The organism is Mycobacterium sp. SP-6446 (assembly GCF_001954045.1).
In the GTDB taxonomy this organism is placed as follows: Bacteria; Actinomycetota; Actinomycetes; order Mycobacteriales; family Mycobacteriaceae; genus Mycobacterium.
The window spans coordinates 1-41366 of the sequence record NZ_MBEM01000166.1 but is presented as its reverse complement, the minus strand read 5'-3'; the positions used below and the strand labels follow the sequence as shown (position 1 = coordinate 41366).

Here is a 41366-nt window from a genome sequence, read left to right as displayed (position 1 = left end):
AAGGCGCCACCCCCGACGGGGTGCTCGACGGAATCCTGGCGTCGGTTCCGGTGCCCCGCTAGTGATCCTGACCGGGCGCACCGGCCTGGCGGCGCTGATCCTGGTTCTGCCGATCGCGCTGTCGCCGTGGCCGGCAAAGGCTTTCGTGGCGCTGCTGGTGGCGCTGGCGATAGTCGTCGTCGCCGATATCGCGCTGGCGGCCAGCCCCGGCGGATTGCGCTTCACCCGGTCCCCCGACAGTTCGGCGCGGCTCGGTCAGCAGGTCGACGCGAGCCTGGACATCTACAACGACGGCCGCCGGCGCTTCCGCGGCCAGCTCCGCGACGCCTGGCCGCCCAGCGCACGAGCCGAACCACGCATTCACGCCGTCGACATCGCCGCAGGGCAGCGCCAGCACGTCCTCAGCGTCCTGCGGCCGGTTCGCCGCGGCGATCAGCGCGCGGCTGTGGTCACGGCCCGTTCGATCGGGCCGCTCGGGTTCGCCGGACGCCAGCGCTCTCAGCCGGTGCCCGGTCAGGATCACTAGCGGGGCACCGGAACCGACGCCAGGATTCCGTCGAGCACCCCGTCGGGGGTGGCGCCTTCGAGCTCCGCCTCGGGGCGCAGCATCACCCGGTGCCGCAGCGTCGGGCGCGCCATGGCCTTCACGTCGTCGGGCGTGACGTAGTTGCGGCCGGACAGCCACGCCCAGGATCGGGCCGTGCCCAGCACCGCCGTCGCCCCGCGTGGTGACACGCCCAGCTGCAATGCGGGCGACGAGCGGGTGGCCCCGACGATGTCGACGATGTAGCCCAACACCTCGTCGGCGACCAGCACCTGCTGGACCGCTTCCCGGCCGGCCGCCAGTTCGGCGGCGCCGGCAACCGGCTTGATATCCGACAGATCGCGCGGATCGAAGCCGTGCGCGTGTCGGGCGAGGATGGCGATCTCGGAATCACGCTGCGGCAGCGTCACGTTCAGTTTGAGCAGGAAGCGGTCCAGTTGCGCTTCGGGCAGTTGGTAGGTGCCCTCGTATTCGATCGGGTTCTGTGTGGCGGCGACGATGAACGGGTCGGGCAGCGGCTTGGCTTCACCCTCCACGCTGACCTGCCGCTCTTCCATCGCCTCGAGCAGCGCGGCCTGGGTTTTCGGCGGGGTGCGGTTGATCTCGTCGGCCAGCAGCAGGTTGGTGAACACCGGGCCCGGCCGGAATTCGAACGCGGCGGTGCGCGCGTCGTACACCAGCGAACCGGTGACGTCGCCGGGCATCAGGTCCGGGGTGAACTGCACCCGCTTGAATTCCAGCTGCAGCGCCGCGGCCAACGACCGGACCAGTAGCGTCTTCGCCACTCCCGGAACGCCTTCCAGCAGCACGTGGCCGCGACACAGCAACGCGATCACGAGGCCGCTGACAACTCCTTCCTGCCCGACGACGGCCTTGGCCAGCTCGGTTCGTAACGCCAGCAACGCATTTCGCGCGGATTCGGCGACGGGGGTCTGCGGTGGGGACGATTGTGTCACGGGTGTGCGACCAGCCTTTCGATTTCGTCGAGCGCTCGGGCGAGTTGTAGCAGGTCATTGTCGGTGGCCGGCGGCGGGCCGAACAGGTGGTAGGCAACGAATCCCGCGTCGGCCCCGCTCCGCTCGGCCACGGTCGCCACCACCGCCGGCGGCGCCGCGCCCGCGCCCAGGCCGAGCCGCGGCACCAGCCGCTGCAGTGTGGCGGTGCGCAACGCCTCGGCGGCGCGGTCGCGCGCCCGCCGGGACCGGTACAGCCGGCCGCGACCCTCCACGGTCTCCGACGCCCGCACCACGACGGGCAACGCCTCGGCCACCAGCGGACCCGGCCGGCGGCCCTTCCACAGTGCGACCAGCAGCACGACCACGCACAGCTGCCAGACGATCCAGGTGACGTTTTCCGGGATCATGTCGTAAACCGATGCCGGGGACGATGTTTCGCCCTCGACACGATGGGGCGCGTACCAGATGACCCGGGGCCGGTCGCCGGCGAGGTTCATCGCCAGCGCGGCATTGCCCGCCTGCAACAGGCCGCCGTTGGTCATGAAATCGCCGCTGCCGACGGCCGTTACGGTCCGCCCGTGGTCCCGGAACCGGATCAGGACCCCGCCGTAACAGCGGGTCATCGTGCGGCCATCCTTGGCCTCGTAGGTGACGCTCGGCCCGAACCGCACCGCTCCGGCCCGGGTGGCCTCGCGCAGCGAGCAATCGGGGTTGCTGTCGAAGTTGCTAGTGGGCTTGATGCCCACGCCCGGCATCAGTGCCTCGCGGGTTCGCGCCGTGGGCTCCACCAACAGGAGATCGCCGGGGGCCTTCGCCAGGCGGTCCAGCAGGGCGTCGTCGGTCAGATACTGGCTCTGCGCGATCAGGATCAGCGTGTTGGGGCGCGCCGCCCGCTCGACGTCGGCGATGCTGTTGGCCGCGATGACCTCCACACCGCCGTCGCGCAGCAGCGTCACCAGCGCGTGCGCGCCGTCGGTCCCGGTCGAAGCGGGATCCATCGGGGTACCGGGCCGCGGTTCGGTCAGGTAGGCACCGATCCCGGCGATGACGGTGAGCACGACCAGCGTGAGCAGCACCCAGGTCCAGACGCGCCATCGGGCCGCCGGCCGTTTCTCGATGGTGGCCGTCATCGGACCTGCGCCCATGATTCGGCGGCGACGTGTTCCGCGGTCGCCGCGGCGGCGGCCGGTGCACGCGATCGCAGGTGGTCGTCGAGGTCCGCGATCATCTGGTAGGCGGCCTGGGTACCGGGACGCTCACCGTAGGTGACGTCATTGAATGCCGTTGCCGCCTCGGATAATTCACCCGCCAGATGAGGCAACGCCGCGCCGGCGTCCCGCGCCAGTTCGTTGGCGGTGCGGCCGGGAGCCGGGTTGAGGACGCCGGTCTCCTCGAGCTGGCGGGCGACGGCACGCAACCTGTGCCTAATCGCTGCGGCCCAATTTCCCTCCGCCGCATAGCTTTCCGCGGTCGCGCGATGCTGGGCGGCGGTCAGCTCAACGGTTTCGAAGAGCTGGTGGTCGCCGCCACGTCTGGTGCGCATGGTGCGCCGGGCGATGCGGACGCCGACCACCACCGCAATCCCCAGCAGGATGAGCAGCACCATGGTGGTGAACCACCCGCCCGGTATCGAGGCCGTCTTCTGCAACAGCCGGTAGATCTGTTCGTTGAGCCACTCGACGAATTGCTGTGTCGCGGAAGCCTTCGCATAGATCGGCTTGCCGAGTTCGGTCTGGGCCGCCAGGTGGGCGCCATCGCGGTCGATGTCGATGGAAGGCACTGTCAGCTCGTCCTCGCTCGGCCCCTACGCGGGCCGGGTCAGCCACAGGTTGTCGGTGGACGCGGTCGCGTAAGGGCCGCCAGCGGCGCCGCTCTGCAGCACCAGATCGAACGCCTCGGCGCGCATGCGGCGGTCGGTGTAGAGCAGCACGATGACTCCGGCGTTGAAGGGTGCGGTGACGATCTCACCGATCGCCGCCCCGACGGAGGCGATCGAGGTGCTGATGAGCAGCGCGGAAATGGACGTGTCCCCGGCAAACATGATCTGGCCCACGATGCTGAACGGCGTGGCCATCGCATTGGCGATGACGGATGCCACGATGAACGTCAGGGTCCGAATCCCCAGCACCCGCCAGAAACCATTGCGAACCAGCGCAAAGGAGCGGGTGATCGCGTTCATGACCGGCAGCCGCTCCAGCACGATGAGCACGGGCGCGAACAGCACCACCGTGTAGAGGTACACCAGCACCGCGATCATGCCGAGTAGCAACGGGAATCCCAGCAATACCGCCAGGGCACCGTTGCCGATCGCCGCGGCCACGGCGAGTATCACCGCGACCAACCCCGCCAGGGCCACCACCACGGCGGCTTCCAGCATCGCCAAGGCCAGCAGGGGCAGCAGCCGCCCGCGAATCTTGGCCCACGTTTCGCCGATGGTGATCGTCGAACCGAACACCGCCCGCCCGACGATGACGGTCAGCATTCCGGACAGCATCATGCTGCCGAGCCAGGTGACCAGCAGGCTGCCCGACATCGACGCGAGCCACGCGCCCACGACGCCCAAGGAAAGTTCGTCCGGCTTGTCGGTGTTGAGCCGGCCATAGGCGGCCAACGGTCCGAAGAAGGCGATCCGCGTGATGATCTGCATGACCACGACCACCAGTGCGGTCAATCCCAGCGTCGCCTTCGGATTGGTGCGGATGTAGCCGACGGCGCCGTTGAAGATGTCGCTCAGCGACAACGGGCGCAGCGGGATGATCCCGGGCTTGAGCGGCACCTGGCCCGGCGGGGACTGGCCATAGCCCGGCCAGGCACCGAACCCCGGTGGTGCGCCGTACCCGGGCGGCGGCCCGTACCCCGGCGGCGGCCCGTACCCCGGCGGCGCCCCATACCCAGGTGGCGGACCGTACCCGGGCGGGGGGCCGTACGCGGGTGGCGGGCCATAAGGCGGTGGCGCAGCATAGGGCGGCGGGGCGCCATAGCCGGCGGGCGCGCCGTCGTGGGTCATGGCCTCCATCCTGTCGGCGGTCGCGGCATTTCACAATCAGAAGCGGGGTCCCGGCGCGTAGCGTCTCACGCATGGCGGAACTGAAATCCCGGCTCCGGGCCGACCTGACCCAGGCGATGAAGGCGCAGGACAAGCTGCGGACCGCGACGCTGCGGATGGTGCTGGCGGCGATCCAGACCGAGGAAGTCTCCGGCAAGCAGGCCCGCGAACTGTCCGACGAGGAAATCATCAAGGTGCTGGCCAGGGAATCGCGGAAGCGTGGCGAGTCGGCCGAGATCTATACCCAGAATGGCCGGGGCGAGCTCGCCGCCAACGAGCACGCCGAAGCGCGGATCATCGACGAGTACCTGCCCACACCGCTCACCGAGGCCGAGCTGGCCGACGTCGCCGACACCGCGATCGCGCAGGTGGCCGAGGCCATCGGAGAGCGCCCCGGCATGAAGCAGATGGGCCAGGTGATGAAGGCCGCCACCGCCATCGCGGCCGGCAAGGCCGACGGCGCGCGACTGTCGGCCGCGGTCAGGGAGCGCCTCTAACCCCGTTTGACCTGTTTGCGCTAGTCGTCGCGGGGTACAGGTCGGTTATGACCAAGTTCGGCTATACCTTGATGACCGAGCAGAGCGGCCCCAAAGACCTTGTCCGCTATGCGATTTCAGCCGAAGACCGCGGATTCGACTTCGAAGTCTGCAGTGATCACTTCTCACCGTGGCTGACATCTCAGGGACATGCACCGAACGCCTGGGCGGTGCTGGGCGCGGTGGCCAACGCCACCGACCGGGTCGATCTGTACACCTACGTGACGTGCCCGACCATGCGGTATCACCCCGCCGTCGTCGCGCAGCAGGCTGCGACCGTGCAGATTCTCGCCGACGGGCGGTTCACACTCGGGTTGGGCAGCGGCGAGAACCTCAACGAACATGTCGTCGGCGCCGGCTGGCCGACCGTCGAGCGCCGGCAGGACATGCTGCGCGAGGCCATCAAGATCATTCGTGAGCTGTTCGGCGGCCGGCTGGTGAACTGGCGCGGCGACTACTTTCAAGTCGACTCGGCACGGCTGTGGGACGTGCCCGACGTGCCGGTCCCGATCGGCGTGGCGGCGAGCGGCCCGAACGGCGTCGAGAAATTCGCCAAGCTCGCCGATCACCTGATCGCCGTGCAACCCGACGCGGACCTGGTGGGCGCGTGGCATGCCGCGCGTCAGGCCGCCAACGGGACCGAAGGCGGCCGGGTGGTGGGGCAGATCCCGGTGAGCTGGGATCCCGACCGCGACACGGCGATCGAACGTGCCCACGACCAGTTCCGGTGGTTCGGCGGCGGCTGGGCGGTCAACGCCGACCTGCCAACGCCGGCCGGCTTCGCCGGTGCGACCCAATTCGTGCGCCCCGAAGACGTCGCCGAGAGCATTCCCTGCGGACCCGACCTCGATGCGATCGTCGACGCCGTCCGGCCGTACTGGGAGGCCGGGTTCACCGATGTGGCATTGCTTCAGATCGGCGGCGACACCCAGGAGCTTTTCCTGAAGGAAGCGGCCGAACCGTTGCTGCGGGCGCTGCGGGCCGCCGCGAACTGACCGCGAGTTTGGTGGGCTTTGGCAAGGGTATTCGAACTCCAACGTCAGAAGGAAAGGCACGATGTCAAACGAATTGCAAGGCAAGAGAATCGCCATTTTGGCGGCCGACGGTGTGGAGAAGGTCGAACTGGAACAGCCGCGTGAGGCGCTGGAGGACGCGGGGGCCGAAGTTCAACTGCTGTCGCTGAAATCCGGTGAGATTCAAGCGCGTAACCACGATCTGGAGCCCGCGGGCACCTTCGCGGTGGACAAGGCCGTGACGGACGCCTCGGTCGACCAGTTCGACGGCTTGGTGCTGCCCGGCGGCACGGTGAATCCGGACAAGTTGCGGCTGGACGGTTCGGCGGTCTCGTTCGTCCGAGACTTCGTCAACTCGGGAAAGCCGGTCGGCGCGATCTGCCACGGACCCTGGACGCTGGTCGAGGCCGGGGTGGCGTCCGGGCGAACGCTCACCTCGTATCCGAGCATTCGCACCGACCTCCGCAACGCGGGCGCGCGCGTCGTGGACGAAGAAGTCGTGGTCGACGGGAACTTGATATCAAGCCGATCGCCGTCCGACCTGCCCGCGTTCTGCTCGACGGTGGTCGAACAGCTCGCGAGAACCTCGGCATCCGCGTGAATCGGGCCCAGCGGTGACGGCCACCTGCCCGGATCTGCGGTCGGAGCTGCTTGTCGCCGAGGCGGCCCAGCTGGATGGCGGTGTGTATCCGCCGCAAGAAGACTCGCGATTGCTCGTCGACACGATGCACCTGAGCGGGCTGGTTCCGCGGCGGCGGGTGCTCGACCTGTGCACCGGCAGCGGCTTCGTCGCGATTGCCGCCGCCGAAATGGGTTGTGCCAGCATCACCGCCTTCGACATCTGTCCGCACGCCGTCCGCTGCTCCCGGGGCAACGCGGCAGTTGCGGGGGTCGAGGTCGACGTTCGCGAGGGCTCCTGGATCGGGGCGCTGAGCTGCGAACCGTTCGAGCTGGTCGTGTCCAATCCGCCCTACGTGCCGACACCGCCCGACGACGACACCGAGACGATCTCGCCGAGCGCCGGCCCGGCATGGGCGTGGAATGCGGGTCCCGACGGGCGGCTGGTGCTGGATCCGCTGTGCGCGTCGGCATCAAACCTGTTGTGCAGCGGCGGTTCTCTGTTACTCGTCCACTCGGCGCTGGCCGGTGTCGGCCAGTCGCTGGACTCGTTGCGGGCTTCCGGACTCGAGGCCGATGTTGTTGCGTCCCAGTGGATTCCGTTCGGCCCGGTGCTGTCCGCACGCGCGGACTGGCTGGAGGAAACCGGGCGGTTGCCACGCGGTCGCCGGGAAGAGGAACTGGTTGTGATCCGGGCGGACAAGCCATGACCGGCACCCGGGTGCAGGTGGTACCGAAGGGCCCGGTGCTGGTGTCCGGCCCGGTGCGCATCGAGATGCCCGACGGTCATGTCGTCGAATCAGACCGATTCATGGTCGCGATCTGCACCTGCGCGCGCAGCAAGGAGTACCCGCTGTGCGACACCAGCCACCGGCGGTGCCGCCGCACCCCGTCGTAGGGGCTAATTGAGGGGTCGCCGTAGCGACGTCTCGTCGCGCTTCCAGGCGGCGATGATGTTGTCCGCCAAGCGATTTTCGACCACCGCGTGCGCACGCATACCGAAGACCACGTCACGATCGAGCCTCGGTTCGCGAGCGACGAGATCACCGACCACGTCGAGGCGCACCACCTGTTCGTGCACCGCGTCGGCCTCGACGTGCTCGCGGTAGAAGGCGATGCACTCCGGCGGTGCGTCCATCCGCTCCAGCGCCTGGACCATCCGTCGCGAGCCCGGCGGTGAGGTGATCTCGGTGGACGCGAAGTGCCCGATCGCGGCGCCGCGCAACCGGCGATGCAAGCCGAAAAGCGACATCAGGTTCACCGCCGCAAGCGCTTCCGCGGGCACGGCGTCGAGGTAGCCCAGATACGTCGAATCCAGCCCGGCGGCCGCCAGCAGGTCCGCGAAGAGCTGCTGGTGCAGCCGCGGGCCCTGGCCGGCACCGTACTCGTCGTACTCGATCGCCACGAACGCCGCCTTCGCGCGGCCCGTCAGCCGTGGAATCGCCCACGCGTGGGGATCGCCCTCCTTGAGGTGATACAGCGATCGGTGCACGAAGTATTCGCGCATCTGCTGCCAGGTCGCGGTGTCGCGCAGGTAATACGACGGGCCGGTGCCGTCGACGGGCTCGAGGGAGATGGCGTCCATTTCCTCGGCCGAGGTGCGGTTGGGATCGACGGGTCCGACGTCGCGACGCACGCCCGCCAAGAAAGCCCGCTCGAGTTCGGCGCGCAGGTGCAGCAGCGCGGGATTCCACTCCCAGGCGGGATCCACGCCAGCGAAACCCCGGTAGTGCAGCTCGTAGCACATGCACAGGGCCAGCTGCAGGTCCAGGCCGTAGGGATCGGAATCCCGCACGGAGGTGCTGATGCGGACGAGGTGATCGCCCGACGGCGGCCCCGTCAAGGCACGACGGACCGCCATCGACAATGGCCCGTGCGCGGCCGGAAGGGCGGGTTCGACCGTGATCGATGCGCGGGTCACGCCTGTGGGTACCACCGTCGGGGAGCGCGCAAACGGTGCGCGACCATCAAACCTGATCGACCGAAGATCTGAAGCTGATGTCGACCGTCGTTCCCGTTGGGGAACTGTCGATTTCCATCGTGTCGCTGAGCGCCCTCATCAGCACCAGACCCCGCCCGCTGTTGCCCGGGTTGGCGGCCGGTGTCTTCCAGGAACCCGCATCGACGACCCGCACCCGGATCTCACCCTCCGTGGCGTTGGCCTCGACCAGCATGAACCCGACGGGGTGTCCGCGATACGCGTGCTCGACGCAGTTGGTGCAGGCTTCGTTGACGACCAGCACGATGTCGGCGGCCAACCCATTCGCCACCCCGACAGACTGCAGCCACACCGCCAGCCGGTGCCGGATGTTGACCAAATTGTCTGCGGCGGCATCACTTTCGGTCCGGAAGTGCTTCGGCTGGTGACGGTATATCACCATCGCGACGTCGTCGTCGTACCCCGACGCCGGAGCCAGCTCACGCAGCACCGCGTCGGCGACGCCGTCCAGCGGAAGCTGCAGCGCGTCCGTCAAAACGTCTGCGGCGCGCGCGATTCCAAGGTCGATCGACTCGTGCTTGCGTTCCACCAGGCCGTCGGTGAACAGCATCAGCGTCGAGCCCGGTGGGAGTACCAACGAGGTTTGCGGGCGCGGTTCGTCTCGGCGTACCGCGAGGGGTACCGACGAGGCGTCGGTCAGCACGCTCGTCGTCGCGGGCGCGGGGCCCGCGAGCAGTGCGGGCATGTGGCCCGCGTTGCTGTACTGCAGCACCCCGGATTCGGTGTCCAGGATCGCCAGGAACACGGTGGTGCAGTAGGCGTTCGGAATGAGGGATGCCGCCGAGTCGAGCTGCTCGAGCAGCAGCGCCGGTTCGGCGCCGTTGATCAACAGCGCGCGCGCCGAGCTGCGGAGCTGACCCATGATCGCGGCCGCTGGCAGACCCCGCCCCACGCAGTCGCCGACAACGATGCCGATGCGGTGGGCACCGATCGGCAACACGTCGTACCAGTCGCCTCCGATCTCCAGCGGCGGAACGGCCGGTTCGTAGCAGACGGCAAAGCCCGGCGGCGGTTCCAGCGGCGGCAGCATCGCGCGCTGCAGCGTCAGCGACGTCTCGCGGGCGCTCTCGAACTGCCGGACATGCTGCACGGCCAGGCTCAGATGCCCGATGAGCACCGTGACCAGGAGCCGATCCTCGGCACTGACCCAGCGGGGCGTGCGAAACTCCAGCCACAACGCGAGGTCTCCCGCACCGGAGAGCACCGCGACCAATCCCTGCGCCTTGCCGGGGCTTTCGGGCCGATCGACGGTCTTGGCCGTCAGCGGCAGCTGGTGGCGCGCGTCCTGAAATGTGTTGCGCAACCACGGATCAAGGTCGCGCCAGCTCAATTCGGCGGGCTCGCCGGCCACCTGGACGGTGGGTTCCGCGTCCCCGGCCGGCCAGGAGACGGCGACCACGCGTTGCACGTCGATCGACGTCCGGCACTCGTCGAGGGTGATCGACAGCAGCTCATCGACGCTTTTGGCCACGGCCACGGCGGTGGCCAAGCGCAGCACCGCGCTTTCGCGGGCCGCAAACGCCCGTTCGGCGGTGATGTCCCGAATCGTCCCGACGAAGGCTTCCCGGTGCGTGTCGGTCTCGCGGACCGCATTGATGCTCACCGTCACCCAGGCGAGGCGGCCGTCGCGGTGCCGAATCGGTGTGTCGTACTCGGCGCCGCCCTCGCTGGCGACTCGGGCGATCTGTTGCCGCGCCGTCTTCTTGTCCACCAGCCACGGATGGGGCCAGCGATACGGCAAACCCTCCGCGGGATAGCCGAGGATGTCGATGAGGGCGTTGTTCATCTCGATCACGGTGCCCTCGTGGTCGGCGACGAAGAAGCCCTCTTGCAACGAATTCACCAGGGCGGTACGGAATTTGTCGCGGTCGGCGAGATCCTCGGCGCGGGCGCGTTGTTCCGCATAGCGCCTTGTACCGTCGATGAATCCTCGCGTCGCGACATCCAGCGGCGCCAGCGTCTGCAGCAGGAATTCCAGCGCTACCGGCGCGTCCAGCCGGACGTCCTGGGAGAGTTCGAGAAGCAGCTTGACGTGGTGCTCGACGATGTCGAGCGTGCTGATCTGTTCCTGCAGCGCCCGCCGCCCGAGTTCATGGGCGACTGCCAGGCTGTCGTCGTCGCGGCTATCGAGATGGGCCCGCAGCGCGGCGACGTATTGCGCGTGGAAGTCCTTGCCGCCGGTCACGTCGACACCCCCCGGTGACGCGCGGCGAGCACCATCGCGTCGTCGGATTCCTTGGCGTACTTGGTCAGGATCTCCTCGGCTATGGCAACGGCCGGGGCTGCGAAGTCGAGGTGGTCCAGGTGCTCCTCGTTGATGCCGTCGGTGGCGAGGACGATGAGGTCGCCGGTGCGAATCGAAATGACCTGTGCCGGGCTGATTTCGGGAATGCGATAGCCGACGATGCCCGCGGCAAGGCGCGCGCTGGATCGAACGTGGATGCCGGCCGCGTCCTTGGCGAGCAGGTTGGCGCTGACGTTGCCGACCCCGGTCCACGTCAGTGTGCTGGCCGCGAAATCGACCCGCGCCAGGGTCATCGCGGCCCCTCTGGTGCCACCCAATACCCGGTGGCAGAGCTGGATCAAAACCTCGAGCCGCTCGCCACGGGCGTCTTCGAGCGCATCGATGGCGCGCAGGGCGGCGGCCGCGGCGGCAGGACCGTGGCCGAGGCCGTCCATCACACCGAACAGGGCGGCTTCGCCGTCGATGTCGACCGCGAGACCCCGGTCGCCGGAGGTGGACTCGCCGGGCAGTGGGCGACCCGCCCTCGCCCACTCGATCGGTCCCAGCCGGCCGTGTTTATGCATGGCCCGGAACCCATTTCCACATCTCGATGACCGTTCCGCGGCCGCGAGCGGATTCCACGACCAATCGGTCCATCAGGCGCCGCGCCCCAGGCAGGCCCATGCCCAGCCCGCGGCCGGTGGAGTATCCGTCTTCCAGCGCGCGCTCGATGTCGGCGATGCCGGGGCCGTCGTCCTCGGCGCGCACCACCAGGGCCTTGCGGCCCTCCCGGTCCTCCACCGCGACCCGGACCGCACCGCGACCCGCGTAGCTGGTGATGTTGCGGGCGATTTCGGAGATCGCGGTCGCGATCATGGTGACGTCGGTCAGCGTGAATCCGAGGTCGAGGGCTAGGTCATGGCCGGCTTTGCGTGCAGCGACGATGTCGTCGGGGTTGTGGATGTCGACGACGATGTCACCCTCCACCGTCGCGCCCGATCGTCGATTTTCGATTCAGCAGGGCAAGGCCCTCTTCGAGGTCCAGGGCGGTGTTCATGTCGTCGAACGCCAGCCCCAGTTGCACCATGGCGAAGGCCACTTCGGGCTGCAGGCCCACGATCACGGTGTCCGCGCCGCGCAGCCGGGTCATGTGCGCGATGGTGCGCAGCGACCGCGCGGCGAACGAATCCATCACGTCGATGGCGGTGACGTCGACGATGATGCCCTGCGCGCGGAACCGGCTCACCCGCTCCATGAGGTCGTAGCGCAGCCGTTCGGTCTCGGAGTCGGTGAGTGCGGACTGCACCGTTGCGATGAGAATCGCGCCCTGTTTCAGGATCGGGACTGGCATGGGGTGCTCGTGCTAACGGTGGTTACCCGGTGGTCTCGCCGGTGCGGGTGACTTCGTAACCGAGCAGGCGTTCGGCTTCTTCGATACCGCCCTGCAGGTCACCGACGGCGTTCATCTTCGACAGGTCCAGCCCGATGGTCACCAGCGTCAGGGCGATCTCGGAAGACAGGCCGGTGATGATCACGCTTGCGCCCATCAGACCCGACGCGTCGACCGTCTGCACCAGGTGGTTCGCCACCGTGGAGTCGATGGTGGGCACACCGGTGATGTCGATGACCACGACCTTCGCGCGGTTGGCGCGGATGGCCCGCAGTAGCTGTTCGGTGACCTGACGGGCGCGCTGCGAATCCAGCACACCGATGATCGGCAGAATCAGCAGCTGCTCGCGCACCTGCAGCACCGGCGTCGACAGCTCGCGGATCGCCTCCTGCTGCTGGCGAATGATGCGCTCGCGCTCCTGCACGAAGCTGACGCCCACGGTGTTGGCGATGCGGTTGGCCGCCGGCTCGTAGGCGTCCAGCACCCGGTTCAGCATCCCGAACTCGGTCTGGTACTTCTCGAACAGCGAGCGGGCCAGCACGTCGCGCAGCAGCAGCACGATGCCGAGCACCTCGTCGGTTTCCACGCCTCGCGGGATGATGCGTTCCGACAGGTCGCGCGCGTAGGCCTGCAGCGCCTCCACGCTACCGGTCTCGAGCACCTCGACGTAGTTGTCGTAGACGGCCGTGGCTTCGGAGAACAGCTCCTCGGGCGTCATCGCGGTCAGCAATTGCGCCTCGGTGATTCTGCGGGCCCACTCCTCGCGCAAAACGGTCCGGTTCTGCCGCAAATGCTGGACCAGCTGCGGCAACAGACCCTCGCTGGAGACGCTGCCCGGCTGCGCGGCGGTGGTGGTGGTGGCGAAATCCGACGGCGAATCTGACATCTGGCCTCCCAAGTGCCGCGTCGCAGTGCGCAGGTTCTATGGGGAGACTAGCCTGGACCGTCGCGGGGCAGGTGTTGAGGTCTTCTTGTTTCTCGCAGTTCGCAAAGCAGGCTAGGCTTGCACCACACTTAAGGCCCAGGACGAAGGATCGCCATTGTCAGCACCTGATTCGATTACCACGTTGGTTGCGGACCACGATGGCGTGTCCGTGGTCAGTGTGAGCGGCGAAATCGACTTGGTCACCGCTCCGGCCCTGGAACAAGCCATCACCGCGGTCGTCGCGGATGGTCCGTCGGCGCTGGTCATCGATCTTTCGGCGGTGGAGTTCCTCGGCTCGGTGGGGCTGAAGATCCTCGCGGCGACCTACGAGAAACTCGGCAAGTCCACCGAGTTCGGGGTGGTCGCGCGCGGTCCGGCGACCAGACGACCAATCCACCTGACCGGCCTGGACAAGACCTTCCCGCTGTATCCGACGCTGGACGACGCGTTGACCGCGGTACGGGACGGCAAGCTCAACCACTGACGTCACCCCGGGCGTGTCGGGCCCGCCGGCCTGGGCGCGGGCGTTGGAATGTCAGTTCTCCAATGGCGCAAGGCATTTCGGCCGTAGCTAACGGGCCGTCGGCGTCGGTGGCTGCGGTACGACGGGAGGTCGCTCCACAAATGCGCCGGCTGGTGCGATGATCACGGCCATGGATGTCGACCATCCGGAGGATGACCAGCGCTGGGATCGCGAGGAACGCGGCGAAACGGAAATCCAACGGCTCGACCGCAATTGGAACAGCCTGCTGCAGGAGCTGCGGGTGGTGCAGACCGGGGTGCAGCTGCTGACCGGCTTCCTGCTCACCCTGCCGTTCCAGCAGCGCTTCGACATCCTCGGCGGGGGGCTGCGGGTGGTCTATTTGGCGACGGTGGGTTTTTCGGTCGGCGCCACGGTGTTGCTCATTTCCCCGGTGGCCATGCATCGGATGTTGTTCCGGCGGCATCGATTGCAGGTGCTGGTGTCTGCGGCACACCGGTGCGCCTATGCCGGGCTGGTGTTGCTGGGTGCCGCGCTGACCGGGGTGACCATCATCATTTTCGCCGCGGTAGCCAATCGCAACGTGGGCTTCATCGCGGGAGCGTGCGCGCTTGTCATGTTCGCGTTTTTCTGGTGGGTGTTGCCGTTGGTCCTGCGCACCCGGGGGATGTAACCATCAGGGGCTAGGCGCCAGCGCCGCGATGCGGGTGGATTCCAGGTGATCGAGGAGATCCAGCGGGCCCGCGAAGATCGGTTCGGCCCCGGCGGCCTCGAGCTCGCCTCGGGCGATGCCGCCGCTCAGCATGCCGATGCACGGCAATCCCGCGCCCGCCGCGGCGTGGGCATCCCATACGGCATCCCCGACGAACACCGCCCGGTCGGGGTTTACGCCGGCCCGGTCCAGCGCGACCTTCACGATGCCCGGCTCGGGCTTGGCGGTGTCGACGTCGCGTGACGACGTCGTTTCGGCGATGATGTCGTCGCAGCCGAGCGCCTTGCGCAGCAATTCGAGCTCGTCCTCCGGTGCCGAGCTGGCCAGCACCACCTGCAGCCCCAGCCCGGCGACCCGGCGCAGCAACGCTTGCGCGCCCGGCAACGGCTGCAGTAGGGACGCCGTCTCGCGGTAGTAGCGGCTGTGTGCGTCGCTGAGCCGCTCTTGCACGTCGTCCGGGGCGTCGTCGGATAGCGTGCGCACCAACTTCGAGCCGTCCATGCCGATGCAGCGGTGAATGTGCCAGGCCGCGACCGTGATGCCTTCGGCGTCGAAGGCACGCTGCCAGGCGTAGACGTGCAGGTAGTTGGAGTCGACGAGGGTTCCGTCTATGTCGAACAGGACCGCGGGGGCGCGAGCGGGTGTCATCGCTGCGGCATACCCACCCTGGGCCCCACCGACACGGCCGGCGGGTCGTTTCGCCGCCGCGGACCGCGGGTAGACCTGCAAGGAATTCGAGGAAACGAGCTTGGTAGGCAACCCTTTTCACTAGGAGCAATGGTGGATGATTCCCGGCACGACCCGGTTGATCATGCCCGCACCACCCGCCAGCACGCCGGCGAATCCATGAAGAACGGCGCCAATGCGCCCGGCTTGGCCGGGGTGGCGATCGCGGTCGTCGCCCTGATCGTGGGCCTGTTCGCGCTGGCTACCGGTCATGCGGTCGCCGGGTGTGTGGCGGTGATCCTGGCCGCCGTGTGCGCCGCGGCCGGCGCCGGCTGGCTGGCATACGCCCACCGCCGGGTTCGCCGGTCCGAATTGCGGCAATGGGAAGCCTCCGACGCCGACGCGCCCCCGCCCAGCAGCTGACAGGTGTGAACTGCCCCCTAACGGGGTATCGCCTGAGCCACGGGTGAGTACAGACAAGTGCGCCAACCCGGTCCTCCTCCGAAAGGAGCACCCATGGCGACAGCAAGCGATTACGACGCTCGTCGCGTGTCCGATGTCGAGGCCCCGGATCGTTCGGGCCTGCGCGAACTGACAACCACGCTCGCCCCCTCGTCCACGGCCATCGTGGACGACGACCCCAACGACATGCCTTTCTTCGAGCTGCCCGGCGCGGATCTCTCCGGTGAAGAACTCTCGGTGACGGTAATTCCCCAGCGCGCCGACGAGTTCACCTGCTCGAGCTGTTTTCTGGTGCAGCACCGCAGCCGGTTGCGCACCTCTAGTGCCGGGCTGCCGGTTTGCGCCGACTGCGCGTAGGCCCGCCGCGGCGGCCGCTGGAATAAAGTTGGGATATGGACGGCACTTTGGCGTTCGACGGCCGGTGTGGGATGTGCACCCTTGCCGTCAACCGAATCGCCCGGCTGGACCGAACCGGCCGGCTGCGCATCGAGCCGTGGCAGTCCCCGGAAGTGGCCGCGCGGGTGGGGGTGCCCGATGACCGGTTGACGGCGTCGGCGTGGTGGCTGGACTCGTCCGGCGCGGTGTTTGCGGGCGCCCACGCAATGAACGCGGCCCTGTCCGCGGCGCTCGGCACGCGGCTGCCGTTGTGGATCTACCGGATCCCGGGCATCGGCGCGCTGCAGGAGGCCGCCTACCGCTGGGTGGCCGCGCACCGATATCGATTTCGCGGTGTAACACCGCTGTGCGAGGCCGAACCGAAACGGTGCGCGTAGCCGCAGACGCGTCTCGCCTGCGCCGAATTGTCGTAGCCGTCGGCTAGCTTTTCCTCATGGAGAAGATGCTCGGGTCGCTCCTGGTGTTCGGGTTCGCTCTCCCTTGGTATTTCACTTCGAAAAGCACCGGCAGCGTGACGGCCGGATTCTCGGCGGGTCTCGGCGGCCTTGTCGTGACGTTGCTTGTCCTGCTGTGGCTTTCGGCTCGGCGGGACCGCTTCCGAGTCGGATTGCAGCGCAGGCGTGACCTCAAACGCGCGGCGTCGGAAATGGCGGCCGTCGACCAGATGTCGGGTGTCGAGTTCGAGGAATTCGTTGCGGCACAACTGCGTACGAGGGGTTGGGGTGTCACCCACACCGCCAGCACCGGCGACTACGGGGTGGACCTGATCGCCAGGAAAGGCGGCACCCGCATGGCGGTCCAATGCAAGAGGCTGGCGCGCGACGTCGGCGTCGCCGCCGTGCAGCAAGTCGTTGCCGGCGCGCGCCAGCACGGCTGCGCCCAAGCGGTCGTGGTCACGAATCAAGCGTTCACAAGGGCGGCGCGTCAGCTGGCGACCACTCATCGCTGCCGCCTCGTCGGGCGGGAGCAATTGCAGATCTGGGCCAGTGCACCACTCGCCTAGGTGGTAGCGGGCCCACCAGCAGGGCGGTACGCTCGCCGCGACCTCGATGGGTGACTGAGGAGACGAACATGCCTGCGGTGGCGGATCTTGCCCTGGGGATTGCGCCGATCGCCGGTGGAATGGCGCTCGGTGCGACGGCGGGATATCTCAAGGGTCCGGATGTCCGCCGCGCGATCAAGCAGGACATGGAACTGCTGAAGGAGCTACCCCCGGAACAGGTGGAGCGGCGGGCGCAACTCCAGGGCAGCATCGATAGCCGCATCGACGACCTGATCGCCGCCGTCAACAGATACCGATCGCTGCGCGGAGCGGCCGCCGCCTATCGCGGCGGCTGGCGCGACGTCTTGCTGTTCATCTGCGCGGTTCTGTTCACCGTCGTCTGGTGGAGCGTCGATCACCACAAGGGCAACTGGCTACCGATGTTCGTTGTTCTCATCGTGGTTTCGCTGTGGACGGCCGGGTACGCGGTCCGCGGCCTGCACCACAGCGTGGCCAACTTGTTTCGTCGAGCGGATCGACCCTGACAGTTCCTGGTCGGGGTGGCGGGATTTGAACCCACGGCCTCTTCGTCCCGAACGAAGCGCGCTACCAAGCTGCGCCACACCCCGCTTGAAGCCACGACAGCCTATCGCACGCGCCGGGCGACTGGCGAAACCCCAGGCCGCGCCCTAGGTCCAACGGCAGGAGCGCTCGAACTCGACGAGCGCGGCTGCGGGCCCGGACGGATCGAGCCCCTGCGCAGCGACCCACTCATCGCTGAAATAGGTGTCGACATAACGATCGCCGCTGTCGGCGAGCAGCGTGACCACCGAACCGCTGCGGCCCTCGGCGACCATCTCGGCGAGCACGCCGAACGCGCCCCACAGGTTGGTGCCCGTCGACGGCCCCACCCGTCGTCCCAGGACGGCGCTCACATGGCGGGCTGCGGCAATCGATGCCGCGTCCGGCACGGCGACCATGCGGTCGACCACGCCGGGCAGAAACGACGGCTCCACGCGCGGCCGGCCGATGCCTTCGATGCGGGACGACGTGGGCATCACGATGTCGTATCTGTCCTCGGCGTAGGCCGGGAAGAACGCGGAGTTCTCCGGGTCCACGACGCACAACCGGGTGGCATGTCGGCGGTAGCGGATGTAGCGGCCGATCGTCGCGCTGGTGCCGCCGGTGCCCGCGCCCACCACGATCCATTCCGGGACCGGGTGGTTCTCGTCGAGCATTTGCTCATAGATCGACTCGGCGATGTTGTTGTTGCCACGCCAGTCGGTCGCGCGCTCCGCGTTAGTGAATTGGTCCAGGTAGTGCCCGCCCGTCTCGTCGGCGACACGCTGCGCCTCGGCGTACACCTCGCTGGAGTTCTGCACGAAATGGCAACGGCCGCCTTGCGATTCGATCAGGGCGACCTTGGCGGAGCTGGTGGCGGCCGGCATCACGGCGACGAACGGCAGACCCAGCAGCGCCGCGAAGTAGGCCTCCGACACCGCCGTCGAGCCCGACGACGCCTCGACAACGGTGGTGCCCTCCGAAATCCACCCGTTGCACAGCGCGTAGAGGAACAACGAGCGCGCCAAGCGGTGCTTCAGGCTGCCGGTGATGTGGGTGGTCTCGTCCTTGAGGTACAGGGCGACATCGACATTCGGGCACCAGGCCGACGGCAGCGGGTAGCGCAACAGGTGCGTATCGGCGCTGCGACGGGCGTCGGCCTCGATCAGCCGAATCGCGTTGTCGGTCCAGGCGCGCGGCAGGCTGCGGACCGCGATCCGGGCCCGATCGCTCAACGCACCGAAACTGCCGGCTGCGTCCGGCCGAAGTTGCTGCTCGAATCTCGGCCGCCCATCGGGCTGGCGATCAACGTCAGGAGGGTCGCCTCGGGCCTACAGCAGAACCGCAGCGGCGCATACGGCGAAGTGCCGATGCCGGCCGAGACATGCAACAGCATGTTGGCGCCCCAGCGCGACGGCCCCTTGGCGCGGGACCGATCCAGGCCGCAATTGGTCACCAGGGCGCCGTAGAACGGCAGACACAGCTGCCCACCGTGGGTGTGCCCGGCCATAACCAACTGGTAGCCGTCGGCGGCGAAGCGATCCAGCACGCGCGGCTCGGGCGAATGGGTAAGCCCCAGCCGCAGGTTCGCCGCCGGGCTGGCGGGCCCCGCGATCGCGTCGTACCGGTCTCGGTCGATGTGCGGGTCATCGACGCCCGCCGCTGCGACGTGCAGGCCGGCCACCTCGAATTCACGACGGGTGTGGGTGAGGTCCAGCCAGCCGCGCTCGGTGAACGCCGCGCGCAGATCCTGCCAGGGCAGCGGCTCACCCCGGACGCGGTGCGACGGCTTGGTCACGTAGTTCGCCGGGTTTTTCAGCCGCGGCCCGAAGTAGTCGTTGCTGCCGAAGACGAAGACGCCCGGGCGGGAGAGCAGGTCGCCCAGCGTCTGGACGACCGCGGGCACCGCCTTGGGGTGCGCGAGGTTGTCGCCGGTGTTGACGACCAGGTCGGGCTCCCAGCTGGCCAGCTCGCGCAGCCAGGCCTGTTTGCGGCGTTGGTGGGGAAGCATGTGGATATCGCTGATATGCAGCACGCGCAGCGGTGTGGAACCCGGCGTCAACACGGGCATGGTTATCTCGCGCAGGACGAACGCGTTGCGCTCGACGATCGAGGCGTAACCGATGCCGGCGACGGTGGAGCCGACCGCAACGGCGCCGGTGCGTATCAGGGCGCGCAGAACATCAGCCATGCAGGCAGCCTACTGCCGCTGGTGCGCTGACACCGTATCTGCTGCGCCGCAACGCCTACGGAGGCGGCTGTCCGGGCGCCGCCGGCGGCGGTGGCGCGAGCAACGGGATCGTGATCGGCGGCAGGCCCGGAATCTCCACCACCTGCGATCCGACCGGCGGCGGCCCGCCTTCCGGCGGCGGCGGCGGAGCCGGCGGGATGCCGTTGCTGACTTGGATGGTGATGATCGACCCCGGAATCGTTGCGCCGCTTGGCGTCGTTCCGACCACCTCGCCCTGCTTAGCGGTGCTGTTGACGAAGTTGTTCTGGTCGGCGACCTGGAAACCCGCCTCCTTGATGCGCTGGCGCGCCGCGTCGATGTCCAGGCCGGCGACGCTGGGCACCCGCGATCCCGGTGACCCGTCGACGTAGCGGGGATCGGTGGGCGGCAGTTTCACCTCGCCGAAGCTGTCGGCGATCGGTTTCATCGCCGTGAACCAGGTGCGGGCCGGCTCGTTACCGCCGTACAGGTCGCCCTCGCCGCAGTGGCGCAGCGGGGCGGAGCACAGGTCCGTCGGCGTGGTCGAGTCGTCGTAGATGTAGTTCGCCGCCGCGTAGTGGCTGGTGAAGCCCACGAACGCGGAGGATCGGTGCGCCTCGGTGGTGCCGGTCTTGGCGGACACCGGCAGGTTCCAGCCGGCCGCGCCGGCCGAACCGGCCGCCGTGCCGCTGCCGACCGCGTCCTTGCTCATCGCGTTGGCCATCGTGTTGGCCAGGCCCTCGGGCACCACCTGATCGCACGTCTCGGTGGTGACGGCCACCTCGTTGCCGTTGCGGTCGATCAGCTTGTCGATCGGGTTCGGCGGGCACCACACGCCCCCAGAGGCCAGCGTGGCCGCGACATTGGACAGCTCCAACGCATTCACCTCGATCGGGCCGAGCGTGAACGAACCGATGTTCTGCCGCTTGACGAAGTCGGCCAGGCTCTCGTTGCTGTCGGGGTTGTAGTCGCGGGCGGTGCCCGGGTCGGCGTAGGACCGCAGGCCCAGCTTGATCGCCATGTCCACCGTGCGCGTCACCCCGACCTGCTGGATCAGCTTGGCGAACGCGGTGTTGGGCGAGGTGGCCAGCGCCTCGGTCACGTTCATCGAGCCCTTGTAGTTGCCGGCGTTGATCACGCACCAGGTGTCCTTGGGGCAGCCCTTGGCCCCACCGCTACCCATGCCCTTGGCCTGGAATCGGCCCGGCACCTCGAGCGTGGCGTTGATGCCCATCCCCATGTCCAGCGCCGCGGCCGTCGTGAAGATCTTGAAGACCGACCCGGCGCCGTCGCCGACCAGCGAGAACGGCTGCGGCCGCATCGTTTCACCGGCGTCGAGGTTGAGGCCGTAGGTGCGGTTGCTGGCCATCGCCATCACGTGATGGGAGGTCTTGCCCGGCTGGATCACGCTCATCACACTCGAGATGCCCGGCAGCGTCGGGCTGGCGAACTTGTCGATGGCCGCCTTGACCGGGATCTGCACGTCCGGGTTGAGCGTCGTGCGGATCAGGTAGCCGCCCCTGGCGACTTGTTCCTTGCTGATCCCGGCGCGAGACAGATACTCCTGCACGTAGTCGCAGAAGAACGCGCGGTCGCCGGCCGCGATGCAGCCCCGGGGCAGCTCGTTGGGTTGCGGCAAGACCCCCAGCGGCTGGGCCTTGGCGGCGCGCAGGGCGTCGGCCTCCTGCGGAATGTTCTCGATCATGGTGTCCAGCACCAGGTTCCGCCGGGCCAGCGCGCCGTCCGGGTTCGTGTACGGGTTCAGCGTGCTGGTGGACTGCACCATGCCCGCCAGCAGCGCCGCCTGTTGCCAGTTCAGATCCGACGCGTTGATGCCGAAGTAGGTCTGCGCCGCGTCCTGCACGCCGAACGAGTTGTTACCGAACGAGACGAGATTGAGGTAGCGGGTCAGGATCTCCGGCTTGGTGAACGTCTTGTCCAGCGTCAGGGCCATCCGGATCTCGCGCAGCTTGCGGGCCGGGGTGGTCTCGACGGCGGCGCGCTTCTCGGCGTCGGTCTGGGCGGTCACCAGCAGCTGGTAGTTCTTGATGTACTGCTGCTCGATGGTCGAGCCGCCGCGAGTGTCGACGTCGCCGCGCGCATAGCCGGCCAGCCCGGTCAGCGTGCCTTTCCAGTCCACGCCGGCGTGTTCGGCGAAACGCTTGTCCTCGATCGAGACGATCGCCAGCTTCATCGTGTTGGCGATCTTGTCGGTGGGCACCTCGAACCGGCGCTGCGAGTACAGCCAGGCGATCACGTTGCCCTTCGCGTCGACCATCGTCGACACCGCAGGCACCTGTCCCTCGACGAGCTGGGCCGAGCCGTTGGCCACCACTTCGGACGCCCGGTTCGACATCAGGCCCACCCCGCCCGCGAGGGGGAACATCAGCGCGGTCGCGACCACGCTGGCCAGTAAGCAGCACCCCAGAAGCTTGAGAATCGTGAGAACTACCGGGGGGCGCTCTGGCATGCGTACTACAGTAACGGCCCCCTGTCGCCCGACGTTTCCGTTAATTTGAACCGGCCGCCGAAGCGGGCCGTGACCAGGGAACTTGATGACCGTCGCCAGCCAATATTTTCGGTTGCGTCACGAATCGGGTGCCAAAAGTGGGTACACGACGTTACGTGCAGGCCTATGATTCTGGGCGAGACGGCACGATCGTCCCAAAAAAGTGTTATGAGACTGTTGCGCAATTGGCACCTGACCACCTAACTTAGACACACGGTGAGATGCAGGTAACACCGAAACTCACAGTGTGGCGTAGATCGCAGCAGGGGTCTGCACCCGAGGGAGGCGGTCGCGAATTGCGACCGGGAGGAAGGGAACAGCTCGTGTCAGTAACACGACCGGCCGCGCGTCGGACGAACATCGCGGCTGCACAGGGGGTATTACGTAGCGTTGACGCGGAAGAGCGGATTGCCTGGGTGTCCAAGGCACTCTGCCGGACAACCGATCCGGACGAACTGTTCGTCCGCGGCGCCGCCCAGCGCAAGGCCGCAGTGATCTGCCGTCACTGCCCGGTAATGCAGGAGTGCGGTGCCGACGCGCTCGATAACAAGGTCGAGTTCGGAGTGTGGGGCGGCATGACCGAGCGTCAGCGCCGAGCTCTGCTCAAGCAGCACCCCGAGGTCGTCTCCTGGTCGGATTTCTTCGACAAGCGCAGGAGTCGCGGCGTCGGCTGACTCTCCGGCACCGATAAATAGGCCGCCGGCTACTCGGGCCGCTCCCAGGTAGCCCACCGCCCGCAAGGCTCGCTCATCATTACGGTTCTGTTACAGCGCAGGATGCCGGCTTTTATTGGGCCGTGTCCAATATGAAGTGGCTTGTGCGCAATAAGGATTCGCCAGCTACAACTGACCCGTGTCAAATAGGCCGGCTGGGCCGGAAGCGGGTCTAAACCACGCGTTTAGGGTTGCGGGACCCGCTATTTATCGTGCCGCCGCGAGCCCGTTGCCGGCCGCAGTGATCTGATCGGCGAGCGCCCGCAGGGCCTCCAGATCCGAAACATCGAACGGCAGCGACGGCACCCCGATGACCGGCACGTGCGGGTTGGCTCCGGTAAAACGGGACAGCAGCCGGATCTCGCGCTTGGCGGTTTGGGCGCGATCGGCATGGATTTGCAGGATGGCCGCGGCCAGCGAAGCGGCCTCGGAGTCCGCCTCCGTCTCCAGCGTTTCGCGTCCGTCGATCGCCCGCTCCGCCGGCAAAGAGCACAACGTCGGGTGGGTGCGGTTCAAGACCAGCCCGGCGAGCGGCATGCCCTCCTGCGAAAGCCGATCGACGAAGAAGGATGCCTCGCGCAGCGCGTCCGGCTCGGCCGCGGATACCACCACGAACTGCGTGCCGCGCCTCTTCAGCAGGGCATACGTGCGGTCCGCCTTCTCGCGGAACCCGCCGAACGTGGCGTCCAGCGATTGCACGAACGCCGCCGCGTCGGCCAGCATTTGCGAACCGAGCACGGTCGACAGCGCCTTCATCGCCAAACTCATCGCGCCGGTCACCAGCCGCCCGATGCCCCGGCCGGGGGCGAGCAGCAGTCGCCACAGCCGGCTGTCCATGAAGCTGCCCAGCCGTTTCGGCGCATCCAAGAAATCCAGCGCGTTGCGCGACGGGGGAGTGTCGACTACGACCAGGTCCCACCGGTCCTGGCTCAGCAGTTGACCGAGCTTCTCCATCGCCATGTACTCCTGCGTCCCGGCGAGCGAGGTGGCGACCGTCTGATAGAACTGGTTGTCCAGAATGGCTTGTGCCCGATCGGGTCCGGAGTATTGGACCACCATCTCGTCGAAGGTGCGGCGCATGTCCAGCATCATCGCGTGCAGCTCACCGGTGACTTCGGGCGCGAGCGCCACCCGCTGCGGCGTGTTGCCGAGGTCGTTCACACCCAACGCCTGCGCCAACCGCTTGGCCGGGTCGATCGTCAAAACGCATACGGTGCGGCCATATTCGGCCGCACGCAACGCCATCGCGGCCGCGGTGGTGGTCTTGCCCACGCCGCCGGCGCCGCAGCACACCACCACCCGGTTGGAGGTGTCGGCCAGGATGGCAGCCATATCAAGGGTTTTGGGCGTGACGCTCATCGAACCCCCTGTTGTGCAAGCGATTCCGAAAGTTCGTACAGGCTCCCGAGGTCTACGCCGTCGGAGATCGCCGGCAGTTCCAGCCGGGGGACGTTCAACGCGTCGAGCTGTTGCGCGGTCTCGGCGCGCGCTGCGATCCGCGTCGCGTGTTGGATGGTTTCGGTCAGCAGACCGGCGAAATCGGTGTCGCTGAGCTTGATTCCGGCCATCTCGAGCCCGGCCCGCACCGAATCCGCGTCGACGTCACCCTCGGCGGCCTTGGCCAGGTCGCGGGGCTCCAGATACGACGGGATGTTCCGATTGACGATCACGCTGCCGATCGGCAGCCCCATCTCCGCGAGTTCTTCGATGGCCTCCATCGTTTCCTGCACCGGCAGCGCTTCGAGCAGGGTGACCAGGTGGATGGCGGTTTGGTCGGAGTGCAGCAACCGCACCACGCCCTCGCTCTGCGAGTGCACCGGCCCGCCCTTGGCCAGGTCCGACACCGCCTTGGTGACGTCGAGGAAACGGGCGATGCGGCCGGTCGGCGGCGCGTCGACGACGATCGCGTCGTAGACCGGGTTCTTAGACCCCTTGTCCTGGCGGACGACGGCCTCCTTGATCTTGCCGGTGAGCAGCACGTCGCGCAGACCGGGCGCGATCGTCGTCGCGAACTCGATCGCGCCGATCCGGCGCATCGCCCGGCCCGCGATGCCGAGGTTGTAGAACATGTCGAGGTATTCCAGGAACGCGGCTTCGATGTCGATGGCCAGCGCGTTGACCTGACCGCCGCGTTCGGCGCTCGCGATCTTCAGCTCTTGATAGGGCAGGGGCGGGACGTCGAAAAGTTGCGCAATCCCTTGGCGCCCTTCGACTTCCACGAGGAGGACCTTGCGGCCCCCCGCCGCCAGGGTCAGCGCCAGCGCGGCCGCGATCGTCGACTTACCCGTGCCGCCCTTGCCGGTCACAAAATGCAAGCGGGCCTTAGACAGGCGCGCCGGCCAGCCGACGGAGCTACCGCTGCCAGGTGTGGTTGCCACCATCGCATGCTAGCCCGAGCAATGCTCGGGCTGACCAGAGCCGTTGAGGTCCGACCGATAAGCTCGCGGCATGAGCCAGGCATGGGAGTACGTGACCGTTCCGCTGCTGACGCACGCCACCAAACAGATCCTCGACCAGTGGGGCGAAGACGGGTGGGAGCTGGTGGCGGTGCTGCCGGGGCCCACCGGTGAGCAGCACGTCGCGTATCTGAAGCGTCCCAAATAAAGGGCCCGCGTTCATGACCGCATCGGCCCGGCTCGGCCAGCTCGGCGTCACGCTTCCACAGGTGGTTGCGCCGCTGGCCGCCTATGTTCCGGCGGTGCGCACCGGCAACCTGGTCTATACCGCGGGGCAGCTGCCGATGGAGGCCGGCAAGCTCGCACGCACCGGCAAGGTCGGCGCGGAGATCACCCCCGATGAGGGCAAGGCGTTGGCGCGCCTCTGCGCGCTCAACGCGCTGGCCGCGGTGGACTCGCTGGTCGGCATCGATGCGGTGACCCGGGTGGTCAAGGTTGTCGGGTTCGTCGCGTCCGCTTCCGGTTTCCACGGCCAGCCCGGCGTGATCAACGGGGCCTCGGAGCTGCTCGCCGAGGTGTTCGGCGACAACGGCGCGCACGCGCGGTCCGCGGTCGGCGTCGCCGAGCTGCCGCTGGATGCGCCGGTGGAAGTCGAGTTGATCGTGGAGGTCGGCTAACGACCGTGACCGAGGCTGCTGCGTCGTTGAGCCATCCCGCATACGGCAGGTTGCGGGCGGTCACCGACACTGCCTCGGTCCTGCTGGCCGACAACCCCGGCTTGCTGACGCTGGAGGGCACGAACACCTGGGTGTTGCGCGGCCCGCGCAGCGACGAGCTGGTGATCGTCGACCCGGGGCCCGACGACGATCAGCACATCGACAACATCGCCGCGCTGGGCCGCGTCGCGTTGGTACTGATCAGTCATCGCCACGGCGACCACACCGACGGCATCGACAAGCTGGTCGAGCGGACCGGCGCCGTCGTGCGCTCGGCGGGCAGCGGGTTTCTGCGCGGCCTCGGCGGTGAGCTGACCGACGGCGAGGTGATCGATGCGGCCGGCCTGAAGATCACCGTGCTGGCGACCCCGGGGCATACCGCCGATTCGATGTCGTTCCTGCTCGACGACGCCGTGCTGACCGCGGACACCGTGCTGGGCCGCGGCACCACCGTCATCGACAAGGAAGACGGCAGCCTGGCCGACTACCTGGAAACGCTGCGGCGGCTGCGCGGCCTGGGCCGGCGTGCCGTGTTGCCCGGGCACGGACCGAATCTGGCCGACCTGGAGACCGTCGCCGCCGGGTACTTGATGCATCGCCACGAGCGCCTCGAGCAGGTGCGCGCCGCGCTGTGGGACCTCGGCGAGGAGGCGACGACGCGCGAGATCGTCGAATACGTCTACGTCGACGTCGACGAGAAGCTCTGGGACGCGGCCGAATGGTCCGTTCAGGCCCAACTGGACTACCTGCGCCGAGACTGACTACCTACGTCGAGACTGTAATTTTGCAGAAGAAGTGCGAGTAGAGGCCTGCAAAATTACAGGCTCGACGCAAACGCGCTTACCGGGCGCGGCGGGCCAGCCGTTCGGAGTCCGAGATCAGCACGCTCTTGCCCTCCAGCCGGATCCAGCCGCGGTGGGCGAAATCGGCGAGCGCCTTGTTCACGGTCTCCCGGGAGGCGCCGACCAGCTGGGCGATCTCCTCTTGCGTCAGGTCATGGGTGACCCGCATCGCGCCACCCTCCTGCGTGCCGAAACGCTGCGCGAGCTGCAGCAGCTGTTTGGCCACCCGGCCGGGCACGTCGGTGAAGATGAGGTCGGCCAGATTGTTGTTGGTCCGCCGCAACCGCCGGGCCAGCACCCGCAACAGCTGCTCGGCGATCTCCGGGCGGTCGGCGATCCAGGCCCGCAGCGCGTCGCGGTCCATCGACACCGCGCGCACCTCGGTGATCGTCGTCGCGCTGGAAGTCCGTGGCCCCGGGTCGAAGATCGACAATTCGCCGAACATGTCCGACGGGCCCATGATCGTCAGCAGGTTCTCCCGGCCGTCCGGTGAGCGGCGCCCGATCTTGACCTTCCCCGCGACAATGATGTACAGCCGATCGCCCGGCTCCCCTTCCGCGAAAACCGTGTGCCCACGGGGGAAGTCGACGGGTTGGAGCTGCTTGGTCAGTGCGGTGACCGCGCCAGGCTCAACCCCTTGGAAGATTCCTGCCCTTGCCAGGATCTCGTCCACGTTGCCTCTTCAGCTTTCCAACGATGTGATATCGGCAGGCCAACCGCTTGCCCGTGTGACGAGTCTAGAGGTTAGGCCTATGTGTCCAACGTGCCAACGCTACACACGATTGACGTGTCTAGTCCCCCTAAATTGCGGATTGCCGCGCGAATGCGTTCGTATTTGTGCCGGCAACCGGGCCTCGCCAGCGTCTGCGGCGGCCCTGGCAAAGATCACCTCGGCCCGATGCCTGCCGACGTGCGATGCCTCGGACGGAGATTGGGCGAGCTGCTGGGCCTGGCGTCGATGCAGGTAATCCAGCGCCTCCGGCATACCCTCGCGGGCCAGCGTGTGCACGTCTACGGCCTCCGCGTACGCGAGAAACTCGTCGACGTCGGTCGTCGTGACCGTGTTGTGGGCGACCTCGGTTTCCAGCCGCCCCAAACCGAGCGTCGCAAGCATCAAAAGCCCGGGAACGCAGGCCACCAGCAACCACGACACAAGGAGAGTAAACATGTCCAAGGTCTCAGCGAGATCACGAAATCAGTACTCTGTCGTAGGTGACAGTGGCAAAGCCGTCCGCACGCTCCAAGTCCACCCAATCCACCCCCGGTGCCGCCCTGGCCCGGCGCTGGTCCGACGAAACCCGAACCGGGTTGGTGCGACGCGCCCGCCGGATGAATCGTGCACTGGCGCAAGCGTTTCCGGACGCGCACTGCGAACTGGATTTCACCTCGCCGCTGGAGTTGACGGTGGCCACCATCCTCTCGGCGCAGAGCACCGACAAACGGGTGAATCTGACGACGCCCGCGTTGTTCAAGCGATACCGCTCCGCGCTTGATTATGCGCAGGCCGACCGGGCCGAACTGGAAGCCCTCATCCGTCCCACCGGCTTCTTCCGCAACAAGGCGACATCGCTCATGGGCCTCGGGCAGGCCCTGGTGGAACGGTTCGACGGCGAGGTGCCGTCGACCATGGCCGAGCTGGTGACGCTGCCCGGGGTGGGGCGCAAAACCGCCAACGTCATCCTGGGCAACGCCTTCGGCATCCCCGGAATCACCGTCGACACCCACTTCGCGCGGCTGGTCAGCAGGTGGCGCTGGACCGACGAAAAGGATCCGGTCAAGATCGAGCACGCGGTCGGCGACCTCATTCAGCGCGACGAGTGGACCCTGCTGAGCCACCGGGTGATCTTCCACGGCCGCCGGGTGTGCCACGCCCGCAAACCGGCGTGCGGGGTCTGCGTGCTCGCCAAGGACTGCCCCTCCTTCGGCCTCGGCCCCACCGAACCGCTGCTCGCCGCGCCCCTGGTGCAGGGCCCGGAAACCGAGCACTTGCTGGCGCTGGCCGGGCTGTAAATCAAGGCCGGTGCCGGTGGCCCGTAAGACGCGTTGGACCATCGCGATCCTGGCGGTGGTGGTCGCGCTGGCCGTGGCGCTGCTGGCCCAGCTGCGCGAGCGCCCCTCGACGACCGCGACCCCGCTGCCCACCGCCGCTCGGGAACATCGCGACGCCGACACGGCGGCCGCGCTGGCGGGGCCCCGCGAGCGCGCCGGCCTGCCGCCGTGTCCCGCGGCCGGCAGTGGCCCCGGCCCGGCGGCGCTGCGCGGTGTGACGGTGGAATGCGCCGCCGACGGCTCGACCGTCGACGTCGCTGCCGCACTCGCCGGCCGCCGGGTGATCCTCAACCTGTGGGCATATTGGTGCGCGCCGTGCGCGGCCGAACTGCCCGCGATGGCCGAGTATCAACGGCGGGCCGGGCCGCGCGTGATGGTGGTGACCGTGCACCAGGACGAGAACGAGACCGCGGCGCTGCTGCGGTTGGCGGAGTTGGGCGTTCGGCTGCCGACGCTGCAGGACGGTCGCCGCCGGGTCGCGGCGGCGCTGCGGGTGGCAAACGTGATGCCCGCGACGGTGGTGCTGCGGTCGGACGGTAGCGTTGCGCAGACGTTGCCGCGGGCTTTCGCGAGTGCCGACGAGATCGCGGCTGCGGTCGGAAACGACGAGGGCTGAGGGCAAGGAGGCGCCGGTGAGTGCTGCGGTCCCGCTGACGCCGGACGTCTGCCCGCCCTGGCTGCGTCCGCTGGTCGACAACGTCGGTCAGATCCCCGAGGCGTATCGGCATCGCCTCCCGGCCGGCGTGCTCGCGATGGTGACCGCGGCCAAGGCCGCGTCGTCGATGGCGACATTGCGCGGCGACGGGCGCGAGGCCGCCGTGCTGGTGCTGTTCTCGGGTCCGGAGTCCGGGCCGCCCGACGGCGGCCTGCCCGACGATGCCGATCTGCTGCTGACCGTGCGCGCCTCGACGTTGCGCCACCACGCCGGCCAGGCCGCATTCCCCGGCGGCGCATCCGATCCCGCCGACGACGGTCCGGTGGCCACCGCGCTGCGCGAGGCGCAGGAAGAGACGGGGATCGACGTGCGCAGGCTGCATCCGCTGGCCACGATGGAGCGGACTTTCATTGCGCCGTCGCGGTTCCACGTCGTGCCGGTGCTGGCCTACTCGCCCGATCCCGGCCCGGTGTCCGTCGTCGACGAGACCGAAACCGCGATCGTGTCGCGGGTTCCGGTGCGCGCCTTCATCAATCCGGAGAACCGGCTGATGGTGTATCGCGGCGCCCTCGGCCGTCGTTGGGCCGGCCCGGCGTTTCTGTTGAACCAGATGCTGGTTTGGGGATTCACTGGCCAGGTGATCTCCGCGGTCCTCGACGTCGCCGGCTGGGCCCGGCCCTGGGACACCACCGACATTCGCGAATTGGACGAGGCGATGGTGCTGGTCGGTGGCGAGGACGGTGCCCGATGAATTTGAATTCGATGACGCCTTCGCAGTGGCTGGATATCGCGGTCCTGGCGGTCGCGTTCATCGCGGCCATCTCGGGCTGGCGGTCGGGCGCGCTGGGCTCGCTGCTGTCGTTCGTCGGGGTGCTGCTCGGCGCGATCGCGGGGGTGCTGCTGGCGCCGCACATCGTCAGCCACATCGCCGCCCCGCGCGCGAAACTGTTCACCGCGCTGTTCCTGATCCTCGCGCTTGTCGTCGTCGGGGAGGTCGCCGGTGTCGTGCTGGGACGCGCGGTGCGCGGCGCGATCCGCAGCCGCGCAATCCGATCCGTCGACTCGGTCATCGGGGTGGGGGTCCAGCTCGTCGTCGTGCTGACCGCGGCCTGGCTCCTGGCGACGCCGCTGACGCAGTCGAAGGACCAGCCCGAGCTGGCCGCCGCGGTCCGCGGTTCGCGGGTGCTCGCCAAGGTCAACGAGGTCGCGCCGCCCTGGCTCAAGACCGTGCCCAAGCGGCTCTCGGCGCTGCTGAACACCTCGGGGCTGCCCGCGGTGCTGGAGCCGTTCAGCCGCACCCCGGTCATTCCGGTCGCGTCGCCGGACCCGGCGCTGGCCAACAATCCGGTCGTGCAAGCCACGGCGGCGAGCGTCGTGAAGGTGCGCAGCCTGGCGCCCAGCTGCCAAAAAGTGTTGGAGGGCAGTGGATTCGTGATCTCGCCCGATCGGGTGATGACGAACGCGCACGTGGTGGCCGGGTCCAGCAGCGTGCAGATCTACGCCAACGGCAACCCGTTGGACGCCACGGTGGTGTCCTATGACCCGTCGGTCGACATCGCCATCCTGTCCGTACGCAACCTGCCGCCGCCGCCGCTGGCCTTCGCCGAAGGCGAGGCGAAGACCGGTACCGACGTGGTGGTGATGGGTTATCCGGGCGGCGGCAACTTCACCGCCACCCCGGCCAGGATTCGGGAGAACATCAAACTCAGCGGCCCCGACATCTACCGCGACCCGCAGCCCGTCACCCGCGACGTGTACACCATCAGAGCCAATGTGGAGCAAGGCAATTCGGGTGGGCCGTTGATCGACCTGAACGGTCACGTGCTCGGTGTGGTGTTCGGCGCGGCCGTCGACGACCCCGACACCGGCTTCGTGCTGACGGCCAGCGAGGTCGCCGGTCAGCTGGCGCGGATCGGCGACACCGCTCAGGTCGCCACGGGTTCCTGCGTCAGCTGACCACGTGCTCGAGGAACCTCATCAGATGCCTGTTGATCTCCTCGGGCGCCTCTTCGTGGCTGAAATGTCCTGCGCCGCTGACGGATACGTAGCGACCCTGCGGCGCGTAGCGCCGGCTGTGGTCGACGGGGTCGGCCAGCACGTAGGGATCCTCGTCGCCGCGCAGGTGTAGCAGCGGAACGCCGAGCTGCCCCGACATCGATCTCATGAATCGCCGGCCTTCGGCCCGCAGCTGGCTGCGCACCGCCCAGCGTTGGTACTCCAATGCGCAGTGCGCGGCGCCGGGAATCTGGATCGCCGTCCGCAAATAACCGACGGTTTGCGAGAAGTCTTCGGACGCAACCCATTTGGCTGAGCTGCGGCTGCGGACCAGGCGCTCGATCTCCGCGCCGTTGTCCCGGGTCAGCTGGCGCTCGGGCCAGATCGGCAGCTGGTAGCGCAGCAGGGTCTGCAGCAGCGCGTAGCTCTGGTCGCGGCGGGTCAGCGTGGATCGGCGCAGCGCGCTCGGATGCGGCGAGCTGATCAACGCGATGGCACGCACCAGCCGGGAATGCAGAAGGGCGGTGGTCCAGCAGGCCAGGCCGCCGTCGGCGTGTCCGATCAGTGTCGCCGACGAATGCCCAAGGGCGCGAATGAGTCCGGCCGTGTCACCGGCGAGCGTCCAGCCGTCGTAGCCCCGGGGCGGCTTGTCGCTGCCGCCGTAGCCACGCAGGTCGACCGCGACGACCCGGGCGCCGCGCAGTCCGCGCAGCTGGTGTCGCCAGGACCACCAGAACGAACCGAAACCGTGCAGCAGCATCACCAGTGGCCGCGCCGAGGCTGGTCTAGCCGCGTCGGGGTCGGTGGGCAGCGACTCGACGACATGGAATCGGATGCCGTTGGCGTGCACGTCCAAATGGCGCCACGGCCCGTCGATGCGGGTGACCGACGGATCCGGTGCCGACATCTACCACCCCGAGGGATCTGCCGGAGCTCGGTCGGAACCGCCGTCCGGCGCGGGGAGCCTCGGTGTGGCGGCCTTGTCGTGGCCCGGCGTGAGGGCGGTGCGGGTCTCCTTGACCGATTCGATGGTCTCCCGCGGTCCCCGGATTCGGCGGACCTTCAGGAAACCCAGCAGGGCCAGGATCGCGCCGACGACGACCATGATCGCGAACACGATCAGGAAGGCCACCCAGCGCCACAGCCAGTTGTCGAGCAGCTCGGCGAGGAAGAAGAAGAAAAAGAAGGTGGAGTAGAACAACACCACCAGCGCGGCGATGAAGTAGACGCTGCCGGTCAATCCCTTCTTGACGTCGCGGGTGATCTCGGCACGGGCCAGTTCCACCTCCGCACGCACCAGCGTGGATACCTGAGTGGTCGCGTCCTTGATCAGATCACCGATCGACGGGTCGGCGGGCCTGGCGTGCGGGTCGGCCAGCGGAATCGTGGTCAGCGTGCTGGGCACACCGTTCTTGCGATCGTTACTCACAGACGGTCCTCTCGGTTCGCTGTCGTCGCGGTTCATGTTGCCATGCGCCGCGGTGCCAGACGAGGCCAGCCGACGACCGCCGCAGCACTGGCGGAGCCCCGGTGATCATTTAGACTGGCGCAGCTGGTCTCCGACGTTCCGATCGGCTGACGGGAGTTTCGATTGCGGACGGCACATCGGTGCTTTGTGGCGGCGCTGGTGGCCGTGCTGGTGGGTCTGCCGGGTTTGCCCGTCCGCGTCGCGGGTGCCGACGACAGGGTTCCGTTGGGTGGTGGCGCCGGGATCGTCATCAACGGCGACACGATGTGCACGCTCACCGCGATCGGCAACGACGCGGCCGGTGAGCTGATCGGCTTCACCTCCGCGCACTGCGGGGGTCCCGGCGCGCAGGTCGCCGCCGAGGCCGCGGCGGGCAGGGGCACGCTGGGGACGATGGTCGCCGGCAACGACAACCTCGATTACGCGGTGATCAAATTCGATCCGGCCAGGGTGGCGCCGGTCGCGGTGTTCAACGGGTTCGCGATCAACGGCATCGGCCCGGATCCGACGTTCGGCCAGGTCGCGTGCAAGCAGGGCCGTACGACGGGCAACTCGTGCGGCGTCACGTGGGGGATGGGCCAGACCCCGGGCACCATCGTCATGCAGGTGTGCGGCAACCCCGGTGATTCCGGGGCGCCGGTCACCGTCGACAACCTGCTGGTCGGCATGATCCACGGCGCGTTCAGCGACAACCTGCCGACGTGCATCATCAAGTACATCCCGCTGCACACCCCGGCCATCGTGATGTCGTTCAACTCGATCCTGGGCGACATCAACGCCAGGCACCGCCCCGGCGCGGGATTCGTCCCGGTGCCGGCCTGACCTACTTGGCCGCCCGGATCGCGTCGAACACGCCGGGATCGAGCAGCGTCGACGTGTCGCCCAGCTCGCGGTTTTCGGCGACGTCACGCAGCAGCCGGCGCATGATCTTGCCGCTGCGGGTCTTCGGCAGCTCCGGCACCACGTGGATCTCGCGCGGCTTGGCGATCGGCGAGATCTCCTGCGCGACATGAGCACGCAGCTCATCGAGCGTCCCCTGGTGCGCGTCGTCGCTGTCGCACAGGACGACGAACGCGCAAATCGCCTGGCCGGTGGTCTGGTCGGTAACCCCGACCACCGCCGCCTCGGCGACACCGTCGTGGCCGACGACCGCCGACTCCACCTCGGCGGTGGAGATCCGGTGCCCCGACACGTTCATCACGTCGTCGATGCGGCCCAGCACCCAGATAGCGCCGTCGGAATCGAATCGGGCGCCGTCGCCGGCGAAGTAGAAGCCCTTGTCGGCGAATTTCGACCAGTACGTCTCCCGGTACCGATCCGGGTCGCCCCAGATGCCGCGCAGCATCCCCGGCCACGGCTGGTCCAAGACCAGGTATCCGGTGGCGTTCTGGGCGTTGTCGCTCTCGGGCCGTAGCGGGTCGCCGTGGTCGTCGACGATCTTGGCCGAGATCCCCGGCAGCGGTGTCATCGCCGAACCCGGTTTGGCCGCAGCGATTCCGGGCAGCGGCGAGATCATCGCGGCGCCCGTTTCGGTCTGCCACCAGGTGTCCACGACCGGGATTTGGTCGGCGCCGAAGACCGCGCGGTACCAGCGCCAGGCTTCCGGGTTGATCGGTTCGCCGACGGATCCCAGCAGCCGCAGGCTGGACAGGTCGTGGGCGTCGGGGATCTCGCGTCCCCACTTCATGAAGGTGCGGATCAGGGTGGGAGCGGCGTAATAGATTGTGACGCCGTATTTTTCGATGATCTGAAAATGGCGGTGCTGGTCCGGGCTGGCCGGCGTGCCCTCGTAGAGAACCTCGGTGACACCGTTTGACAGCGGGCCGTAGACGCCGTAGGTGTGTCCCGTGACCCAGCCGATGTCGGCGGTGCACCAGAAGACGTCGCGCTCGGGCTTGACGTCGAAGATGTAGTAGTGCGTGTAGGAGCACTGGGTCAGGTACCCGCCGCTGGTGTGCACGATGCCCTTGGGCTTGCCGGTGGTACCCGAGGTGTACAGCAGGAACAGCGGCTGCTCGGAGTCGAACGACTCGGGGGTGTGTTCGGGTGACGCGGGGTCGACGACGTCGTGCCACCACACGTCGCGGTCGTCGTTCCAGGACACGTCAATCCCGGTGCGGCGCACCACCAGAACCTTCTCAATCGGGCTGTCCGGATCCCCGACGGCCTCGTCGGCCGCGTCCTTGAGCAGCGCCGGCTTGCCGCGGCGAAACTGCCCGTCGCTGGTGATCAGCAGCTTGGCTTCGGCGTCGGCGATCCGGGCCCGCAGGGCCTTCGAGGTGAAACCGGCGAACACGACGCTGTGCATGACGCCCAGCCGCGCGCAGGCCAGCATCGCGATGACGGCCTCCGGGATCAACGGCAGGTAGATGGCGACCCGGTCGCCGGCGACCAGCCCGAGGTCGGTCAGCGCGTTGGCGGCCTTGCACACCTCGGCCTGCAGATCGGCGTAGGTCAGGCTGCGGCTGTCGCCGACGGGCTCGCCCACCCAGTGGATGGCGACCCGATCCCCGAGGCCGGCCTCGACGTGACGATCCACGCAGTTGTAGGCGACGTTGAGTTTGCCGCCGACGAACCACTGGGCGAACGGCGCCTCCGACCAGTCCAGCACCTCGGTGAACGGCGTCGTCCAGGACAGCCGGTTGGCCTGTTCGGCCCAGAAGGCGAGCCGGTCTCGCTCCGCTTCGTGGTACAGCTCCTCGCGGGCGTTGGCCTGTTCGGCGAACTCCGCCGGTGGGGGGTAGGTGGAGGGCCCTTCGGTAGGGGTCGCGGTCACTGGCTGCTCTCCTATGGTTTCGGCTCGTCAACCGTCAGTGAGCCTAGCCCTGCGAGTTGAACCGGCGCGCTCCAATCCAATCCCAACGCATCCCCGCGTAACGCATAATCACCGATGTGCCGGGACCTGCCGGGCGGCGCCGTCGCCGAGGAGTCCCCAGCATCGTCGTGGTGGCATCGAGCTGCGCGGCCGCCACGCTGCTGGGGGCGCCCGCGTGGGCGGCGCCGGTCGAGACGGGGGACCAGCCCACGCCATGCTGGTCCGAGCAGGTCGCCGTCAGCGCCGCGCCGGCCCAGGGCGCCGTGGGTCACCGTTCGCTGGCCCTGATCTTCAGCCTCGCCGGCGGCGCAGAGCCGTGCACGCTCACCGGCTACCCCGGCGTCGACGCCGGCAATGGCGGTCCGCCCCTTCATGCCGAACCCACACCGCGCGGATACATGGGCGGATTGCCGGCCGGCGTCGACGCGCCGCAGCCCGTCACCCTGTCGTTGTCCCAACAGGGTCAGGCCATCCTGGAGGGCATGGCCGTCGACGCCGGCGGCAACCCCTGTCCTACCTACACCGACCTGGCCGTCAGCCCTCCCGACATCGTGCAGGTGTTCACCGTGCCGGCCGGCATCGACGCCTGCGCGCTGCAGATCCACCCCATCACCGTCGGTCAATCTTCTTGAAACCCCTTGTGGTGTAAGCTATCTCGCTGATGCGGTTGTCCACTAGCGCTGCCAAGTACCGGACCGCGGTGGCGACGCTGGCCGCGTGGACGCTGGTGGTCGCGGCGGGCTGCGGCGGCGGAATGCTGAGCCCCGATCTGGTGGTGGTGAATGGCGGGGAGCCGCCCTACCCGCTGATCCCGACCAGTACCAACGACAGCAACGGGGGGAGGATCATCGACCGGCTCTTCGCAGGGCTGGTGTCCTATGACGCCGCCGGACACCCGTCGAACGAGGTTGCCCAGTCGATCGAGACGACGGACAACGTCAACTACCGCATCGTCCTCAAACCGGGATGGAAGTTCACCGACGGCTCGGCGGTGACGGCCCACTCGTTCGTCGATGCTTGGAACTACGGCGCGCTAAGCACCAATGCCCAACTGCAGCAAAGCTTTTTCAGCCCGATCGACGGGTTCGACGAAGTATCCGGTATGACCGGCGACGGAAAGGCGGCGCCGAAAACGGGGCGCACCACCATGTCCGGGCTGCAAGTGGCCAGCGATCTGGAGTTCAGCGTGCGCCTCAAGGCGCCGACCATCGACTTCACCTTGCGGTTGGGCCACAGCGCGTTTTACCCGCTGCCCGACGTGGCATTCCGCGACATGGCGGCATTCGGCCGCAACCCGATCGGCAACGGCCCGTACCGGCTCGCCGACAGCCCGGACGGGCCCGCGTGGGAGCACGACGTCAAGATCGACCTGCGGCCCAATCCCGACTATCACGGCAACCGGAAGCCCCGCAACAAAGGCCTGCGATTCGACTTCTATGCCAATCTGGATACCGCGTACGCCGACCTGCTGTCGGGCAATCTCGATGTCCTGGACACGATTCCGCCGAGCGCGCTGCCGATCTACAAGCGCGACCTGGGCAACAACTTCACCAGCGGACCCGTCGCGGTCAAGCACAGTCTCGACACTCCGCTGCGGCTCCCGCATTTCGGCGGCGAGGAAGGGCGGTTGCGCCGGCTCGCGCTATCGGCCGCCGTCAACCGGCAGCAGATATGCCAGCAGATCTTCCTGGGGACCCGCACTCCGTCGCGCGACTTCACCGCCAGATCGTTGCCGGGTTTCGACCCCAACCTTCCGGGCAACGAGGTGCTGAACTTCGATCCCGCTCGCGCGCACCAACTTTGGGCACAGGCCAACGCGATCTCGCAGTGGAATGGGCAGTACGTGATCGCGTACAACGCCGACGCCGGGAACCAGGAATGGGTGGACGCGGTGGCCAACAGCATCAAAAATGTGCTGGGCATCGACGCGGTCGGCGCGCCCCAGCCGACCTTCGCTGGGTTTCGCACGCAGATCACAAATCACAGCATCGCGACCGCGTTCCGCGCCGCCTGGCAGGGCGACTACCCGTCCATGATCGAGTTCCTTGCCCCGCTGTTCGCCAGCGGGGCGGGGTCCAACGACGTCGGTTACTCCAACCCCGAGTTCGATGCGGCACTCGCGGCCGCCGAGGCCGCTTCCACTTTGCCGCAGTCCAACGCCATGACCAACGACGCACAGCGAATCCTGTTCCACGACATGCCCGTTGTCGAGCTTTGGGACAACGTCAGCGTGGTGGGCTGGTCGATGCAGATCAGAAGCGTCGCCGTCGCCTGGAACGGCCTACCCGACTACGAGAACATCGTGAAGGGCTGATATGGGCTGGTACATCGTGCGCCGAATCGCCATCATGGTGCCGGTCTTCGTCGGCGCGACGCTGTTGATCTACGGCATGGTTTTCCTGCTGCCCGGTGATCCGGTGGCGGCGATGGCGGGAGACCGCCCGCTGACCCCGGCGGTGGCGGCGGCGCTGCGCGCCCGCTACCACCTCGACGATCCGTTCATCGTGCAGTACGTGCGCTACCTGGGTGGTGTCCTGCACGGCGATCTGGGTCGCTCGTTTTCCGGGCTGCCGGTCAGCGCCGTTCTCGCGCATGCGTTTCCGATCACGATCAGACTGGCGCTGATCGCGGTGGCGGTGGAAGCGGTGCTGGGCGTCGGGTTCGGCGTCGTCGCCGGCCTGCGTCAGGGCGGAATCTTCGATGCCACGGTCCTGCTCACCGGCCTCGTCATCGTCGCGATACCGATATTCGTCCTCGGCTTCCTCGCACAATTCGTGTTCGGCGTCCGGCTCGGGATAGCGCCCGTGACGGTGGGCGAGCGGGCGACATTCGCGCGCTTGCTGCTGCCCGGAATCGTCTTGGGCTCGGTGTCGTTCGCGTATGTGGTGCGGTTGACCCGATCGGCGGTGGCCGCCAACGCCCACGCCGACTATGTGCGCACCGCGATGGCCAAGGGGTTGTCGCGACCGCGAGTGGTGACGGTGCACATCCTGCGTAACTCGCTGATCCCGGTGGTGACTTTCCTCGGCGCCGACCTGGGGTCGCTGATGGGGGGAGCCGTTGTCACCGAAGGCATCTTCAACATCCATGGTGTCGGCGGCGTGTTGTTTCAGGCCGTTACCAGGCAGGAGGCGCCGACGGTGGTGTCCATCGTGACGGTGCTGGTGCTCGTCTATTTGGTGGCCAACCTGGTGGTGGATCTGCTCTACGCCGCCCTCGACCCCCGGATCCGCTATGGCTGAACACATCCCGGTCCATCACGGCTTCTGGCGCGACACGTGGCGCACGCTGCGCAGGCGTCCGAAGTTCGTCGTCGCCGCCGCGCTGATCGTCGTCATCGTAGTGGTCGCGATCTTCCCCGAGTGGTTCACCGGAATCGATCCCACCTATGCCGATCCCAGCCAAAGCCTGCTTCCCCCGTCGGGCGCGCACTGGTTCGGCACCGACTTGCAGGGCCACGACATCTACGCGCGCACCGTCTACGGGGCGCGGGCCTCAGTGATGGTGGGACTGGGGGCCACCCTGCTCGTCTTTCTCGTCGGAGGGGCCCTGGGCGCGCTGGCCGGCTTCTACGGCGGCTGGATCGACGCGGTGGTCTCGCGGATCAGCGACATCTTCTTCGGGCTGCCCCTGCTGCTCGCCGCCATCGTGCTCATGGGCGTCTTGCACCACCGCCGGGTGTGGACGGTGATCGTCATCCTGGCCGTGTTCGGCTGGCCGCAGGTGGCCAGGATCGCGCGCAGCGCAGTGCTGCAGGCGCGGTCAAGCGATTACGTTCTGGCGGCGAAGGCCTTGGGGCTGAGCGACTTCCAGATCCTGCTCCGGCATGCGCTGCCCAACGCGCTGGGCCCCGTTTTCGCGGTGGCCACCCTTGCCTTCGGCGTCTTCATCGTCACCGAAGCCTCGTTGTCCTACCTCGGCGTCGGATTGCCGACCTCGGTGGTGTCCTGGGGTGGGGACATCAACCTGGCACAGAGCCGGCTGCGGTCCGGCTCGCCGATCCTGTTCTATCCGGCCGGCGCGCTGGCGATTACGGTGCTGGCGTTCATGATGATGGGTGACGCGCTGCGCGACGCACTCGATCCGGCCTCGCGGGCGGTGCGCGCATGAACGAAGCACCACTGTTGTCGGTCGAGGGCCTGGAGGTCACGTTCGGCAACCACGCCGCATTGTGTGGAGTCGACCTGACGGTGGCGCGCGGGCAGACGGTCGCGGTGGTGGGCGAATCCGGATCCGGCAAATCCACCACGGCCGCCGCCGTTCTCGGCCTGCTTCCGCCGGGCGGCCGAATCACGGCCGGGCGCATCATGTTCGACGGGCGCGACATCACCTCGGCCGATCGCCGGGTGCTCCGCTCGATCCGTGGGCGCTCCATCGGATACGTGCCGCAAGATCCGATGACCAACCTCAACCCGGTCTGGAAGGTGGGCTTTCAGATCCGGGAAGCGTTGCGGGCCAACGCGAATGGCCGCGGGGCGCGCCGACGAGCGCTGGAACTGCTCGCCGAGGCCGGCGTGCCCGAGCCGGCGAAGCTGGCCGGCCGCTACCCGCATCAGCTGTCCGGCGGCATGTGTCAACGCGCGCTGATCGCCATCGGCTTGGCCGGCCGGCCGCAGCTGCTCATCGCCGACGAGCCGACCTCGGCTCTGGACGTGACCGTGCAGCGGCAGGTGCTCGACCATCTGCAGCGCCTCACCGACGAGCTGGGCACCGCGCTGCTGCTGATCACTCACGACCTCGCGCTGGCCGCCGAACGCGCCGAGCGTGTGGTCGTCGTCCATCGCGGAGTCGTGGTGGAATCGGGTGCGGCACAGGCCATCCTGCAGGACCCGCGGCACGAGTACACCCGGCGGTTGGTGGCCGCCGCCCCGTCGCTCACGGCCCGCAGCCCCCGCAGCCGGCCCGCGGCTGGCGAGCACATCCTGGCGGCTTCCGAGCTGACCAAGGTCTACCGAGAGTCGCGTGGCGCACCGTGGCGGCGGACCGAGTTTCGCGCCGTCGACGACGTGTCGTTCCGCCTGCGACGGGCCAGCACCCTGGCGATCGCCGGGGAGTCGGGCTCGGGCAAATCGACGGTGGCGCGGATGGTGCTCGGCCTGCTGCAACCCACGTCGGGTTCGGTGGTGTTCGACGGCACCAGTGTCGACACACTGGACCGGGACGCGGCGATGGCCTTTCGCCGGCGGGTGCAGCCGGTGTTCCAGAACCCTTACAGCAGCCTGGATCCCATGTATTCGGTGTTTCGCACCATCGAGGAGCCGTTGCGGATCCACCGGGTGGGCGACCGCGGGCAGCGCCGTCGGGCGGTGCACGAGCTCCTCGACCAGGTGGCCCTCCCGTCGTCGGTGCTGGGGCGGCTGCCCCGCGAGCTGTCCGGCGGTCAACGGCAACGGGTCGCGATCGCGCGGGCGCTGGCGCTGCGGCCCGAGGTGCTGGTGTGCGACGAGGCGGTCTCGGCGCTCGACGTCCTGGTGCAGGCCCAAATCCT

Annotated in this window: 47 protein-coding genes, 1 tRNA gene and 1 pseudogene; 27 read left to right on the top strand and 22 right to left on the bottom strand. The window is 68.0% G+C overall.

The genetic code is table 11. From position 1 onward, the window contains the following. Positions 1 to 61: 61 nt before the first annotated feature. A pseudogene (locus tag A5736_RS14970) lies at positions 62 to 514 on the top strand (DUF58 domain-containing protein); the annotation flags it as partial. Between the two features lie 8 nt (positions 515 to 522). Here A5736_RS14970 and A5736_RS14965 read toward each other — a convergent pair. Genes A5736_RS14965 through A5736_RS14950 form a run of 4 tightly spaced genes read right to left on the bottom strand, consistent with a single transcriptional unit; the run spans position 523 to position 4507 of the window. Continuing rightward, entirely contained in the window at positions 523 to 1500 is a 978-nt protein-coding gene (locus A5736_RS14965) for a MoxR family ATPase (RefSeq protein ID WP_076125307.1), read from the bottom strand. Continuing rightward, entirely contained in the window at positions 1497 to 2645 is a 1149-nt protein-coding gene (locus A5736_RS14960) for a DUF4350 domain-containing protein (RefSeq protein ID WP_076247020.1), read from the bottom strand. The genes A5736_RS14965 and A5736_RS14960 overlap by 4 nt, the downstream gene beginning before the upstream one ends. Then, positions 2627 to 3280: a DUF4129 domain-containing protein gene (locus tag A5736_RS14955; RefSeq protein WP_076125311.1), complete on the bottom strand. Its 654-nt coding sequence runs from the start codon at positions 3278 to 3280 to the stop codon at positions 2627 to 2629. The genes A5736_RS14960 and A5736_RS14955 overlap by 19 nt, the downstream gene beginning before the upstream one ends. A 24-nt stretch (positions 3281 to 3304) precedes the next feature. Next, on the bottom strand, positions 3305 to 4507 hold the full coding sequence (locus tag A5736_RS14950; RefSeq protein ID WP_076247028.1) for a hypothetical protein: 1203 nt from the start codon (positions 4505 to 4507) through the stop codon (positions 3305 to 3307). A gap of 71 nt (positions 4508 to 4578) precedes the next feature. Between A5736_RS14950 and A5736_RS14945 the strand changes: the two genes are divergently transcribed. From A5736_RS14945 to A5736_RS14925, 5 genes are all read left to right on the top strand, one after another. Continuing rightward, entirely contained in the window at positions 4579 to 5043 is a 465-nt protein-coding gene (locus tag A5736_RS14945) for a GatB/YqeY domain-containing protein (RefSeq protein WP_076247018.1), read from the top strand. 47 nt (positions 5044 to 5090) lie between these two features. Further along, positions 5091 to 6077 (top strand): LLM class F420-dependent oxidoreductase, encoded by a 987-nt coding sequence (locus A5736_RS14940; RefSeq protein ID WP_076247016.1) that lies wholly within the window; start codon positions 5091 to 5093, stop codon positions 6075 to 6077. Positions 6078 to 6138: 61 nt separating this feature from the next. Continuing rightward, positions 6139 to 6696, top strand: coding sequence for a type 1 glutamine amidotransferase domain-containing protein (locus tag A5736_RS14935; protein WP_076247014.1), 558 nt, complete (start codon positions 6139 to 6141; stop codon positions 6694 to 6696). Between the two features lie 46 nt (positions 6697 to 6742). After that, positions 6743 to 7423 (top strand): HemK2/MTQ2 family protein methyltransferase, encoded by a 681-nt coding sequence (locus A5736_RS14930; protein ID WP_076247026.1) that lies wholly within the window; start codon positions 6743 to 6745, stop codon positions 7421 to 7423. Continuing rightward, a complete protein-coding gene (locus A5736_RS14925; protein ID WP_076125320.1) occupies positions 7420 to 7611 on the top strand; it encodes a CDGSH iron-sulfur domain-containing protein in 192 nt (63 codons plus the stop codon). The genes A5736_RS14930 and A5736_RS14925 overlap by 4 nt, the downstream gene beginning before the upstream one ends. 3 nt (positions 7612 to 7614) lie before the next feature. Here A5736_RS14925 and A5736_RS14920 read toward each other — a convergent pair whose 3' ends face one another. The 6 genes from A5736_RS14920 to A5736_RS14895 are packed head-to-tail and all read right to left on the bottom strand — an operon-like array spanning position 7615 to position 13212. Continuing rightward, positions 7615 to 8634, bottom strand: coding sequence for an iron-containing redox enzyme family protein (locus tag A5736_RS14920; RefSeq protein ID WP_076247013.1), 1020 nt, complete (start codon positions 8632 to 8634; stop codon positions 7615 to 7617). 46 nt (positions 8635 to 8680) lie between these two features. Then, positions 8681 to 10897: a SpoIIE family protein phosphatase gene (locus A5736_RS14915; RefSeq protein WP_076247011.1), complete on the bottom strand. Its 2217-nt coding sequence runs from the start codon at positions 10895 to 10897 to the stop codon at positions 8681 to 8683. Further along, a complete protein-coding gene (locus tag A5736_RS14910; protein ID WP_076247010.1) occupies positions 10894 to 11520 on the bottom strand; it encodes a SpoIIE family protein phosphatase in 627 nt (208 codons plus the stop codon). Before A5736_RS14910 ends, A5736_RS14915 begins: the two co-directional genes overlap by 4 nt. Continuing rightward, positions 11513 to 11923, bottom strand: coding sequence for an anti-sigma regulatory factor (locus tag A5736_RS14905; protein WP_076125328.1), 411 nt, complete (start codon positions 11921 to 11923; stop codon positions 11513 to 11515). Before A5736_RS14905 ends, A5736_RS14910 begins: the two co-directional genes overlap by 8 nt. Next, positions 11913 to 12287: an STAS domain-containing protein gene (locus tag A5736_RS14900; protein ID WP_076059753.1), complete on the bottom strand. Its 375-nt coding sequence runs from the start codon at positions 12285 to 12287 to the stop codon at positions 11913 to 11915. The genes A5736_RS14905 and A5736_RS14900 overlap by 11 nt, the downstream gene beginning before the upstream one ends. Positions 12288 to 12309: 22 nt before the next feature. Then, positions 12310 to 13212, bottom strand: a complete 903-nt coding sequence (locus tag A5736_RS14895) for an STAS domain-containing protein (RefSeq protein ID WP_076125331.1) — start codon at positions 13210 to 13212, stop codon at positions 12310 to 12312. A gap of 154 nt (positions 13213 to 13366) precedes the next feature. Here A5736_RS14895 and A5736_RS14890 point away from each other — a divergent pair, with 154 nt between their 5' ends. Beyond that, positions 13367 to 13735 (top strand): STAS domain-containing protein, encoded by a 369-nt coding sequence (locus A5736_RS14890; RefSeq protein WP_233148049.1) that lies wholly within the window; start codon positions 13367 to 13369, stop codon positions 13733 to 13735. A gap of 169 nt (positions 13736 to 13904) precedes the next feature. Next, on the top strand, positions 13905 to 14405 hold the full coding sequence (locus A5736_RS14885) for a DUF6328 family protein (protein ID WP_076247024.1): 501 nt from the start codon (positions 13905 to 13907) through the stop codon (positions 14403 to 14405). Between the two features lie 3 nt (positions 14406 to 14408). Here the strand turns inward: A5736_RS14885 and A5736_RS14880 are convergent, their stop codons facing one another. Further along, positions 14409 to 15092 carry an HAD family hydrolase gene (locus tag A5736_RS14880; RefSeq protein ID WP_076247008.1) on the bottom strand — a complete coding sequence of 228 codons (684 nt, stop codon included), beginning with the start codon at positions 15090 to 15092 and terminating at the stop codon, positions 14409 to 14411. Positions 15093 to 15221: 129 nt separating this feature from the next. Between A5736_RS14880 and A5736_RS14875 the strand changes: the two genes are divergently transcribed. The 5 genes from A5736_RS14875 (at position 15222) to A5736_RS14855 (ending at position 17495) form a co-directional block, all read left to right on the top strand. Beyond that, on the top strand, positions 15222 to 15533 hold the full coding sequence (locus A5736_RS14875) for a hypothetical protein (protein ID WP_083667447.1): 312 nt from the start codon (positions 15222 to 15224) through the stop codon (positions 15531 to 15533). A 93-nt stretch (positions 15534 to 15626) separates the two neighbouring features. Then, entirely contained in the window at positions 15627 to 15929 is a 303-nt protein-coding gene (locus A5736_RS14870) for a DUF4193 domain-containing protein (RefSeq protein ID WP_076125335.1), read from the top strand. Positions 15930 to 15964: 35 nt separating this feature from the next. Further along, on the top strand, positions 15965 to 16345 hold the full coding sequence (locus A5736_RS14865) for a thiol-disulfide oxidoreductase DCC family protein (RefSeq protein WP_076125337.1): 381 nt from the start codon (positions 15965 to 15967) through the stop codon (positions 16343 to 16345). 56 nt (positions 16346 to 16401) lie between these two features. Beyond that, positions 16402 to 16971 carry a restriction endonuclease gene (locus A5736_RS14860; RefSeq protein WP_076247006.1) on the top strand — a complete coding sequence of 190 codons (570 nt, stop codon included), beginning with the start codon at positions 16402 to 16404 and terminating at the stop codon, positions 16969 to 16971. A 68-nt stretch (positions 16972 to 17039) separates the two neighbouring features. After that, on the top strand, positions 17040 to 17495 hold the full coding sequence (locus A5736_RS14855) for a hypothetical protein (RefSeq protein ID WP_076247004.1): 456 nt from the start codon (positions 17040 to 17042) through the stop codon (positions 17493 to 17495). Positions 17496 to 17502: 7 nt separating this feature from the next. On the opposite strand, the gene A5736_RS14850 is transcribed toward A5736_RS14855, so the two are convergent. The 4 genes from A5736_RS14850 to ponA2 form a co-directional block, all read right to left on the bottom strand. After that, a tRNA-Pro gene (locus A5736_RS14850) sits at positions 17503 to 17579 on the bottom strand. A gap of 60 nt (positions 17580 to 17639) precedes the next feature. Further along, a complete protein-coding gene (locus A5736_RS14845; RefSeq protein ID WP_076247002.1) occupies positions 17640 to 18746 on the bottom strand; it encodes a PLP-dependent cysteine synthase family protein in 1107 nt (368 codons plus the stop codon). Then, positions 18743 to 19702: a metallophosphoesterase gene (locus A5736_RS14840; RefSeq protein WP_076247001.1), complete on the bottom strand. Its 960-nt coding sequence runs from the start codon at positions 19700 to 19702 to the stop codon at positions 18743 to 18745. The genes A5736_RS14845 and A5736_RS14840 overlap by 4 nt, the downstream gene beginning before the upstream one ends. Positions 19703 to 19757: 55 nt before the next feature. Further along, positions 19758 to 22190: a transglycosylase/D,D-transpeptidase PonA2 gene (gene ponA2 / locus A5736_RS14835; protein ID WP_076125347.1), complete on the bottom strand. Its 2433-nt coding sequence runs from the start codon at positions 22188 to 22190 to the stop codon at positions 19758 to 19760. 362 nt (positions 22191 to 22552) lie between these two features. Between ponA2 and A5736_RS14830 the strand changes: the two genes are divergently transcribed. Further along, entirely contained in the window at positions 22553 to 22903 is a 351-nt protein-coding gene (locus A5736_RS14830; RefSeq protein ID WP_076059777.1) for a WhiB family transcriptional regulator, read from the top strand. Between the two features lie 246 nt (positions 22904 to 23149). Here the strand turns inward: A5736_RS14830 and A5736_RS14825 are convergent, their stop codons facing one another. Further along, positions 23150 to 24301 carry an ArsA family ATPase gene (locus tag A5736_RS14825; RefSeq protein ID WP_076125349.1) on the bottom strand — a complete coding sequence of 384 codons (1152 nt, stop codon included), beginning with the start codon at positions 24299 to 24301 and terminating at the stop codon, positions 23150 to 23152. After that, positions 24298 to 25323: an ArsA-related P-loop ATPase gene (locus A5736_RS14820; protein WP_076059781.1), complete on the bottom strand. Its 1026-nt coding sequence runs from the start codon at positions 25321 to 25323 to the stop codon at positions 24298 to 24300. The genes A5736_RS14825 and A5736_RS14820 overlap by 4 nt, the downstream gene beginning before the upstream one ends. A 67-nt stretch (positions 25324 to 25390) precedes the next feature. Between A5736_RS14820 and A5736_RS25995 the strand changes: the two genes are divergently transcribed. The 3 genes from A5736_RS25995 to A5736_RS14805 are packed head-to-tail and all read left to right on the top strand — an operon-like array spanning position 25391 to position 26815. Then, positions 25391 to 25546: a DUF4177 domain-containing protein gene (locus A5736_RS25995; RefSeq protein WP_076125353.1), complete on the top strand. Its 156-nt coding sequence runs from the start codon at positions 25391 to 25393 to the stop codon at positions 25544 to 25546. A 13-nt stretch (positions 25547 to 25559) separates the two neighbouring features. Then, the gene (locus A5736_RS14810; RefSeq protein WP_076125355.1) at positions 25560 to 26015 is read left to right on the top strand and encodes a RidA family protein; all 456 of its coding nucleotides are present in this window, start codon (positions 25560 to 25562) and stop codon (positions 26013 to 26015) included. Between the two features lie 5 nt (positions 26016 to 26020). Continuing rightward, on the top strand, positions 26021 to 26815 hold the full coding sequence (locus A5736_RS14805; protein WP_076125357.1) for an MBL fold metallo-hydrolase: 795 nt from the start codon (positions 26021 to 26023) through the stop codon (positions 26813 to 26815). A gap of 79 nt (positions 26816 to 26894) precedes the next feature. On the opposite strand, the gene crp is transcribed toward A5736_RS14805, so the two are convergent. Together crp and A5736_RS14795 are read right to left on the bottom strand one after the other, a co-directional pair. Beyond that, positions 26895 to 27569 carry a cAMP-activated global transcriptional regulator CRP gene (crp, locus tag A5736_RS14800; RefSeq protein ID WP_007772229.1) on the bottom strand — a complete coding sequence of 225 codons (675 nt, stop codon included), beginning with the start codon at positions 27567 to 27569 and terminating at the stop codon, positions 26895 to 26897. A gap of 99 nt (positions 27570 to 27668) precedes the next feature. Then, the gene (locus A5736_RS14795; protein ID WP_076246999.1) at positions 27669 to 28064 is read right to left on the bottom strand and encodes a hypothetical protein; all 396 of its coding nucleotides are present in this window, start codon (positions 28062 to 28064) and stop codon (positions 27669 to 27671) included. Between the two features lie 104 nt (positions 28065 to 28168). On the opposite strand from A5736_RS14795, the gene nth reads away from it, so the two are divergent. The 4 genes from nth to marP are packed head-to-tail and all read left to right on the top strand — an operon-like array spanning position 28169 to position 31556. Then, a complete protein-coding gene (gene nth, locus A5736_RS14790) occupies positions 28169 to 28906 on the top strand; it encodes an endonuclease III (protein ID WP_175611286.1) in 738 nt (245 codons plus the stop codon). Between the two features lie 16 nt (positions 28907 to 28922). After that, the gene (locus A5736_RS14785; RefSeq protein ID WP_076247022.1) at positions 28923 to 29561 is read left to right on the top strand and encodes a TlpA disulfide reductase family protein; all 639 of its coding nucleotides are present in this window, start codon (positions 28923 to 28925) and stop codon (positions 29559 to 29561) included. Continuing rightward, the gene (locus tag A5736_RS14780) at positions 29536 to 30351 is read left to right on the top strand and encodes a CoA pyrophosphatase (RefSeq protein WP_139333324.1); all 816 of its coding nucleotides are present in this window, start codon (positions 29536 to 29538) and stop codon (positions 30349 to 30351) included. The genes A5736_RS14785 and A5736_RS14780 overlap by 26 nt, the downstream gene beginning before the upstream one ends. An 11-nt stretch (positions 30352 to 30362) precedes the next feature. Next, on the top strand, positions 30363 to 31556 hold the full coding sequence (marP, locus tag A5736_RS14775) for an acid resistance serine protease MarP (RefSeq protein WP_139333323.1): 1194 nt from the start codon (positions 30363 to 30365) through the stop codon (positions 31554 to 31556). Here marP and A5736_RS14770 read toward each other — a convergent pair. Beyond that, entirely contained in the window at positions 31549 to 32502 is a 954-nt protein-coding gene (locus tag A5736_RS14770) for an alpha/beta fold hydrolase (RefSeq protein WP_076246995.1), read from the bottom strand. The two genes, marP and A5736_RS14770, sit on opposite strands and share 8 nt — an antisense overlap. Continuing rightward, the gene (locus A5736_RS14765; RefSeq protein ID WP_076125366.1) at positions 32503 to 33060 is read right to left on the bottom strand and encodes a phage holin family protein; all 558 of its coding nucleotides are present in this window, start codon (positions 33058 to 33060) and stop codon (positions 32503 to 32505) included. A gap of 126 nt (positions 33061 to 33186) precedes the next feature. Here A5736_RS14765 and A5736_RS14760 point away from each other — a divergent pair, with 126 nt between their 5' ends. Next, positions 33187 to 33885, top strand: coding sequence for a peptidase (locus A5736_RS14760; RefSeq protein WP_076125368.1), 699 nt, complete (start codon positions 33187 to 33189; stop codon positions 33883 to 33885). Position 33886: 1 nt separating this feature from the next. On the opposite strand, the gene acs is transcribed toward A5736_RS14760, so the two are convergent. Continuing rightward, a complete protein-coding gene (acs, locus tag A5736_RS14755; RefSeq protein ID WP_076246993.1) occupies positions 33887 to 35839 on the bottom strand; it encodes an acetate--CoA ligase in 1953 nt (650 codons plus the stop codon). A 116-nt stretch (positions 35840 to 35955) separates the two neighbouring features. Here acs and A5736_RS14750 point away from each other — a divergent pair, with 116 nt between their 5' ends. The 5 genes from A5736_RS14750 to A5736_RS14730 all read left to right on the top strand — a co-directional run. Continuing rightward, positions 35956 to 36510, top strand: a complete 555-nt coding sequence (locus A5736_RS14750) for a DUF4232 domain-containing protein (protein WP_083667444.1) — start codon at positions 35956 to 35958, stop codon at positions 36508 to 36510. A gap of 29 nt (positions 36511 to 36539) precedes the next feature. After that, positions 36540 to 38192, top strand: a complete 1653-nt coding sequence (locus A5736_RS14745) for an ABC transporter substrate-binding protein (RefSeq protein WP_076246992.1) — start codon at positions 36540 to 36542, stop codon at positions 38190 to 38192. Between the two features lies 1 nt (position 38193). Further along, positions 38194 to 39120, top strand: a complete 927-nt coding sequence (locus A5736_RS14740) for an ABC transporter permease (protein WP_076246991.1) — start codon at positions 38194 to 38196, stop codon at positions 39118 to 39120. After that, the gene (locus A5736_RS14735; RefSeq protein ID WP_076246990.1) at positions 39113 to 39988 is read left to right on the top strand and encodes an ABC transporter permease; all 876 of its coding nucleotides are present in this window, start codon (positions 39113 to 39115) and stop codon (positions 39986 to 39988) included. The genes A5736_RS14740 and A5736_RS14735 overlap by 8 nt, the downstream gene beginning before the upstream one ends. Beyond that, the coding region (locus A5736_RS14730; RefSeq protein ID WP_076246988.1) for an ABC transporter ATP-binding protein at positions 39985 to 41366 on the top strand (1382 nt) is incomplete at its 3' end. The genes A5736_RS14735 and A5736_RS14730, both read left to right, overlap by 4 nt.

Bases quoted from the DNA above. Each gene is read 5' to 3' on its own strand.
- A5736_RS14950 (WP_076247028.1), bottom strand. From the start codon at position 4,507: ATGACCCACGACGGCGCGCCCGCCGGCTATGGCGCCCCGCCGCCCTAT.
- A5736_RS14860 (WP_076247006.1), top strand. From the start codon at position 16,402: ATGGAGAAGATGCTCGGGTCGCTCCTGGTGTTCGGGTTCGCTCTCCCT.
- A5736_RS14945 (WP_076247018.1), top strand. From the start codon at position 4,579: ATGGCGGAACTGAAATCCCGGCTCCGGGCCGACCTGACCCAGGCGATG.
- A5736_RS14900 (WP_076059753.1), bottom strand. From the start codon at position 12,287: ATGCCAGTCCCGATCCTGAAACAGGGCGCGATTCTCATCGCAACGGTG.
- A5736_RS14940 (WP_076247016.1), top strand. From the start codon at position 5,091: ATGACCAAGTTCGGCTATACCTTGATGACCGAGCAGAGCGGCCCCAAA.
- A5736_RS14795 (WP_076246999.1), bottom strand. From the start codon at position 28,064: ATGTTTACTCTCCTTGTGTCGTGGTTGCTGGTGGCCTGCGTTCCCGGG.
- A5736_RS14875 (WP_083667447.1), top strand. From the start codon at position 15,222: ATGGTGGATGATTCCCGGCACGACCCGGTTGATCATGCCCGCACCACC.
- A5736_RS14820 (WP_076059781.1), bottom strand. From the start codon at position 25,323: ATGGTGGCAACCACACCTGGCAGCGGTAGCTCCGTCGGCTGGCCGGCG.
- A5736_RS14765 (WP_076125366.1), bottom strand. From the start codon at position 33,060: ATGAACCGCGACGACAGCGAACCGAGAGGACCGTCTGTGAGTAACGAT.
- A5736_RS14855 (WP_076247004.1), top strand. From the start codon at position 17,040: ATGCCTGCGGTGGCGGATCTTGCCCTGGGGATTGCGCCGATCGCCGGT.
- A5736_RS14880 (WP_076247008.1), bottom strand. From the start codon at position 15,092: ATGACACCCGCTCGCGCCCCCGCGGTCCTGTTCGACATAGACGGAACC.
- A5736_RS14910 (WP_076247010.1), bottom strand. From the start codon at position 11,520: ATGCATAAACACGGCCGGCTGGGACCGATCGAGTGGGCGAGGGCGGGT.
- A5736_RS14870 (WP_076125335.1), top strand. From the start codon at position 15,627: ATGGCGACAGCAAGCGATTACGACGCTCGTCGCGTGTCCGATGTCGAG.
- ponA2 (WP_076125347.1), bottom strand. From the start codon at position 22,190: ATGCCAGAGCGCCCCCCGGTAGTTCTCACGATTCTCAAGCTTCTGGGG.
- A5736_RS14740 (WP_076246991.1), top strand. From the start codon at position 38,194: ATGGGCTGGTACATCGTGCGCCGAATCGCCATCATGGTGCCGGTCTTC.
- A5736_RS14925 (WP_076125320.1), top strand. From the start codon at position 7,420: ATGACCGGCACCCGGGTGCAGGTGGTACCGAAGGGCCCGGTGCTGGTG.
- A5736_RS14865 (WP_076125337.1), top strand. From the start codon at position 15,965: ATGGACGGCACTTTGGCGTTCGACGGCCGGTGTGGGATGTGCACCCTT.
- A5736_RS25995 (WP_076125353.1), top strand. From the start codon at position 25,391: ATGAGCCAGGCATGGGAGTACGTGACCGTTCCGCTGCTGACGCACGCC.
- A5736_RS14770 (WP_076246995.1), bottom strand. From the start codon at position 32,502: ATGTCGGCACCGGATCCGTCGGTCACCCGCATCGACGGGCCGTGGCGC.
- A5736_RS14935 (WP_076247014.1), top strand. From the start codon at position 6,139: ATGTCAAACGAATTGCAAGGCAAGAGAATCGCCATTTTGGCGGCCGAC.
- A5736_RS14895 (WP_076125331.1), bottom strand. From the start codon at position 13,212: ATGTCAGATTCGCCGTCGGATTTCGCCACCACCACCACCGCCGCGCAG.
- marP (WP_139333323.1), top strand. From the start codon at position 30,363: ATGACGCCTTCGCAGTGGCTGGATATCGCGGTCCTGGCGGTCGCGTTC.
- A5736_RS14825 (WP_076125349.1), bottom strand. From the start codon at position 24,301: ATGAGCGTCACGCCCAAAACCCTTGATATGGCTGCCATCCTGGCCGAC.
- A5736_RS14745 (WP_076246992.1), top strand. From the start codon at position 36,540: ATGCGGTTGTCCACTAGCGCTGCCAAGTACCGGACCGCGGTGGCGACG.
- A5736_RS14840 (WP_076247001.1), bottom strand. From the start codon at position 19,702: ATGGCTGATGTTCTGCGCGCCCTGATACGCACCGGCGCCGTTGCGGTC.
- A5736_RS14735 (WP_076246990.1), top strand. From the start codon at position 39,113: ATGGCTGAACACATCCCGGTCCATCACGGCTTCTGGCGCGACACGTGG.
- A5736_RS14810 (WP_076125355.1), top strand. From the start codon at position 25,560: ATGACCGCATCGGCCCGGCTCGGCCAGCTCGGCGTCACGCTTCCACAG.
- A5736_RS14885 (WP_076247024.1), top strand. From the start codon at position 13,905: ATGGATGTCGACCATCCGGAGGATGACCAGCGCTGGGATCGCGAGGAA.
- A5736_RS14960 (WP_076247020.1), bottom strand. From the start codon at position 2,645: ATGGGCGCAGGTCCGATGACGGCCACCATCGAGAAACGGCCGGCGGCC.